Consider the following 57671-nt stretch of genomic DNA (forward strand, 5'->3'; position numbering starts at 1 on the left):
CCTCCGGGCTGCTTCCCTTCGGTCTTGCGTTTCCGACTCTATCAGATCTTTCCGATCCGATTTCCTCGGTGCTTTCCAGGTTCTTCGCTTTCGCGCTTTCCCTTTCCGGCGGTTCCGACTTTATCAGAAGTTCTGAGTCGGATTTTCCGGCCCGATCGGGAACTGGTTCCGGATGCTTGGAGCTTCCGGGTTCCCCTCTGGCGGAGCCGTAAACGTACTGGAGCGGGGGTCCTCGATGCAAATCGAGGACCCCCGCTCCCAGTTGACGCCGGCCGGTGGCCGGTCGAGGTCAGACCTCGACCACCACGGGCAGGATCATCGGCCTGCGGCGATAGGTGTCGGAGACCCACTTGCCGAGCGTCCGGCGGATCAGCTGCTGGAGCTGGTGCGGCTCCACCACGCCGTCCTGGGCCGAGCGTTCCAGTACGTCGGCGATCCTCGGCATCACGGCGCTGAACGCCGAGTCCTCGATGCCGGAGCCGCGGGCCTGGATGTGCGGGCCCCCGGTGATCTTGCCGGTCGACGAGTCGACGACGACGAAGACCGAGATGATGCCCTCGTCACCGAGGATCTTGCGGTCCTTCAGGGCCGGCTCGCGGACATCCCCGACCGAGAGGCCGTCGACGTAGACGTATCCCGCCTGGACCTTGCCGGAGATCTTCGCCTTGCCCTCGATCAGGTCGACGACGACGCCGTCCTCGGCGATGACGATGCGGTCGTGCGGGACGCCGGTGAGGGCGCCCAGTTCGGCGTTGGCCCGTAGGTGGCGCCATTCGCCGTGCACCGGCATCAGGTTCTTCGGCCGGCAGATGTTGTAGAAGTACAGCAGCTCGCCGGCGGAGGCGTGGCCCGAGACGTGCACCTTGGCGTTGCCCTTGTGGACGACGTGGGCGCCCCAGCGGGTCAGGCCGTTGATGACGCGGTAGACCGCGTTCTCGTTGCCGGGGATGAGCGACGACGCCAGGATCACCGTGTCGCCGTCGACGATACGGATCTGGTGGTCCCGGTTGGCCATGCGGGAGAGCGCGGCCATCGGTTCGCCCTGCGAGCCCGTGCAGACCAGGACGACCTCGTGGTCGGGCAGGTCGTCGAGGGTCTTGACGTCGACCACCAGGCCCGGCGGGACCTTCAGGTAGCCGAGGTCGCGGGCGATGCCCATGTTGCGGACCATCGAGCGGCCGACGAAGGCGACCCGGCGGCCGTACTCGTGCGCCGCGTCCAGGATCTGCTGGATGCGGTGCACATGGCTGGCGAAGCTCGCCACGATGATCCGCTTGCGGGCGCTGCCGAAGACCTGGCGCAGGACGTTGGAGATGTCGCGCTCGGGCGGGACGAAGCCCGGGACCTCGGCGTTCGTCGAGTCGGAGAGGAGCAGGTCGATGCCCTCCTCGCTCAGCCGTGCGAACGCGTGCAGGTCCGTGAGGCGGTTGTCCAGCGGCAGCTGGTCCATCTTGAAGTCGCCGGTGTGGACGACCATGCCGGCCGGGGTGCGGATGGCGACCGCGAGGGCGTCCGGGATCGAGTGGTTGACGGCGATGAACTCGCAGTCGAACGGGCCGACCCGCTCGCGGTTCCCCTCGGACACCTCAAGGGTGTAGGGGCGGATGCGGTGTTCCTGGAGCTTCGCCTCGATGAGCGCGAGGGTCAGCTTGGAGCCGATCAGCGGGATGTCCGGCTTCTCCCGCAGGAGGAAGGGGACGCCGCCGATGTGGTCCTCGTGGCCATGGGTCAGGACGATGCCGTCGATGTCGTCGAGGCGGTCCCGGATGGACGTGAAGTCCGGCAGGATCAGGTCGATTCCGGGCTGCTCCTCCTCGGGGAAGAGCACTCCGCAGTCGACGATCAGCAGGCGGCCTCCGTATTCGAAGACCGTCATGTTGCGGCCGATCTCGCCGAGGCCGCCCAGCGGGGTGACCCGCAGGCCGCCCTTGGGAAGCGGCGGGGGTGAACCGAGTTCAGGATGCGGATGACTCAAAAGACTCTCCTCACCACACACGCCACGTGCCGGTGGCACGTGGCGCGCGTGACGTTCGTGCATGAGCAGTTGTGGTTTGGTCGGGCGCAGGCACTGGTTGGCCTGCTTATTCAGTTGTGAAGTCCGTTGTCAGAGCTGTACCCCGCCCGCGGCAAGATCGATCTTGAGCTGGGCGATCTCCTCGGGCGAGCATTCGACCATGGGGGCGCGCAGCGGTCCCGCCGGCAGTCCCTGGAGGGCGAGTGCGGCCTTGACGGTCATGACGCCCTGGGTGCGGAACATGCCGGTGTAGACCGGGAGCAGCTTCTGGTGGATCTCGGTGGCCTTCTGGACGCCGTCGGTGGTGAAGGCGTCGACGAGGGCGCGCAGGTCCGGGGTGACGAGATGGCCGACGACCGAGACGAAGCCGACCGCGCCGACCGACAGGAGCGGCAGGTTCAGCATGTCGTCGCCGGAGTACCAGGCGAGGTCGGAGCGGGCGATGACCCAGCTGGCCCGGCCGAGGTCGCCCTTGGCGTCCTTGTTGGCGACGATCCTGGGGTGCTCGGACAGCCGGACGAGGGTCTCCGTGTTGATGGGGACGCCGCTGCGGCCGGGGATGTCGTAGAGCATGACCGGCAGTTCGGTGGCGTCGGCGACGGCCGTGAAGTGCCGGTACAGGCCCTCTTGCGGGGGCTTGTTGTAGTAAGGGGTGACGACGAGGAGGCCGTGGGCGCCCGCCTTCGCGGCGGCGTGGGCCAGCTCGATGCTGTGGTGCGTGCTGTTGGTGCCGACGCCGGCGACGACGTGGGCGCGGTCGCCGACCGCCTCCAGTACGGCTCGGACGAGCTCCACTTTCTCCGCGTCGCTGGTGGTGGGGGACTCGCCGGTGGTGCCGCTGATGACCAGGCCGTCGTTGCCTGCGTCCACCAGGTGGGCGGCGAGCCGCTGTGCGCCGTCGAGGTCGAGTGCGCCGTCCGCCGTGAAGGGCGTGACCATGGCGGTGAGGACCCGCCCGAAGGGGGTCTGCGGAGTGGAGGTCGGAGCCATGGGGAACACGCTACTCGCTGCTCACTACAGGGTCTGCCCGTGGGGGGCCGGGAAAGTCATGACAAAGGCGGAGCCCGGTACTGCCTGCTCGGGGGTTCAGGCAGTACCGGGTCCGTTTGATCAGGCTAGATGAACTTCTCCAAATGCCGCAATACGGACACTTCACGCGGCTGATGCGTACATCTGTGCCCTGCGACAGCCCGTCGTGGTGGGCCGGGGTACAGGGGGGCGAACGGCGGCAACCCGGAAACTTCCACGAATTACGGTAATCCGGGCACCTTTTGGGTCTCCCGCTCGTCTGTCCTGGTGACGGCCGCTCTTTCGATCCCCCGTCGCCCGACCCCGAGAGGAGAAGCCCACCGATGTTCCGTCGGCGCGAGCCCGTACCCTTCGCCTTCCTCGCCGAAGCCGACCAGTTCCGCAGCAATGTCGCTCCCCCGCCCCGTGAGCGGGCGTCAGCCGGTCAGATAGCCGGGCACTGGCTGCTCGGGCTCACGATCGTCGCGGGGCTCGTGGGCTCCGTGATCCTGGGGATGCCCGCCCTCTCGCAGGACACGCCGACCACGCAGACCCAGCAGTCGCAGGCGTCCGAAGGACACTGAGCCGGCTCCGGCCGGGCCCTGACCCCATCCGGCCCCCCGAGGGTGGTGAGGGGGAACACAGGCGGATAGCCTCACCGGGCACAGCCCATGCATGGATTCAGTGAGGACCAGCCGTGCCCCTGCCCTTCCTGACGGCCGACCGCGCCTTCGAGACAGCCGACGATGTCGCGCTGCCCTTCGACGACCGTGACCGCTGGCGGCGCCCCTACCGGCCCGGCCCCTGGCGGGTCGGTCTGTCGGCGCTTCTGCTGCTGCTCGCCTCGTTCGTGCTGTTCGCGGGGGTCGTCATCGCGTTCACCACCTCGCTGACGGAGACCGGGCTCTGCTTCGGTATCGCGCTGGTCGTCATCGTGGTCGCCCTGCGGATGCTGCGGGTCGGGGTGTGGGTGAGCCCGCGCGGGCTGCGCCGTGTGGGGTTCCTCGCGACGCGCACGACGCCCTGGGACCGGATCGGCGCGGTACGGACGGTGCAGCAGCCGGTGCGCTGGCTCGGGTTGCCCCGGACGGTGCAGGGCCAGGCCCTGACGCTCGTCGGCAGGGAGAGCGGCGCGCAGGACTCCGCGCCCCTGATGACCACGCACAACGCCGACTTCCTCGGCCGGTCCCCCGCGTTCGAGCGGGCGGCGGACACCGTCGAGGCCTGGGCCGCGGAGAACCGGCACGGCTGACGGCGGCGCCGACGACGAGGGCCCGGTCCGCCAGGGATGGCGTGACCGGGCCCTCGTGCTGTGCCGTACGGGTGTCCCGTCGCCGATGGGTTCAGCGCGCGGACGGTTCGGAGGCGGCGTGGGAGCGGTGCAGGATGATCGCCCGTTGCATCGCCTTGCGGGCCCGGGGTGTGTCGCGGGCGTCGTGGTAGGCGACGGCGAGGCGGAACCAGCTGCGCCAGTCGTCGGGAGCGGCCTCCGTCTCGGCCTTGCGGCGGGCGAACACCTCGTCGGCGGAGTCCCGGTCGATCCGGCCGCCCGCCGTGCGCCGCAGTTCGTCGACGGGCAGGCCGCCCTCGGCGTCGAGCTGGGCGGCGAGGGCGTTGGCCCGGCGGACGAACTGGGTGTTCTGCCACAGGAACCACACCCCGATGACCGGCAGGATCAGGACCGCCACCCCGAAGGTGACGGTGATGAGCGTGCCGGACTGGATGAGCATGACGCCTCGGGTGCCGACGAGGACGAAGTAGACGACCAGGGCGGCGGCGGTGAGGGCGTAGGTGATCTTGGCGCGCATGGAGGGGTGTCTCAGCTCAGATCGAGGAAGTGCTCAAGCCCGAAGGTCAGGCCCGGAGTGGTCACCACGCGGCGCGCGCCGAGCAGGATGCCCGGCATGAAGCTGCTGTGGTGCAGGGAGTCGTGCCGCACGGTGAGCGTCTCGCCCTCGGCGCCGAGCAGCACTTCCTGGTGGGCCAGCAGACCGCGCAGCCGCACGGAGTGCACGGGGACCCCGTCGACGTCCGCGCCCCGGGCACCGTCCAGGGCCGTCGTGGTGGCGTCCGGCGCGGCGGCCGAGCCGGCCCGGGCGCGGGCCTCGGCGATGAGCTGGGCGGTGCGGGTGGCGGTGCCGCTGGGGGCGTCCACCTTGTTCGGGTGGTGCAGTTCGATGACCTCGACGGACTCGAAATAGGGCGCGGCGAGCTGCGCGAACTTCATGGTGAGGACGGCGCCGATGGAGAAGTTCGGCGCGATGAGCACGCCGGTCTCCGGGGACTCGGCGAGCCAGGCCCTGAGCTGCGCGAGGCGTTCCTCGGTCCAGCCGGTGGTACCGACGACCGCGTGGATGCCGTTGCGGACGCAGAAGTCGAGGTTGTCCATCACCGAGGCGGGGGTGGTCAGTTCGACGGCGACCTGGGCGCCGGACGCCGTCAGCGTCGCCAGGTCGTCGCCCCGGCCGAGGGCGGCGACCAGTTCCAGGTCCTCGGCGGCCTCGACGGCCCGGACGGCCTCCGAGCCGATCCGGCCCTTGGCACCGAGGATCGCCACACGCAGCTTGCTCATCTTCTTCTTTTCCTCACCGGAGACGGGGTGGAACCAGGGTCGGGTGGCTGACCCGGAACGGCGTCACGCGACCGTTTCACGCAGCCGGGACGCCTGTTTGTCCTTGAGCGGGCCGATGACCGACAGCGACGGGCGCTGTCCCAGGACGTCCCGGGCGACGGCGCGGACGTCGTCGGGGGTGACCGACGCGATGCGGGTCAGCAGGTCGTCGACGGACAGCTGCTCGCCCCAGCACAGTTCGCTCTTGCCGATACGGTTCATCAGCGCGCCGGTGTCCTCCAGGCCGAGGACGGTGGAGCCGCGCAACTGGCCGACGGCGCGGTCGATCTCGTCGTCGGACAGGCCCTCGGCGGCGACCTGGTCCAGTTGGTCCCGGCAGATCTTCAGGACGTCGGGCACCTGGCTCGGGCGGCAGCCGGCGTAGACGCCGAAGAGGCCGCAGTCGGCGAAGCCCGAGGTGTACGAGTAGACGCTGTAGGCGAGGCCGCGCTTCTCCCGGACCTCCTGGAAGAGCCGGGAGGACATGCCGCCACCGAGGGCGGTGTTGAGCACGCCGAGGGCCCAGCGGCGGTCGTCGGTGCGGGCCAGGCCCGGCATGCCGAGCACGACGTGCGCCTGTTCGGTCTTGCGGTCGAGCAGTTCGACGCGGCCCGCGGTGCGGATCGTGCGGCTGCCCTCGCGGGGCGCGATGGGGTCGGCCTGCGGGGTGCGGAACGCGCCGGCCTTCTCGAAGGCGGTCCTGACCTGCCGGACGACCGTGTCGTGGTCGATGTTGCCGGCCGCGGCGACCACCAGGTGGGTGGGGTCGTAGTGCTTCTTGTAGAAGCGCCGGATGCGGTCGGCGGTGAGGGCGTTGACGGTGTCGACGGTGCCGAGGACCGGGCGGCCGAGCGGGGTGTCACCGAACATGGTCCGCGCGAACAGGTCGTGCACGCAGTCGCCCGGGTCGTCCTCGGTCATGGCGATCTCTTCGAGGATCGCGCCGCGCTCGACGTTCACGTCCTCTTCGAGGATGAGGGAGCCGGTCAGCATGTCGCAGACGACGTCGATGGCGAGGGGGAGGTCGGTGTCGAGCACGCGCGCGTAGTAGCACGTGTACTCCTTCGCCGTGAAGGCGTTCATCTCGCCGCCGACCGCGTCGATCGCGGAGGAGATGTCGAGGGCGCTGCGCTTGTCGGTGCCCTTGAAGAGGAGGTGTTCGAGGTAGTGCGTGGCGCCGTTCAGGGACGGCGTCTCGTCGCGGGAGCCGACGTGTGCCCAGATGCCGAAGGTCGCGGAGCGGACCGAGGGGAGGGTCTCGGTGACGATGCGCAGGCCGCCGGGGAGGGTGGTCTTGCGGACGGTGCCGATGCCGTTGGCGCCCTTGACCAGGGTTTGGGTACGGGCGACGGCCCGCCCCTCCGAGGAGGTGCGGGCCGTCGTCGTGGAGCTACTCGACGTCACTTGTCGGTGTCGTCCTTCTTCTCATCGTTCTCTTCGCCCTCGATGACCGGGATCAGGGAGAGCTTGCCGCGGGAGTCGATCTCGGCGATCTCGACCTGGACCTTGGAGCCCACGCCGAGCACGTCCTCGACGTTCTCCACGCGCTTGCCGCCGGCGAGCTTGCGGATCTGCGAGATGTGCAGCAGGCCGTCCTTGCCCGGGAGCAGCGAGACGAACGCGCCGAACGTGGTCGTCTTGACGACCGTGCCCAGGTAACGCTCGCCGACCTCCGGCATGGTCGGGTTGGCGATGCCGTTGATCGTGGTGCGGGCGGCCTCGGCGGAGGGCCCGTCGGCGGCACCGATGTAGATGGTGCCGTCGTCCTCGATCGTGATGTCGGCGCCGGTGTCCTCCTGGATCTGGTTGATCATCTTGCCCTTGGGGCCGATGACCTCGCCGATCTTGTCCACGGGGATCTTGACGGTGATGATCCGCGGGGCGTTCGGGGACATCTCGTCCGGCGTGTCGATCGCTTCCATCATCACGTCGAGGATGTGGAGGCGGGCGTCACGGGCCTGCTTGAGGGCGGCGGCCAGGACGGAGGCGGGGATGCCGTCCAGCTTGGTGTCGAGCTGGAGGGCGGTGACGAACTCCTTGGTGCCGGCGACCTTGAAGTCCATGTCGCCGAAGGCGTCCTCCGCACCGAGGATGTCGGTGAGGGCGACGTAGTGCGTCTCGCCGTTGATCTCCTGGGAGATCAGGCCCATGGCGATACCGGCGACGGGGGCCTTCAGCGGCACACCGGCGTTCAGCAGCGACATGGTGGAGGCGCAGACCGAGCCCATGGACGTCGAGCCGTTGGAGCCGAGGGCCTCGGAGACCTGACGGATCGCGTACGGGAAGTCCTCGCGGGCCGGCAGCACCGGCACGATGGCGCGCTCGGCGAGGGCGCCGTGGCCGATCTCGCGGCGCTTGGGGGAACCGACGCGGCCGGTCTCGCCGACGGAGTACGGCGGGAAGTTGTAGTTGTGCATGTAGCGCTTGCGGGTCACCGGGGAGAGGGTGTCCAGCTGCTGCTCCATGCGGAGCATGTTGAGGGTGGTGACGCCCAGGATCTGGGTCTCGCCACGCTCGAACAGCGCGGAACCGTGCACGCGCGGGATGGCCTCGACCTCGGCGGCCAGGGTGCGGATGTCGGTGACACCGCGGCCGTCGATGCGCTTCTTCTCCTTGATCACGCGCTCGCGGACCAGCTGCTTGGTGAGCGAGCGGTACGCGGCGGAGATCTCCTTCTCGCGGCCCTCGAACTTCGGGAGCAGCTTCTCGGCGGCCAGACCCTTGACGCGGTCCAGCTCGGCCTCGCGGTCCTGCTTGCCGGCGATGGTCAGCGCGGCGGACAGCTCCGGGCGGACGGCGGCGGAGAGCGCCTCCAGGATGTCGTCCTGGTAGTCGAGGAAGACCGGGAACTCGCCGGTCGGCTTGGCGGCCTTGGCGGCGAGGTCGGCCTGGGCCTTGCAGAGCACCTTGATGAAGGGCTTCGCGGCGTCCAGACCGGAGGCGACGACCTCCTCGGTGGGCGCCTCGGCGCCGCCCGCGACGAGCTGGATGGTCTTCTCGGTGGCCTCGGCCTCGACCATCATGATCGCGACGTCGCCGTCCTCCAGGACGCGGCCCGCGACGACCATGTCGAAGACGGCGTCCTCAAGCTCGGTGTGGGTCGGGAACGCCACCCACTGGCCGCGGATCAGCGCGACGCGGACGCCGCCGATCGGGCCGGAGAAGGGCAGGCCGGCCAGCTGCGTGGACGCGGAGGCGGCGTTGATCGCCACGACGTCGTACAGGTGGTCGGGGTTGAGCGCCATGATCGTGGCGACGACCTGGATCTCGTTGCGCAGGCCCTTCTTGAAGGACGGGCGCAGCGGGCGGTCGATCAGGCGGCAGGTGAGGATCGCGTCCTCGGAGGGGCGGCCCTCACGGCGGAAGAAGCTGCCGGGGATCTTGCCGGCGGCGTACATCCGCTCCTCGACGTCCACCGTGAGGGGGAAGAAGTCGAGCTGGTCCTTGGGGTTCTTGGAGGCCGTGGTGGCCGACAGCACCATGGTGTCGTCGTCCAGGTACGCGACGGCGGAGCCGGCGGCCTGCTTGGCCAGGCGGCCCGTCTCGAAGCGGATGGTGCGGGTGCCGAACGTGCCGTTGTCGATGACGGCCTCGGCGTAGTGGGTCTCGTTCTCCACTATGAGTTTCTCCGTTACTTGTCGTCTTTCGTCCCTCCTCGCCCGTGTGGCGGGGGACGGTCGCGGAGAAGCGCGCCTTCTGGTGCGGACCGGTCTTCGATCGAAGCTCCCGGGGGTTGTCGTCTCCCGAGGGCCACTACCGAGGACCGGCGGCGGCGAGGTGCGCCTCTCCCTCGTACTTCATGCTGCTCGTGCTCTGTACTTCATGCTGTTACTGCCACGTGCGGAACGTGGTGCGCTACCACACTACAAAGCGCCACTGACAGTCCGCACGTTTCCGCACATACGGCAAAGGGAGCGGCCCCCGAGTCTTCCCGGGACCGCTCCCCTCACGGCGTCTTACTTGGCGCCCGCCGCACCGCGACGGATGCCCAGGCGGTCGACCAGCGCACGGAAGCGCTGGATGTCCTTCTTCGCCAGGTACTGGAGCAGGCGGCGGCGCTGACCGACGAGGATCAGCAGGCCACGACGCGAGTGGTGGTCGTGCTTGTGGGCCTTGAGGTGCTCCGTCAGGTCGGTGATCCGACGGGACAGCAGCGCGACCTGGACCTCGGGGGAGCCGGTGTCACCGTCCTTGGTGCCGAACTCGGAGATGATCTGCTTCTTGACGGCGGCGTCGAGCGACACGCGTACTCCTCGTGATCTGGGTCTGCCCACCGAGTGCCCCCGGTCTGATTCTCGGGGGAGCTTCCATGACTCGGAAGGCGGAGGTCCGTACAGAGACGGCCGTCGTCCAGGGTACCAGCAGCGTCCGGGCACTCTCACCGGGCTTTCGGAACCACCCAGGTGGCGGGGGTTGGGCCACTAGGGTGAGGGCGCGACGGTACGTACGCCGTCCATCACTCAGGGAAGGGGTCGCTGCGGCATGGCGGAGACGGAAGAGCAGATCAAGGCGCGCAAGGAACGGGAGCGGGACGAGCTCTACGCCCTGGACATCTCCGGTGTGACGTGGGAGAGCGCGCCCGGCACGGAGGAGCACGAGGAGCGGGTGGAGATCGCGCGCCTCCCCGAGGGTGCCGTGGCCATGCGGTCCTCGCTCGACCCGGACACCGTTCTGCGGTACACGGAGGCCGAGTGGCGGGCGTTCGTGCTGGGCGCGCGGGACGGCGAGTTCGATCTGGAGCCGACGGTGGCTGACGGCGCGGCGGCGGAGTAACCCGTTCCGTAACGGCGGCGAAAAGGGGCGGCACGCGCGCGTGCCGCCCCTCTGTGCTGAGGTGGGGCCCGTCGCCGTCAACACGCGGGTGGGGTGCGGGGCTTCGGGCACGGCCGCGTTGGTTCCGGTTTCACCGTCTATTCAGGCTCACGGGCGGACGGGCCTGCCGGGGTGGGGCTTGTGGTGATTAGGCTGGGAGAGGGCGCGTCGCCACAACCCGTGGACCAGGCGGCGGTGTTCCAGGGGGAGAGCCGGTGGATCGGACGACCTCGAAGGACCTTGGACGACGAACGAACGGTCGCCCCGGCACGGCATGAGGGTGCTCGACCACTTCAGGAGGAACTGTGAGCAGCGATCGGGACGGGAACCGCGGGGGCTGGGCCACACCCGGCGACGACCAGCCCGACGCGGAGTCCGCCATCGAGACGACGGGCGAGTTCACCATCGACTACGCCCCGCCGGCTTGGTACACGCAGAACGCGTCCGGGGCGGGGTCCGAACAGGGGCAGAGTCAAGGCCAGGGCCAGGCTCCGAGTCAAGGGCAGAGTCAGAGCCAGGGACCGGGCCCGACACCGGGTCAGGGCCAGGGACAAGCGCAGGGGCCGGGCCCGTCACCGGGGCCAGGGCAGGGTTCCGGGCCGGGGTCCGTGCCCGGGCAGGGGTTCGGGCAGACCTTCCGGCCCGGTGCCGGTTCGTCCCCCGGTGATCTGCCGTTGTCGCTGCCGGGGTTGACGCCGCCGGCGCACTCCCGGCCTCGGCCTCCCCAGGAGGCGCAGGCTCCGCAGGCACCCCAGTCGCCTCAGCAGGCCCAGCAGGCCCAGCAGGCCCAGGCGCCGCAGGCTCCTCCGCCGGCGGGGCCCGGTGCGCCGTTCACGCCGCCCGCGCCGGCGCCCGGTGCGCCGTTCACGCCTCCGCCGCCCGCTCCCGCGCCGGGGACGCCGTTCACGCCGCCTGCCCCCGGGCCCACGGCGCCGTACACGCCGCCCGTCGGGGGGCCGGGTGCGGTGCCGAACCTGCCGACGGAGGGCGGGTTCGCGCCGCAGGCACCCCGGCCTGCCGAGCCGACGCCCGCTCCGGCCGTGGATGCCTCGTCGCCGACGGCCGTGCCGAACATCCCTGTCACCGGGTTCCCGTTCCCGGGCGGGCCGGGGGCCTCGGCTCCTGCCGAGGGCGAGGGTGCCTCGACGGCATCCGCGCCGCCCGTCGCGCCGGTCGCGCCTCCCGCTCCTGCCGCTCCTGTCGCTCCTCCGGTGGCCCCCGCGCCCTCGGCCCCCGCCGACGATCCCTGGAAGGGTGACGTGGAGAGCGGCGCGACCATGCGCTTCTCCCGGGCCGACCTGAAGCGGGAGTTCGCCCTGCGGGCCGAGGCGGAGGCGGCTGCCAAGGCGGCCGAGGAGGAAGCCGACGCCCCCGCCGACGCCCCCGCCGGAAACGACGTCGACGAGACGCCCGTCGATGACGCCGACGCCGGTGCCCCGTCCGTGGCTCCCGTGTCCGGGGTTGACGCCGAGGACGCCGGTGAGGTCGCTCCGGAGGGTGCCGCCGGTGACGCGTCCGACGCCTCCGCCGACGCGCCGGACGCCGCCGAGGTCCCCGAGGTCCCCGTGGACGCCCCCGAGGCTGCGACCGACGACGAGGAGAAGGGCGACGCCGTCGCGGAGGCCGAGCCGGCCCTCACGGCCGGCGGCGAGTCCGAGGGCGCGGCGGACGCAGCGGACGCCGCGGATGCGGACGACGATGCCGAGGCCGCCGTTGCGCAGGGCGACGAGGCGGGGCCGAGCGAGCCGGAGGCCGCCGCGCCCCCGGCCGACGAGCCGCCCGCCGAGGCCCCGTCGGCCGAGGCCGCGCCGGAGGCCCCGCCCGCGTGGACTCCCCCGCCCGTGCCGCAGAACGTGCCGCCGCTCCCGCCGTCGTACCAGGCCGCCGCTCCCGCGCCCGCCGCCCAGTGGCCCGCGCAGCCGCAGCAGCCCGCCCCGCAGGCGCCCGCACAGCCCCAGCAGCCTGTGCCGCCCCAACCCCAGCCGCAGCAACCGCAGTTCCAGCCACAGGCCCCGCAACCGGCGCCCGCCGCCTGGAACGCGCCGCCCCAGACCGGCGCTCCGGCCCCCAACGGGTTCCCGCAGCAACCTCCGGCGCCCGCCCCCAACCCCCCAGCGCAGCCCAGCGGTTACGGCTTCCCGCAGCAGCCCCCGGCAGCCGCCGCCCCCAACCCCCAAGCCCAGCCCGGCGGTTACGGCTTCCCGCAGCAGCCGCCCGGTCCCGGGCCCGCCCAGCAGTCCCCGGCGCCTGTGCCCAACCCGCAGGCCCAGCCGGGTGGTTACGGGTTCCCGCAGCAGCCGCCCGGGCCTGATCCGCAGGCCGGTTACGGGTATCCGCAGCAGGGGCCGGGTCCGGTGCCCAACGCGCAGGCCGGTTACGGGTTCCCGCACCCGGCCGCGCCCAACCCGCAGGCCCAGCCCGGTAGTTACGGCTTCCCGCAGCAGCCCCAGCCGCCCACGCCCGACGGGGACTTCACCCCGGCACCGCCGGCACCCCAAGCCCCGCAGGCGCCGCAGGTCCCGCAGCCTCCCGTGGACCCGCGGACCGGGGCCGCGTGGCCGCAGGCGATGCAGCACGACCAGCGGCAGATGACCAACCCCGGTGCCGCGCCGCTCGGTTACACCGCCGCCGTCGAACTCTCCTCTGACCGGCTGCTCAACAACAAGCGGCAGAAGGCGAAGAGCGGTCGGCCGTCGGCAGCGGCGTCGCGGTTCAAGCTCGGCGGCAAGAAGGAAGAGGCCGAGCGGCAGCGGAAGTTGGAGCTGATCCGGACGCCGGTGCTGTCCTGCTACCGGATCGCGGTGATCAGCCTCAAGGGCGGCGTCGGCAAGACCACGACGACCACCGCGCTGGGTTCCACGCTGGCCACCGAGCGGCAGGACAAGATCCTCGCGATCGACGCCAACCCCGACGCGGGCACCCTCGGCCGACGGGTGCGGCGCGAGACCGGGGCGACCATCCGCGACCTCGTCCAGGCGATCCCGTACCTCAACTCCTACATGGACATCCGGCGGTTCACCTCACAGGCGCCGTCGGGTCTGGAGATCATCGCCAACGACGTCGACCCGGCCGTGTCCACGACGTTCAACGACGAGGACTACCGGCGCGCGATCGACGTGCTGGGCAAGCAGTACCCGATCATCCTCACCGACTCCGGCACCGGGCTGCTGTACAGCGCGATGCGTGGGGTGCTCGACCTCGCCGACCAGCTCATCATCATCTCGACGCCGTCCGTGGACGGGGCGAGCAGCGCCAGCACGACGTTGGACTGGCTGTCCGCGCACGGGTACGCCGATCTGGTGTCCCGTTCGCTGACGGTCATCTCCGGGGTCCGTGAGACCGGCAAGATGATCAAGGTGGAGGACATCGTCAGCCACTTCGAGACGCGCTGCCGCGGTGTGGTGGTCGTGCCGTTCGACGAGCATCTCGCCGCCGGTGCCGAGGTCGACCTCGACATGATGCGGCCGAAGGTGCGGGAGTCGTACTTCAACCTCGCGGCCCTGATCGCCGAGGACTTCGTGCGGCACCAGCAGTCGCACGGCCTGTGGACCAGCGACGGCAACCCGCCGCCGGTGGCCGCGCCGCCGATGCCGGGCCACGGCCAGGGCCAGCCCGGGCAGCCGGCGCCGGGTCAGCCGTACCCCGGCCAGCCCAGCCAGCCCAGCCAGCCGTACCCGGGCCAGCAGTTCCCGCAGCAGCCGCAGGCGCCGGGGCAGCCGTATCCGCAGCCGGGTCAGCCGCCCTACCCGCAGCACCCGGGGTACGGGTACCCGCAGGCCGACGGTTACGGCTACCCGCAGCCGGGACAGGCGCCGCCGCCTCCCCCGCAGCAGTAGCGGCACGGCGAAGGGCGGCCGGTTCCCCACGGAGGGGACCGGCCGCCCTTTCACGTCAAGGCCGTTGGCCCGTGCGGTCGTCGGGCTACTCGGCGGCGGCGGTCGCGACCAGGTCCCGGCAGCGCTTGACGTCCACGGCCATCTGGTCGAGGAGCGCGTCCAGCGAGTCGAACTTCGCCTGCCCGCGCACATACGCCAGGAAGTCGACGCAGACGTGCAGGCCGTACAGGTCGAGGCCGACGCGGTCGATGGCGTACGCCTCCACGGTGCGCTCGGTGCCGTCGAACTGCGGGTTGGTGCCGACCGAGATCGCCGCCGGCATCACCTCGCCCTGCGCGTGCAGCCAGCCGGCGTAGACGCCGTCGGCGGGGATCGCGGTGTGCGGGAGGGTCTCGACGTTGGCGGTGGGGAAGCCGAGTTCGCGGCCGCGCTGGGCGCCGCGCACGACGACGCCCTCGACGCGGTGGGGCCGGCCCAGGATCTCGGCGGCGCCGGTGACATCGCCCTCGGCGACCAGACGCCGGGTGAGGGTGGAGGAGAACGGCTGTCCGCCGCCCGCCTCGCCGGTCAGGGACAGGTCGACGATCTCGGCTTCAAAGTCGTACACCTTGCCCTGGGCGGCGAGGAACTCGACGTTCCCCGCGGCCTTGTGGCCGAAGCGGAAGTTCGGGCCCTCGACGACCGCCTTGGCGTGCAGCTTGTCGACGAGCACCTTGACGACGAAGTCGGCGGGCGACAGCTTCGAGAACTCCGTCGTGAACGGCAGGATCAGCACCGCGTCCACGCCCAGCTCGGCCATGAGTTCGGCACGCCGGTGGTGCGGGGCGAGCAGCGGCGGGTGGCTGCCGGGGCGGACGACCTCGCTGGGGTGCGGGTCGAAGGTGACGACGACGGAGGGCACGCCCAGTTCACGGGCGCGGTCGACGGTGTGCCGGATGATCAGCTGGTGACCCCGGTGGACCCCGTCGTAGGACCCGATGGTGACGACGCTGCGTCCCCAGTCCTCGGGGATGTCCTCCAAGCCACGCCAGCGCTGCACTGTGACCGCTCCTCGAACCCGTGTCCGTGTCTGTCCCGACCTCTTACGCAGCTCTAAGGGTGCCATGCCGGGCGCCCCTCGCTCGCACCGGCATGGGGGTGTGACCGGACGCACGTGCGGGAGGAGGGGGTGGGGGGTGCGCCGGGGGGCGCGGGCAGCGCGGTGGGGTGCGCGCCGGTGCGCGCTACGGCGTCCGGTGCGCGTGGGCGAGGCGGTGGCGTCGCGTGCGCGCCGGTGAGGGCTTGTCGCGCCCGTGCGGTGGAGGCGCCTGCCGCCAACGGGCCGCGCCGCTCAAGGGGCGTTGCCGCAGCGCCTGTTGGGGGTTGCCGGACGCGTGACCGAAGGGTGGCCCGGCGGACCGCCCCCACAGCCACCCCTCAACTCCCCCAAGAACGCAGCCCTCAGTCCCCAGCCCTCAGCCCCCAGATCTCAGGCGAAGACAGCCAGGCTCTTCGCCTTGCCCCGCTGTTCCTCCACCAGCGCAAGGAACGTGCCCTGGGGGTCGAAGACCGCCACCGCGCCCGTGCCCGCGTAGGTCTCCGGCATGTCGAGGCGGACGCCGTTGAGGAGGAGGCGGGCGCGGCGGGTGTCGACGTCCCAGCGGGGGAACGCGGCACCGGCGGCGTCGGCGACGGGCATCACCGTCAGCTCCTGCTGGAGCTGGTCCAGGGTGCGCGCGGTGTCGATCTTGTAGGGGCCGACCCGGGTGCGGCGCAGCGCGGTGAGGTGGCCGCCGACGCCGAGCCCGGCGCCCAGGTCACGGGCGAGGGCGCGGATGTAGGTGCCGGAGGAGCAGACGACGGAGACGACGAGGTCGAGGACGGGGGTGCCGTTCTCGGCGACGGCCTCACGGACGTCGTAGACGGTGAACGAGGAGACGGTGACCGGACGCGCCGGGATCTCGAACTCCTCGCCCTCGCGGGCCCGCTTGTAGGACCGCACGCCGTTGATCTTGATGGCGCTGACCTTCGAGGGGACCTGCATGAGGGCGCCGGTGAGCTGGGCGATGCCCGCGTCGATGGCGTCCCGGGTGATGCCGGAGGCGTCGGTGGACGAGGTCAGCTCGCCCTCGGCGTCGTCGGTGAGGGTGTCCTGGCCGAGCCGGATGGTGCCCAGGTACTCCTTCTCGGTGAGCGCGAGATGCCCGAGGAGCTTGGTCGCCTTCTCGACGCCGAGGACCAGCACGCCGGTCGCCATCGGGTCGAGGGTGCCGGCGTGCCCGACCCGCCGGGTCCTGGCGATGCCGCGCATCTTCGCGACGACGTCGTGCGAAGTGAAGCCCGACGGCTTGTCGACGATGACAAGGCCGTCGGGCGTGGTGTGCTTCTCGGTCATTTGGCGGCGTCGCCGTCCGTCTCGTCGGCCTCGTCGGCTTCGTCGTCCTCGGGCTTGCGGTACGGGTCGGCGTCACCGGCGTACCGGGCACCGGCCGAGGCCTCACGGACCGCTTCGTCGGCGGCGCGGGCCCGGTCCAGGAGGTCCTGGATGGTCTTCGCGTTCTCCGGCAGGGCGTCCGCGACGAAGGTGAGGGTCGGCGTGAACTTCACGCCGGCCGCCCGGCCGACCTCGGAGCGCAGGATGCCCTTGGCGCTCTCCAGTCCGGCGGCGGCCTCCTGCCGCTCCTCCTCGCCCCCGTACACGGTGTAGAAGACGGTCGCCTCCCGCAGGTCGCCGGTGACTCGGGTGTCCGTGATGGTGATGTGCGAGCCGAGCCGCGGGTCCTTGATCCCGCGCTGTAGCTTCTGCGCCACCACCTCTCGGATGAGGTCCGCCAGCCTCTTGGCGCGCGCGTTGTCGGCCACTGGTCCGTCTCCTTAGTAACTTCTCTTGCTTGTTGCTTCAGTCTTCGTCGCTGTGGAGCCTGCGTCGAACCGACAGCAGCTCCACCTCGGGCCGCGCGGCGACCAGGCGCTCGCAGCGGTCGAGTACGTCGGTGAGGTGCTCGGTGTCCCCGGACACCACCGCGAGTCCGATCTCGGCCCTGCGGTGGAGGTCCTGATGGCCCGTCTCGGCCGCGCTCACCGCGTACTTGCGGTGCAGCTCGGCCACGATCGGGCGGACGAGGGAGCGTTTCTCCTTCAGCGAGTGGACGTCGCCGAGGAGCAGGTCGAAGGACAGGGTCCCCACGTACATCTGTGTCTCCGGATGTCCCGCCGGTTCGGGGTACGGGCACCGCCGCTCGGGCACCGATACGCCGAACGGTACACGCAACGGCCGGGGCCGATCGACGGGATTTCCCGTGAGGGAAGTGCCCCGCCGATCGGCCCCGATCGCGTGCTGTGCAGGTCAGACGCGCGGCTTCTCGCGCATCTCGTACGTCGCGATGACGTCGTCGACCTTGATGTCGTTGAAGTTGCCGAGGTTGATACCGCCCTCGTAGCCTTCGCGGATCTCGGTGACGTCGTCCTTGAAGCGACGCAGGCCCTCGATGTTGAGGCTCTCCGCGATGACCTTGCCGTCGCGGACGAGTCGGGCCTTGGTGTTGCGCTTGACCTCGCCCGAGCGGACCAGGACACCGGCGATGTTGCCCAGCTTCGACGACTTGAAGACCTCGCGGATCTCCGCCGTGCCCAGCTCGACCTCTTCGTACTCCGGCTTGAGCATGCCCTTGAGGGCCGCCTCGATCTCCTCGATCGCCTGGTAGATGACCGAGTAGTACCGGACGTCCACGCCTTCGCGCTCGGCCATCTGCGCGGCACGACCGGCCGCACGGACGTTGAAGCCGATCACGATGGCGTCCGAGCCCATCGCCAGGTCGATGTCCGACTCCGTGACCGCACCGACGCCGCGGTGCAGGACCCGGATGTCGACCTCTTCGCCGACGTCGAGCTGGAGCAGGGACGATTCGAGCGCCTCGACGGAACCAGACGCGTCACCCTTGATGATCAGGTTCAGCTGCTGGACCTCGCCGGCCTTGAGCACCTTGTCCAGGTCCTCAAGGGAGACACGGCGCGTGCGCTTGGCGAACGCGGCGTTGCGCTCACGGGCGGCACGCTTCTCGGCGATCTGACGGGCCGTACGGTCCTCGTCGACGACCAGGAAGTTGTCGCCCGCACCCGGGACGTTGGTCAGGCCCAGGACCTGGACCGGCGTCGACGGGCCGGCTTCGGCGACGTTGTTGCCGTTGTCGTCGAGCATGGCGCGCACCCGGCCGTAGGCGTCGCCCACGACCATCGTGTCGCCGACCCGCAGCGTGCCGCGCTGGACGAGGACCGTCGAGACGGCGCCTCGGCCACGGTCGAGCCGGGACTCGATCGAGATGCCCTGCGCGTCCTGGTGCGGGTTGGCCCGCAGGTCGAGCGAGGCGTCCGCGGTGAGGACCACGGCCTCCAGCAGGGAGTCGATGTGCAGACCCTGCTTGGCGGAGATGTCGACGAACATGGTGTCGCCGCCGTACTCCTCGGCCACCAGACCGTATTCGGTGAGCTGACCGCGCACCTTGGTCGGGTCGGCGCCCTCGACGTCGATCTTGTTGACCGCGACGACGATCGGGACGTCGGCGGCCTTGGCGTGGTTGAGCGCCTCGACCGTCTGCGGCATGACGCCGTCGTTGGCGGCGACGACGAGGATCGCGATGTCCGTCGACCGGGCACCACGGGCACGCATGGCGGTGAACGCCTCGTGACCCGGGGTGTCGATGAACGTGATCTTGCGCTCTTCGGCGTTGACCTCGGTCGCGACCTGGTAGGCACCGATGTGCTGGGTGATGCCGCCGGCCTCGCCCGCGATGACGTTCGTCTTGCGGATGGCGTCGAGGAGTCGGGTCTTGCCGTGGTCGACGTGACCCATGACGGTGACGACCGGCGGACGGACCACGAGGTCGTCCTCGTCGCCCTCGTCCTCGCCGAACTCGATGTCGAAGGACTCCAGCAGCTCGCGGTCCTCCTCCTCCGGGCTGACGATCTGAACCGTGTAGTTCATCTCGCCGGCGAGCAGGTGGAGCGTCTCGTCGGAGACGGACTGCGTGGCCGTGACCATCTCGCCGAGGTTCATCATGACCGCGACGAGCGACGCCGGGTTGGCGTTGATCTTCTCGGCGAAGTCGGTGAGCGAGGCACCGCGCGACAGACGAATGGCTTCGCCGTTGCCGCGAGGCAGCATCACGCCGCCGACCGACGGGGCCTGCATGGCCTCGTACTCCTGGCGCCTCTGCCGCTTCGACTTGCGGCCACGACGGGCCGGACCGCCGGGACGGCCGAAGGCACCCTGCGTGCCACCGCGACCACCGGGGCCGCCGGGACGACCGCCGAAGCCTGGACGGCCACCGCCGCCACCGAAGCCGCCGCCCCCACCGGGAGCGCCGCCACCGGGACGACCGGCGAAACCGCCGCCGCCACCCGGACGGGCGTTACCGCCGCCACCGGGACGACCGGCGAAGCCGCCGCCGCCACCGGGACGGGCACCGCCGCCACCGGGACGCGCACCCGCGCCGGGACCGCGACCGCCACCGGGGCCACCGCCGGGACGGGGACCCGCAGCGGGACGCTGCGGCATCATGCCCGGGTTGGGACGGGGGCCGCCGGGGCCGCCACCGGGACGCGGACCACCCTGCGGGCGGGGCATCCCGGACGGGCTCGGACGAGCGCCACCGGGAGACTGCGGACGGGGACCGCCGCCCTGGCCACCGGGGGCCTGCGGACGAGGACCGGCGCCGGGGGCACCGGGGCCGCCCGGACGCTGACCGCCCTGCGGACGCGGCGACTGCGGACGGGCCATGCCCGTGGAGCCGCTGGACGTGAAGGGGTTGTTGCCCGGACGGGGTCCGGCCGGACGGGCGCCACCGGGACGCGGGGCACCCTGGCCGCCGGAGCGCGGCGCGCCCTGACCACCGGGACGGGACTGACCCTGGCCCTGACCGGACGGCGCGGGACGGCCACCGGGCTTGGGGGCGCCGGGGCCGGGACGCGCGCCGGAGCGCGGGCCCTCACCGGAACGCTGACCCTGCTGGGGGGCCGGGGACTGCGGGGCCGGCGCCGACGGCGGAGCGGTGAACTCCGGCGTGGTGGGCGCGGTCGGGGCCGGACGCGGCGCGGGCTTGGGGCCCGGGGTGGGCCGCGGACCCGGAGCAGGCGCGGACGCCGCCGGGGCCGACGGCTGCTGCGCCTCGGCGGGCTTGGGTGCGGCCGGCGGCTTCGGGGCAGCCGGACGCGCCGCCTGCGCCTGGGGCGCGGCGGGCCTGGGGGCTGGGGTCGCCTTGCGGGGGGCGGGCTTCGCGGCGGACTTGCCGTTGCCACCGCCCTGGAAGGCGTCGGTCAGCTTGCGTACTACGGGCGCTTCGATCGTCGAAGACGCCGAACGGACGAATTCACCGAGTTCCTGGAGCTTGGCCATGACGGCCTTGCTCTCCACGCCGAACTCCTTGGCGAGTTCGTAGACCCGGACCTTAGCCACTTCGCTCCTCTGAGGTCCGGGTTGCGTCCGGACCGTCGCTAGTTCATGGGCGTACTCATCGCGTACTCATCGAGTGCTCATCGCAATCTCGACCTGCTTTCGACTCGCGAGGTACCAAGCCGCACGGGGGTATTCCGTGCGACACGTCTTACGGTGTTGCCTCCTCGGCAACGGTTGCCTGCTCCACGTATCGGCGCAACGCCTTTATGTCGAGCGTTCCCGGTGCGCGCAGTGCCCGCGGGAACGCCCGGCGGCGTACCGCCTGGTCGAGACAGACCAGGGCGAGGTGCACGTAAGCACCTCGGCCGGGCAGCGTACCGCGATGATCGGGGACGCATTCACCCTCGATCTCCACGATGCGCAGCAGATCCTGCTTGGCCGCTCGCTGCCTGCACCCCACACAGGTGCGTTCAGGGCATGCGCGGGCTCGCGTCCGGCCAGACACTCCTAAGTCTACCTCCCCGTAGCGACCTCACCCCTTGGGGGCAAAGATCGAACAGTTGCCGTGCCAAGAACTGTCGTGATCTCAGCGACGTGCGGCTTGGATCTATTCCTCGGGCTGCTCGGTGTCCGGCCGGATGTCGATCCGCCAGCCGGTGAGGCGGGCGGCGAGGCGGGCGTTCTGCCCTTCCTTGCCGATCGCCAGGGACAGCTGGTAGTCCGGCACGGTGACCCGGGCTGACCGGGCGGCGAGGTCGACGACCTCCACCTTGGAGACGCGGGCCGGGGAGAGCGCGTTGGCGACCATCTCCGCCGGGTCGTCCGACCAGTCGACGATGTCGATCTTCTCGCCGTTCAGCTCGCCCATGACGTTGCGGACCCGGCCGCCCATGGGGCCGATGCAGGCGCCCTTGGCGTTCAGGCCGGAGCGGGTGGAGCGGACGGCGATCTTGGTGCGGTGGCCGGCCTCGCGGGCGATGGCGGAGATCTCGACCGAGCCGTCGGCGATCTCCGGCACCTCAAGGGCGAACAGTTTCTTCACCAGATTGGGATGTGTGCGCGAGAGGGTCACGGACGGACCGCGCACGCCCTTCGCCACCCGGACGACGTAGCTGCGCAGCCGCAGGCCGTGCGGGTACGTCTCGCCGGGCACCTGCTCCTGCACCGGCAGGATGGCTTCCAGCTTGCCGATGTCGACCAGGACGTTCTTCGGGTCGCGGCCCTGCTGGACGACGCCCATGACGATGTCGCCCTCACGGCCCGCGTACTCGCCGAGGGTCGCGTCGTCCTGGGCGTCCCGCAGCCGTTGCAGGATGACCTGCTTGGCGGTGGAGGCGGCGATGCGGCCGAAGTCCGACGGGGTGTCGTCGAACTCGCGGGCCTCCTGCCCCTCCTCCAGGTCTTCCGGGTCCTCCTTCGCCCACACGGTCACATGACCGGATTCCCGGTCGAGCTGGACGCGCGCGTGGCGGCGGCTTCCCTCGGTGCGGTGGTAGGCGATGAGGAGAGCGGACTCGATCGCCTCGACCAGCAAGGGGAAGGAGATCTCCTTCTCCCGAACCAAGCCCCGCAGGGCGCTCATGTCGATGTCCACGGCTACGCCTCCTCTTCCTTCTCGTTCTTGTCCTTGCGGTTGAACTCGACCTGCACGCGCGCCTTGTCGATGTCCGGGAAGGCGACGCGCCTGGCGGTGGGCTTGCGGCCCTTCACGCCGGGCACCTCCAGGTCGAGTCCGTCCTCGTCCACGGTCAGAATCCTGGCCACCAGCTCGGCGCCGTCGGTCAGTTGGAACTTCACCAGGCGGTCCACGGCGCGGGCGTAGTGGCGGTGCTCGGTGAGGGCGCGCTCGGCGCCCGGGGTGCCGACTTCGAGGGTGTACTCGTCGTCGCCCATCGCGTCGCTCTCGTCGAGCTTCGCCGAGAGCGCGCGGCTCACATCGGCGATCTGGTCGAGGTCGGCGCCGTCGTCGGAGTCGACGACCACACGGAGTACACGCTTGCGTCCGACGGAGTCCACCGCGATCTCTTCGAGGTCCAGTCCCTGGGAGCCGACCAGCGGTTCCAGCAGTTCTCGCAGCCTCTCGCTCTGGGTGGTGCTCATCCGGGTGACTCCTCGGCCGCGTGTGCTGTTGTGGGTAGGTCGCGTGTCAGGTCAAAGGGTATCCGGTCGCGGGGTGTGTTGCCGTCCACCCCGGGCGGCGGCGGTGGGGCTGAGGGGCGATCGGCGGGGGCGCGGGTACGGTGATCACGGCGGGCCGCCCTTCCCCGCCCGTGTGTTCGTACGAGCCCCGAGGACGCCTGCCGTGCCGTTCCCCCATCTCCCGCGCACCCGCACAGACCCCCGCAGAAGAACCGTGCTGGCGTCGGCCCTCGGCGCCGTCGCGGTAACGGGCTGTTCGTCGACGTCCGACGGGGAGAGTTCCGGGGGGAGTCAGGCCGCGTTCCAACGGGTGCGGGCGCGGGCGGCGCGGGACAGCGCGGGGCTGCTCGATCGGTACGACGCGACGATCGCCGCGTTCCCGGCGCTGCGGGGGCGGCTGGCGCCGTTGCGGGCGGAGGTCGCCCGGCACGCGGACGCGTTCGGCTGGAGCGCCGAGAAGAACGCGACGCGCGCGAAGAGCGCGGCGGGAACGGCGTCCCCCTCCCCCACGGCCACGCGCCCCGCGAGCGAGCGGGACGCCCTCGCCGCGCTGGCCGCCCTCGAACGGACCCTGGCCGACCGGCGCACCGCCGCCGTCCTCGACGTGCCGGGCGAACCGGCCCGGCTGCTCGCGTCGGTCGCGGCGGCCGGGGCGGCGCATGTGTATCTGCTGACGGAGACCACCGGGACGAGCGAGAACGGGGCCGAGAAATGAGCGGGACGGAGCGGCGCGCGGTGCGCGACGGGGACAAGCCGGTGCTGGCGGCGCTCCAAGCGGCGCTGGGCGCCGAGCACGCGGCGGTGTACGGGTACGGCGTCGTCGGCGGCCGGGTCGGGCAGGCCCGGCGGGCCGAGGCCCGCTCGGCGTACGACGCGCACCGGGCCCGGCGGGACGCGCTGGCGCGGGAGGTGCGGGACGCGGGCGGGACGCCGGTGGCGGCGGCTGCGGGGTACGCGTTGCCGTTCCCGGTGCCGGACGCGCAGGCGGCGGTGCGGCTCGCGGCGGACCTGGAGGAGCGGGTGGCCGGGGTCTACTCGGACCTCGTGCGGGCCGCGTCGGGCGGGGTGCGGCGCACGGCGGCGGAGGCGCTGCGGGAGGCGGCGGTCCGTGCGGTGCGCTGGCGCGGGGAGAGCGTAGCCTTCCCTGGGCTGGTCGAACGGACGTCCCCCGCCGGGGCCTCGGCGACGCCGACAGCCGCGCCGACCGGGTGAGACGCGCGGGGCGCGCCGGGGGCCGGTGACCGACAGGACGGGAAAGGAACGACTCGCGCATGGCTTTCGAACCGCCGCAGCGTCTGGTCCGGGCGCTCGGTGAGACGGCGCCCGACGGTGATGCCTGGCTGGCGACCCTGCCCGAGACGGCCCGACAGGCCCTCGCGCTGCGCGAGTCGACGATGGAACGGGTGCAGGCCCCTGGCGGGCGCAGCAGCCTGGTCGTCCTGGTGCGGCTGAACGACGGCACGCCCGCCGTGCTGAAACTGGCTCCGCCCCGGGCCCGGCCGCAGAGCGAGCGGGTCGCGCTGGCGCACTGGGCCGGGCGGGGCGCGGTACGGCTCCTCGAACCGTTCGTCACCGAGGGCGAGTTGCTGTTGGAGCGGCTGCATCCCGATGTGTCGGTGCGGTCGTTGCCGGAGGCGCGGGCGTTGCTGGAGGCGGCGGGGACGTTGCGGCGGTTGTGGGTGGAGCCGCCGGACGAGCATCCGTTCGAGACGGTGGCGGAGCGGACGGGGCGGCAGGCGGTGGCGATGCGGGCGACTGCCGTCACCTGTCCCGGGGTTGCTCCTCTCGTCGAGGCCGCGCTCATGGCTCGGGACGAGTTGTTGGCGGTCGAGGTCGAACGGCGGTTGCTGCATGGGACGTTCCGGCAGAGCAAGGTGCTGTCCGGGGAGCGGTCGCCCTGGCTGGCGGTCGGGCCTGACCCGGTGGTCGGGGAGTGTGCGTTCGATCTGGCTCGGCTGGTCCGGGACCGGGTGGAGGATCTGATCGCCGTGCCGTCGGGGGCGTCCACCGCCCGGCGGCGGGTGAAGCGGCTCGCCGAGTCGCTGGAGGTCGATCAGGATCGGTTGCGGGGGTGGACGTTGTTCCGGGCCGTGGAGTCGGGGGTTCGGGCGTTGCGGGTGGGGCGGGGGCGGGATTCCGAGCAGCTCCTTGAGTTTGCCGGGTGGCTTTAGGCCCCTGGGCCGGGGGGCTCCGGGTGCGTTGCCGGGTGCCGGGCGGTGGGGCTGCTCGCGCCCACGCGGCGGAGCCGCATGGTGATACAGCCCCGCGCCCCTGTCAGGTGGGTTGTCCGGGCCTCAGTTTCAGGGCCAGGGTGGGGCAGGCCCTGGTGGCCTTGTGGGCTCTGGGGAGTGTGGTGGGTGAGAGGGGTGTCTCGGGGAGTTGGGGGTAGCCCCATTCGTCCAGGGTGATGTGGTCGGGGAGCAGTTCGGCGCAGAGGCCGTGGGACTGGCAGGCGGTCCAGTCGACTTCGACCGTGGTGGGGTGGGTCATCTCAGGTCTCCCTCGGGACGGGCAGCAGGGGGGTGTGGTCGGTCGCCGTGCAGACGCCGTGCGCGTGGGCGTCCACCTCCGCCGCGAACGTCGTCAACGCGCTGCGGGTCAGCCGGGTCGTGCCGTCGGGGTGGTGGCAGGCGCCCCTGCCCTCGACCAGTCCGGCCCAGCGGGCGATGTCGGTGCGGGCCGTGCCCTGGGGGCCCGGCGTGGCGAGGGTCTGGAAGGCGGCGGCGATGCGCGGCAGGCCGTTGAGGCAGGGCCCGCACTGTCCGGCCGACTGGAGCGCGAGGTACCGCAGGACGCGCGCGGTCTCGGTGACACCGCAGTGCCCGACCGGCAGCACCGCGAGGACCCCGGCGCCCAAGTAACCCGCGTCCAGCACGAGTTGGGCTGCCTCGGCGGCCGGAATCCAGGTGCCGTGGTAGCCGCCGACCAGCACGGCCGAGGCACCGGCGTCCAGCGGGAGAATACGGCTCAACGGCATCCCGAACGGCGCCTCCAGTACCCGGACTTCACGTCCCGGCACATGAACGGTGCACAGGGCGCTGCCCGGTTGGCGCGGGGTGCCCGCCTCCCGGAACCAGTCGGCCCCGTACCGGGCGATCAGCGCGAGGTGGGCGAGCGTCTCGACGTTCTGGACCAGGGTCGGGGCCCGGCGCACACCCCGTTCGCGCACCGGCGGGTCCTGGTGGGCGGGGAGTGCGGCGTTGCCCGAGAGGTACTGGGCGAGCGCCGAGGACTGGCCCGACAGGAACCGTTTCGGGACCCGTACGACCCGTACCTCCACCGGGTCACGTCGCGTGGTGAGCGCCGACTCCAGATAGGACGCGCCGTCCTCGACCGCGAGGCAGGCCTCCCCCGCGCCGACCGTGCGCGCCGCCAACTGGAGCCCGTCCAGCACCAGATGGGGTGACAGGCGCAGCAGCGTACGGTCCTTGCGGCTGGCCGGTTCGCCCTCCGCGCCGTTGGCGACCACCACCGGCGCCCGCCCGGTGCGCCGGCCCGCGTCAGCGACCGACACCAGCTTGCGGTGCGCGGGGAACGCCGCCCCGCCCCGGCCGGTGAGCCCCGACTCCGCGACCGTACGCAGCAGGGCGTCGGGATCGCCGTAGGTCAGCGGCCCGTAGCGCTGCTCGTGGGTGGCCAGGTCGGCCGGGGTGAGGCCGGGGGCCAGCAGGCGCGGCGACATGTGCAGGTCGGGGAAGGTCGCGGTCATGAGCGGGCTCCTTCTGCGGTGCGGAGGAGGGCGGCGGGGGTGCGGCGGGCGGCGCGGGCGGTGTGGGCGACGCGGATGCCGGACGCGGTGACGACGGTGGCGACGCAGGTGATCGTCAGCCAGGTCATCCAGTCGGCTCCGGTGTCCGTGCCGATGCCGATGCCGTGGATCAGGGCGATCGGCCAGGACGCGTACGCCAGCCAGTGCACGGCGCGCCAGGTGCGGTGGCCCAGCCTCGCCCGCAGCAGGCTCGTGATCAGCACCGCCAGCATCAGGTCGAGGGCGACCGTGCCCAGGCCCAGCCACAGGGGCTCGTAGTCCGCCACGAACGGGACGAGGACGTCGGTGAGGGTGATGTTCACGTACGTGTCGATCACCGCGAAGGTGATGTGCAGGGCGAGGAACGCTGTCGCTGAGAGGGAGAGGGTGCGGTGGAGGGAGGCGGTGCCGAAGCGGGGGAGGCCGGGGAGTTTTGTCCGCAGGCGGACGGCTGTTCCTAGGAGGATCACCAGGGTGAACAGGGTCAGGCAGACGGCGCCGGTGGCTCGGTTGGCGTACCAGAGGGTTTCCGACGTCATGACGTCACCTGCCGGTGGGGGGTGCGGGTGGTGTCAGGGGCGGTGCCCCCGAACCCCCCTTCGGCCTGAACGGCCTCGTCCTCAATCTCCCCCAGAGGGGGTACCCCCAGACGGGCTGGTTGGTTGATGCCGGCCTGCGCTGCCATGGTGCCCAAGAGATCTGGGGGCTGTGCCCCCAGGCCCCCCTTCGGCCCTGAACGGGCCTCGTCCTCAAACGCCGGACAGGCTGGATTGGGCTGGTCTGCGTCGCAAGTTGGCCAGCCGGGGGTGGTGATGATTTTGCCTGTGTGGGTTACCAGGCGGGCTGGGAAGCCTCTGGTTGTCAGCCAGTGGGGGGCCTGTTCGGCCTTGATCAGGGCTGCTGTGCTGGCTGTGTTGGCTTCGGCGCAGGTGGGGGCCGCTACCGAGACCGTGCGCCAGGGGGTGGGGGCCGGGAGGCCGGTGTGGGGGTCGAGGATGTGGTGGAGGGCCTGGCCGTCGCGGTGCCAGTGGCGGGCCGCTGTGCCGGAGGTGGCCAGGCCGCCGGTGTGGAGGCCGACCGTGGTGTGGGAGCCGTGCTCGGGTTCCTCGTCGACCGGGCCCGTGACGTCCTGGACGCGGATCTGCCAGCCGCCCGCCGGGGGTTCACCGGCCACCGCGGTGTCGCCGCCGAGGCTCACCAGTACCCCGCAGCCGGCCGTCGCCGCGAGCATCGCCGCCGCCCGGTCGGCCGCCCACGCCTTGGCCGTCGCGCCGAGGTCGAGGCGGACCCCGGGCGGGACGGTGACCGTGCCCGTCGTCCGGTCCAGGCGCACCGAACGCCAGCCAGGCACCCGCCGTACCGTCAGCCGTACCGGGCGGTCGTCCTCCTGGACGAGGGTGAAGTCGCGGTCGTAGCCGATCGCCTCCATCGCCGAGCCGACCGTCAAGTCGACGGCCCCGTCGGTCTGTTCGGCCGCGTCCAGGGCGAGGGCGAGGGCCTCGGCGAGCAGCGGGCTGACCCGTACGGGACGGCCCTGGGCGGCGTCGAGGGCGACGAGTTCGGAGTCGTCGCGGAATCGGCTGCACGCCGCGTCGACCTCGGCGAGATAGCAGGCCAGCAGCAGGTTGCAGGTCTCCAGCATGGCCGGATCGGTGACGACCAGGCGGACGGCGGTCCCCAGCGCCCGCCAGTCGGCGGCGGCCGTGACGCGCGCGGCGGTGCTGGTCACGACGCCCCCGAGGTGGAGTCGCTGGAGCCGCCGGAGCCGCCGGAGGATGAGGTCAGGCCGGACGATGAGGAGGAGGACGACGAGGAGTTGTCCGTTGTTGACTGCGAACTGTCCTCGGACGACGTCGAGTTGTCCGTCGTTGTCGACGAACTGTCGGTCGACTTCACGCTGTTGCTGGTCGTCGTCGACGATGCCTGGGTGTCCGTCTGCATCGTGCCGATGAGGGCGAACATTCCGGCCGCCGCGGCAAGGGTGATCGCCGCGGCGGTCGCCGCCGTCCGGCGGGCTCCTCTGCGGACCGCTGCCGCGGCACCCCGTTCTCTTCTGGTCATCGCCGTTCCCCTCCGTAGTGACGTCGTGTCACGTCCTACGGTCGGGGAACGGCCTGAGAGAAGTCTGTGAGGCTTCCATGCGCCTCGGAAGAAGTCTCTGAGAGATCTCTAAACGGCGGTGGCGGAGCCTAGTTGGCGGTCAGGCGGGCGATCGCCTCGGCGACCGTCAGCTCCTCGCGCTCACCGGACTTGCGGTCCTTCAGCTCCAGGACGCCTTCGGCGCTGCGGCGACCCGCCACCAGGATCTGCGGAACGCCGATCAGCTCGGCGTCCGTGAACTTCACGCCCGGCGAGACCCCGGCCCGGTCGTCGACCAGGACGCGCAGGCCGGCCGCGCGGAGCTGTTCCGAGACGTCCAGGGCGAGTTCGGTCTGCACGGCCTTGCCTGCGGCGACCACATGGACGTCGGCCGGGGCGACCTCGCGGGGCCAGACCAGGCCGTGTTCGTCGGCGGTCTGCTCGGCGAGGGCCGCGACCGCGCGGGAGACGCCGATGCCGTAGGAGCCCATGGTGACGCGGGCGGGCTTGCCGTTCTGGCCGAGGACGTCGAGCTTGAGGGCGTCGGCGTACTTGCGGCCCAACTGGAAGATGTGGCCGATCTCGATGGCACGGTCCAGCTTGAGGCCGGTGCCGCAGGCGGGGCACGGGTCACCCTCGCGGACGACGACGACGTCGACGTAGGTGTCGACCTCGAAGTCACGGCCCGCGACGACGTTCTTGGCGTGCGTGCCCGCCTTGTTCGCGCCGGTGATCCAGGCGGTGCCGGGGGCGATGCGCGGGTCGGCGAGGTACTGGACCTTCTCCAGGCCCTGGGGGCCGACGTAGCCGCGGACCAGGTCGGGGCGGCCGGTGAAGTCCTCGGCGGTGACCAACTCGACGGTGGCCGGGGCGAAGTGGGCCTCGACCTTGCCGAGGTCGACCTCGCGGTCACCGGGGACGCCGACGGCGACGATCTCGCCGTCGACCTTCACGAGGAGGTTCTTCAGGGTGGCGGAGGCCTCGATGCCGAGGTGGACGGCGAGGCTCTCGATGGTGGGGGTGTCGGGGGTGGCCATCTCTTCGAGCGCGGGCACGGCGGAGGCGTCGGCCGGCTTCAACTGGTAGCTGACGGCCTCGGTGTTGGCGGCGAAGTCGCAGTTCGGGCAGTCGGCGAAGGTGTCCTCACCGGCTTCGGCCGGGGCGAGGAACTCCTCCGACTTCGAACCGCCCATCGCACCGGCCGTCGCGGCGCAGATGCGGTAGTCGAGGCCGAGGCGCGCGAAGACCCGCTGGTAGGCCTGGCGGTGCAGGGCGTAGGAGTGGGCCAGTCCCTCGTCCTCGACGTCGAACGAGTACGAGTCCTTCATCAGGAACTCACGGCCGCGCAGGATGCCGGCCCGGGGGCGGGCCTCGTCACGGTACTTGTGCTGGATCTGGTAGAGCATGACCGGCAGGTCCTTGTAGGAGGACGCCTGGTCCTTCACCAGGAGGGTGAAGATCTCCTCGTGGGTGGGGCCGAGGAGGTAGTCGCCGCCCTTGCGGTCCTGGAGGCGGAAGAGTTCGGCGCCGTATTCGTTCCAGCGGCCGGTCGCCTCGTAGGGCTCGCGGGGCAGCAGCGCGGGGAGCAGGACCTCCTGAGCGCCGATGGCGTCCATCTCCTCACGGACGATCCGCTCGACGTTGGCCAGCACCCGGCGGCCCAACGGCAGCCAGCTCCAGATCCCGGCGGCGGTACGGCGGACGTAGCCCGCCCGCACGAGCAGCTTGTGACTGAGGACCTCGGCGTCGGCCGGGTCGTCGCGCAGCGTCTTCGCCATCAACTGGGACATGCGCTGGACCGGTGCGTTCGCCATGGTTCTTGTACTCCTGCCGGAAAAGGGTGATGGCAGGAGGTTAGCCGGGGGCGCTGTGCGCGTGGAAATCGGTGACGGCTCAGCGGCGCCTGAGCGGCAGCGGGGCGCCCATCACCGCGTACGGGCGCGGGGCGCTCGGGAAGAGGACCCGGCGGGCCAGGTCCTCGTAGCCGAGGGAGTGGTAGAGGCCGCGGGCCGGGCTCTGCGTGTCGATCGCCGACAGGATCGAACGGGGCTGGGAGGCGGCGTCGGTGATGCCGGTGATCAGCGCCCGGCCCACGCCGTGGTTCTGGTGGGCGGGGTGTACGTGCAGCTCGGTGATGACGAAGCAGTCGTCGAGCCAGCCGTCGTTCTGCTGCGCCCGCAGGTACGGCTCCACGACCGTGGACCACCAGTGGGTGCGGTCGTTGGGCATGCCGTAGACGAATCCGACGAGGTGTCGTCCGACGGTGGCGCCGAGGGCGGTCGCGCCGGGGTAGGTCATGTGGCGCAGGACGATCTGGCGGCGGACGGCGACCTCGTCGGGGGCGAGGCCGAAAGCTACGGCCTGGATGGCCAAGGCCTCATCGACGTGGGCGGACAGGTCGAGGGGGCCGATGACGGGGTCCATGCGGGGAGGGTACAGGGGGGTGGGGGGTTCTGCGGGGTGGTGGGGGGAGGTGAGGGGTGGTGGGGGTGGTGAGGGGGGGGAGGTGGGGGGTGGTGGGGGGTGGTGGGGGGTGGTGGGGGGTGGTGGGGGGTGGTGGGGGGTGGAGGGGGAGGTGAGGGGTGGAGGGGGAGGTGAGGGGTGGAGGGGGAGGTGAGGGGTGGTGGGGGAGGTGAGGGGTGGTGGGGGGTGGAGGGTGGGGTTTTTAGAAGAGGATGCTGGTGAAGGCGCCTACCTCTTGGAAGCCCACCCTGCGGTACGTGCGGCGGGCCGCTGTGTTGAAGTCGTTCACATAGAGGCTCGCCACCGGGGCGACGTCGGCCAGGGCGTAGCCGAGCACCGCCGCCATGCCGGGCGCCGCGTACCCCATGCCCCGGTACTCCGGCGCCACCCACACGCCCTGGATCTGGCACGCCCGCGCTGTCGCCGCGCCGATCTCCGCCTTGAAAACGACCCTGCCGTGGGCGTCCACCCGCGCGAACGAGCGGCCCGAGCCGACCAGTTCGGCGACCCGCGCCTGGTACAGCAGGCCCCCGTCCCCCGCCATCGGGGAGACCCCGACCTCCTCGGTGAACATCGCCACGCACGCCGGCATGATCGTGTCCATCTCGTCCTTGCGGATACGGCGCACGTACGGGTCGGGCTCGATGTCGGTCGGCATCCGGTCCGTGAGCATCAACGGCTGGTTGCCCCGGATCTCCCGCGCCGGGCCCCAGCTCGGTTCCAGGAGCCGCCAGAGCTGCGTCGTCGGTTCCGCCGGGCCCACGATCGACGAGCACCGTCGGCCCGCTCTGCGTGCCCGGTCGGCGAACGCCCGTACCGCGCGCGGGGTCGCGCAGATCGGCACCAGGTTCGCGCCCGCGTAGCAGAGGGACGTGAGCATGCCGTCCTCGTAGAAACCCCACATCTCCCCGCCGAGGCGCCAGGGGTCGAGGCCGGCCACCTGGACCCGGGAGGTCACGAAGGCGTTCGTGACCGGCTCGCGGTCGAGGATGGCGAGCGCGGCGTCAAGGTCGCTCGGTTCGAGCACCCGGGAGGTGGTCTGGGTCAACACGTGCGGGGCCTCACGCTGGGGTTCTGCTGGTCCCCGCACTGTACCTGCGGAAGCTGGGCGGTGTGGGGTGGGTGAGGTTGCCCTCCGGGCTCTGGGGCGGGGTGGGTGGTGCGCGCCGTCCCCTGGGGGCTGCGCCCCCAGACCCCGCTTCGGCCTGAACGGCCTCGTCCTCAAGCGCCGGACGGGCTGGATTTTGTCGGCCTGCGTTGCCCGCCTCGGGCACAAGACCCTGGGGGCTCTGCCCCCAGACCCCCTTCGCCCTGGACGGGCTCGTCCTCAAACTCCCCCAGAGGGGGTGCCCCCAGACGGGCTGGTTGTCGCGGCCTGCACTGCCAGCTTGGCCAAGAGATCTGGGGGCTGTGCCCCCAGGCCCCCCTTCGGCCTGGACGGCCTCGTCCTCAAGCTCCCCCAGAGGGGGTGCCCCCAGACGGGCTGGAGGTGTGCCCGGCCGGGGTTGGGGAGCGGGGCCTTGCCTGGGAACGTTTTACTCCCCCGCGTTGGAGTTCAGCCCGCTACCGATACCGAGGGCTCGCCGGAGGGGGTGCCGTCGGCTTCCATTTGTTCGGCGAGTTTCATGGCCTCTTCGATGAGGGTTTCTACGATCTTGGACTCGGGGACGGTCTTGATGACCTCGCCCTTGACGAAGATCTGGCCCTTGCCGTTGCCGGAGGCCACGCCGAGGTCGGCTTCGCGGGCTTCGCCGGGGCCGTTGACGACGCAGCCCATGACGGCGACGCGGAGGGGGACCTCCATGCCGGTGAGGCCCGCGGTGACCTCTTCGGCGAGTTTGTAGACGTCGACCTGGGCGCGGCCGCAGGAGGGGCAGGAGACGATTTCCAGGCCGCGCTGCTTGAGGTTGAGGGACTCCAGGATCTGAAGGCCTACCTTGACCTCTTCGGCGGGCGGGGCCGAGAGGGAGACGCGGATGGTGTCGCCGATGCCCTGGGAGAGGAGGGCGCCGAAGGCGACGGCGGACTTGATGGTGCCCTGGAAGGCGGGGCCCGCCTCGGTGACGCCGAGGTGGAGGGGGTAGTCGCTCTGGGCGGCGAGCTGCTTGTACGCCTCGATCATGATGACCGGGTCGTTGTGCTTCACCGAGATCTTGATGTCACGGAAGTCGTGTTCCTCGAAGAGGGACGCTTCCCACAGGGCGGACTCGACGAGGGCCTCGGGGGTCGCCTTGCCATACTTCTGGAGCAGCCGGCGGTCCAGGGAGCCCGCGTTGACGCCGATGCGGATCGGGGTGCCGTGCTCCCGGGCGACCTTGGCGATCTCCTTGACCTTGTCGTCGAACTGCTTGATGTTGCCCGGGTTCACGCGGACCGCGGCGCAGCCGGCCTCGATCGCCGCGAAGACGTACTTGGGCTGGAAGTGGATGTCGGCGATCACCGGGATCTGCGACTTGCGGGCGATCGTGGCGAGGGCGTCGGCGTCGTCCTGGGTGGGGCAGGCGACCCGGACGATCTGGCAGCCGGACGCGGTCAGCTCGGCGATCTGCTGGAGGGTGGAGCCGATGTCGGAGGTCCTGGTCGTGGTCATCGACTGCACGGAGACCGGAGCGTCGCCACCGACCGCGACGGTGCCGACCTGGATCTGGCGGCTCTTGCGGCGTTCGGTGAGCCGGATCGGAACGGACGGCATGCCGAGAGAAATCGCAGTCATCTGCTGTGCAACCCCAAGTCGTGGATCGAGCTCCGGTCCCGGAACGTTCGGGCTCCAGGCTTCGAGATTACGACACATGTCTTGGCGCGAGCACATCCACGCCGTTTGAATCCACTCGAACGGGAGCGGCCCGGAACACCAGTGTTCACCAGTGTTCCGGGCCGCTGGTAACGCGGGGTTGCTAGGAGATGCGCACGGGGTTAACGACGTCGGCGATCAGGACCAGGATCGTGAAGCAGACGAAGATCCCCGCGACCACGTACGCCACCGGCATCAGCTTCGCCACGTCGAACGGGCCCGGGTCCGGGCGGCGCAGGACCTTGGCGACGTTGCGGCGCAGCGCCTCCCACAGGGCGCCGGCGACATGGCCGCCGTCGAGCGGGAGCAGCGGGAGCATGTTGAAGAGGAACAGCGACAGGTTGAAGCCCGCCACCAGCATCAACGCCATCGCCAGCTGCTGGCTGGCCGGTATGTCGAGGGTGAAGATCTCGCCGCCCACCCGGGCCGCGCCGACCACGCCCATCGGGGAGTCGGCGGCGCGTTCGCCGTTGTCGAAGGCCGCGTTCCACAGGCCGGGGATCTTGCCGGGGAGGGCCACGATGGAGTCGACGGCGTCGCCGACGCGGTCGCCCATCCAGGTCACCGACTCGCCGAAGTCCTGCTTGACGATGCCGGTGGCCGCGCTGAAGCCGAGGAACCCGGCCTTGACGTACTGGCCCTGGACGATGGCGCCGCTGGAGTCCTTCTTGGCGACCTGGTTGGTGGCGATCGTCGCGTGCAGGGTGACGTCGTGTCCCTTGCGTTCGACGACGATCGGGATGTCCTTGCCGGGGTTGGCGCGGATCAGGTCGGACAGTTCGTTCCAGTCGGTCGTTTTCACGCCGTTGAAGGAGACGATCTTGTCGCCCGCCTTCAGTCCCGCCGCTGCGGCCGGGGACGCCGCGTCGCCCTTCTTGCAGCTGTCGCGGTTCTCGCTCTGGGCGATGACGCACTGCGAGACGGTGCTGACGGTGGTGGTCTGCTGGGAGATGCCGAAGCCCATCAGGACCGTGAGGAACAGGGCCGCCGCGAGGACGAGGTTCATGAAGGGGCCCGCGAACATCACGATGACCCGTTTCCACGGGGCGCGGGTGTAGAAGAGGCGGGTCTCGTCGCCGGGGCGCAGTTCCTCGAAGGCGGCCGAGCGGGCGTCCTCGATCATGCCGCGCCAGGGCGAGGTGGAGCGGGCTTCGAGGCGGCCGTCGGGGCCTGGCGGGAACATGCCGATCATGCGGATGTAGCCGCCGAACGGGATGGCCTTGACCCCGTACTCGGTGTCGCCCTTGGTGCGGGACCAGAGGGTCGGGCCGAAGCCGACCATGTACTGGGGGACGCGGATGCCGAAGAGCTTGGCCGTGGACAGGTGCCCCAGTTCGTGCCAGGCGATCGAGACCAGCAGGCCGAACGCGAAGACAACTATGCCGAGGATCATCATCAAGGACGTCATGCACGCGCCTCCGCGGTCGCCGTCTGCGCTGTCAGTTCCCTGGCCCGGGCGCGGGCCCAGGTCTCCGCTTCGAGGACGTCCGGGACGGTGAGCGAGGTTCCCGTGTCCGGGGTGCCGTGTTCCTCGACGACCCGGGTGACGGTCTCCACGATCCCGTTGAACGGCAGCGCGCCGGCGCGGAAGGCCTCGACGCACTCCTCATTTGCGGCATTGAACACCGCCGGGGCCGTTCCCGCGAGTTCGCCCACGTGGCGGGCGAGGTTCACGGAGGGGAAGGCCTCGTTGTCGAGCGGGAAGAACTCCCACGTCGACGCCGTGCTCCAGTCGAAGGCGGGGGCCGCGTCGGGGACCCGTTCGGGCCAGCCGAGGCCGATGGCGATCGGGCCCCGCATGTCGGGGGGCGTCGCCTGGGCGAGCGTCGATCCGTCGGTGAACTCCACCATCGAGTGGACGTACGACTGCGGGTGCACGACCACCTCGATGCGGTCGAAGGGGATGTCGTAGAGGAGGTGGGCCTCGATGACCTCAAGTCCCTTGTTGACGAGGGTCGCGGAGTTGATCGTGATGACCGGGCCCATCGCCCAGGTCGGGTGTGCGAGGGCGTCCTCGACGGTGACCTTCGCGAGGTCGGCCCTGCTGCGGCCGCGGAACGGGCCGCCGGACGCGGTGACGACCAGTTTGCGGACGTCGGCGCGGGTGCCGCCGGCCAGCGCCTGGAAGAGGGCCGCGTGTTCGGAGTCGACCGGGATGATCTGGCCGGGCTTGGCCAGCGCCTTGACCAGTGGGCCGCCCACGATGAGCGATTCCTTGTTGGCGAGCGCGAGGGTGTGGCCCGCCTCCAGGGCGGCGAGGGTCGGGGCGAGGCCGATGGAGCCGGTGATGCCGTTGAGGACGGTGTGGCAGTCGGAGGCGGCCAGGTGGGTCGACGCGTCCGGTCCCGCGAGGATCTCGGGGAGCGGCTCGCCGGTGCCGTAGCGGGCGGCGAGGGCTGCGCGCAGGGCGGCGACGGCGCTCTCCCGCGCTACGGCGACGGTCCGCACCCGCAGTCGGTGGGCCTGTTCGGCGAGCAGGGCGACCCGGCCGCCGTCGGCGGAGATGCCGGTGACCGTGAACCGGTCCGGGTTGCGCAGCACCAGGTCGATGGCCTGGGTGCCGATCGACCCGGTCGATCCGAGGATCACCAGGTCCTTGGGGCCGCCGCCCGCCACGGGGTCGTACACGAGGTGGGGGTCGGCGAGGGGTGCTGGACTGTCGCTCATTCCCCCATTGTTGCCGTATCCGGGCGGCGGCAGGACAGCGCGTCCCTCCTGCGGGTGGCTTGTCGGTCCCTGAACCGAATGAAGCGGAAACCGCCTTTGTGAACATGAAGTGAAGGCCGTGTGATTACATTCCCTCACCGGTCGGCGAACGGTCGACCGGCGAACGGATATCTGGGGGGATCTCCATGCGCGTACGCGCCGCCCTGCCCGCTCTCGCGGGCGCCGCCGTATTGACCGGCACGCTGCTCAGTTCGCCCGCCGAGGCCGCCGGCGGAGTCGTCATCCATCACGTCTGGTTCGACAGCCCGGGATCGGACAACCGGTCCAACGCGAGCCTCAACGGCGAGTGGGTGCAGCTCAGGAACACCAGTCGGGCGGCGATCTCGCTCAAGGGCTGGATTCTCAAGGACGCGTCGAATCACCGGTACACCTTCAAGAACATCAAGATCGGCGCGGGCAAGTACATCAAGGTACGCACGGGGAAGGGGGCCGACACCGCGTCGACCAAGTTCCAGAACCGTGCCGCGTACGTCTGGAACAACACCAGTGACACGGCGACGCTGACGAAGGCGAGCGGGGCGAAGGTCGACGTCTGCTCCTGGACCACGCGGGACCCCAGCGACAAGTACTGCTAGCCGCATCCGCGGGGGGCGGGGGGTTGTCTTCTGGGTGCCCGAGTTTCGGGCCTACGGCTGGGCAACGCCGATAAGGGGCGCGGGGAACTGCCGGCCCGCCCCCCACCGGGGCGTCACGGGATCTTGCGGTGGAGGTTCTGTTTTTGGGAGGGGCCCGGGGCCGTTGCTGCGATCCAGGGGGAATCGTCCGAGGAGTCGAGGATGCCGGATTCCAGCCACGTGTAGGTGCCGGTCAGGACGCCCTTCGTCACCTTGCCGTCGAGGTCGTCGGTGTTGGTCCACAGGCGGGTGAAGAGTTCCTCGACGCGGATGCGGGCCTGGCGGCAGAAGACGTCGGCGAGTTGGTAGGCCTCGCGCCCGTTCTCGCCCTGCGCGCGCAGGAGTTCGGCCCGCACACACGCCGCGCTCATCGCGAAGAGCTCCGCGCCGATGTCGACGATCCGGCCCAGGAAGCCCTGTTTGGTCTCCATCCGGCCCTGCCAGCGGGACATGCCGTAGAAGGTGGAGCGGGCGAGTTTGCGGGCGGTGCGCTCGATGTAGCGCAGGTGCCGGGAGAGGTCGACCTCGCGGCGGAACTCACCGTAGGCGCCAGGGAGTTGGCCCTGTCCGGCGATGAGTCCCGGGAGCCACTTGGCGTAGAAGACACCCGCGCCGGCGCCCGCCTTCGCCTTGTCCTGGAGGGACGTGTCGGGGTCGATGAGATCACCGGCGACGGAGAGGTGGGCGTCGACGGCCTCGCGGGCGATCAGCAGATGCATGATCTCGGTGGAGCCCTCGAAGATGCGGTTGATCCGCAGGTCCCTCAGCAACTGCTCGGCGGGGACGGCCCGTTCACCGCGGGCGGCGAGGGAGTCGGCGGTCTCGAAGCCGCGTCCGCCGCGGATCTGGACGAGTTCGTCGGCCATCCGCCAGCCCATCTCGGAGGCGTAGAGCTTGGCGAGGGCGCCCTCGATGCGGATGTCGTTGCGGTTCTCGTCGGCCATCTGCGAGGAGAGGTCGAGCACGGCCTCCAGGGCGAACGTCGTCGCCGCGATGAACGAGATCTTCGCGCCGACCGCCTCGTGCTCGGCGATCGGCTTGCCCCACTGCTCCCGGGCCGCCGACCACTCGCGGGCGATCTTCAGGCACCACTTGCCGGCCGCCACGCAGGACGCGGGCAGCGAGAGGCGGCCGGTGTTGAGGGTGGTCAGGGCGATCTTCAGGCCCGCGCCCTCGGGGCCGATGCGGTGGGCGGCGGGGACCCGGACCTGGTGGAAGCGGGTGACGCCGTTCTCGATGCCCCGCAGGCCCATGAAGGCGTTGCGGTTCTCGACGGTGATGCCGGGTGAGTCGGCCTCCACGACGAACGCGGTGATGCCGCCCTTGCCGTCCTTGGTGCGCGGTACCCGGGCCATCACGACCAGCAGGTCGGCGACGACGCCGTTGGTGGTCCAGAGCTTCACCCCGTCGAGGACGTAGTCGTCGCCGTCGCGGACCGCGCTGGTGGCGAGCCGCGCCGGGTCGGAGCCGACGTCCGGTTCGGTGAGCAGGAAGGCGCTGATGTCGGTGCGGGCGCAGCGCGGCAGGAACGCCTGCTTCTGCGCGTCGGTGCCGAAGAGTTTCAGCGGCTGCGGTACGCCGATCGACTGGTGGGCCGAGAGCAGCACGCCGATCGCCGGGGACGCCGAGCCGACCAGGGCGAGGGCCTTGTTGTAGTACACCTGGGTGAGGCCGAGGCCGCCGTACTTCGGGTCGATCTTCATGCCGAGGGCGCCGAGTTCCTTGAGGCCCGCGATGACCTCGTCGGGGATCTTCGCCTCGCGTTCGATGCGGGCGCCGTCGACGCGGGTCGCGCAGAAGTCGTTCAGCCGGGCGAGGAACTGTTCGCCGCGCCGGACGTCCTCGGGGCCCGGGGTGGGGTGCGGGTGGACCAGGTCGAGGCGGAAGCGGCCGAGGAAGAGTTCCTTGGCGAAGCTGGGTTTGTGCCACTCCTGGTCCCGGGCCGCCTCGGCCACCTCGCGGGCCTCGCGTTCGGAGACGGTGGGCTTGCTGGTCGGTACGGACATGCGGGCCACCTCGCCGGAAGGGGGGTCTCGGTCCTGTGCTGGTCAGCCTCGGGGGCTGCGCGGTCGAACGGTGCTCCTCGCTCGTTGGTACCTGATCCGGGGCGAGGTCACCACCCTGCGCGCGGCCGTTCGGCCGAGAGGAGACAGTGAGGAGAGGGGCGATCCGGCGAGCGGTGGGTAAAGGTTGTCGAAGCGCTTCGACTGGCTCTGGACACCCGCTCGCGGGAGAAGCTACTGTCGAACCGCCCTCACCCGCCCTGTACACCCTGCGCACTGTCGAAGCGCTTCACACCGCTTGGAGAGCTGGATGGTCACCCTCGCCGAGGTCGCTCAGCACGCCGGAGTCTCGGCGAGCACGGTGAGCTATGTCCTCAGCGGCAAGCGGTCCATCTCCGTGACCACCCGGCTGCGGGTCGAGGAGAGCATCCGGGAGCTGGGCTACCACCCGAACGCGGGTGCGCGGGCCCTGGCCAGCAGCCGGTCGAACATCATCGCGCTGATGGTTCCGCTGCGCACCGACATGTATGTGCCGGTCATGATGGAGATCGCCATCGCGGTCGCCACCACCGCCCGCGCGCACGGCTACGACGTCCTGCTGCTGACCGGTGAGGAGGGCCCGGACGCGGTCCGCCGGGTCACCGGCAGCGGGCTCGCGGACGCGATGATCCTGATGGACGTCGAACTGGACGACGAGCGGCTGCCGTTGCTGCGCGCCTCCGGGCAGCCGTCGGTGCTGATCGGGCTGCCCGCCGACACCTCCGGGCTCACCTGCGTCGACCTGGACTTCCGGGCGACCGGCGCGCTGTGCGTGGAGCATCTGGCGGGCCTCGGCCACCGCGACATCGCTGTCATCGGCGAGGCCCCCGCCGTCTACGAGCGGCACACCGGTTTCGCCGAACGCACCCTGGACGGACTGAGGTCCCAGGCACGGGAGTTGGGGGTCAGGCTGCTGCACCGGCCGTGCGAGGGCGGGTATCCGGCGATGGCCGCGACCCTGGCCCGGGTGCTGGAGGAGCGGCCGGGCACCACGGGGTTCGTCGTGCAGAACGAGTCGGCGGTGGAGCCGTTGCTCGCGCTGCTGCGGCAGCAGGGCCGGGCCGTGCCCGAGGACGTCTCCGTGGTCGCCGTCTGCCCCGAGCAGGTCGCCGTGCAGGCGTCGGTGCGGCTGACGTCCGTCGCGATCCCCGCCCAGCAGATGGGCCGGTACGCCGTGGAGCATCTGGTCGCCAAGCTGGACGGCCGGGGCGCCGACGATGTCGTGCTGCTGGCCCCCGAGTTGACGGTCCGGGCGAGTACCGGACCCGCGCCCGCCGCCACCCCCCTCTGATCTCTCGCGCACCACCGCACGCCCTCCGGGGCACCCCCCTGTCTCCCCGTTCTCAGGAGCACCCCACGTGAATCAGCCTGCCGAGCACGAGAATTCAGCCCCGCACGGCGCGGTCAGTCTGGCGCAGTCGTCGCCCACCGTCGGCACCTTCCGGGAGAGCGGCGGGGCGTTGGAGTGGAGCGGCCGTCAGGAGACGCTGCGGATCGAGCCGTGGGGTCCGGACGCGGTCCGGGTCAGGTCCCGGCTCGGCGGCCCGGTCCTGGACGATCTGCCGGGCGCGCTGCTCGACACCCCGCCGGTCACGCCGTCCACCGTCAAGGTCGAGGGCGGGCAGGGGACGTTGACGGTGGGGGCGCTCACCGTGGAGGTGGACGCCGAGGGGCTGGTGCGGTTCCTGCGCACCGACGACGGCTCGGAACTGCTGGCCGAGGAGCGCGCCCACTTCTGGTGGCCGGGGTCGCGGCTGTACACGCCGGTCGGGGGCGGGCAGCACCGCCTGGAGCAGCGGTTCGCGGCGTACGACGACGAGAAGCTGTTCGGGCTCGGGCAGCACCAGCACGGGCGCCTGGACCAGAAGGGGCTGGTCGTCGATCTGGTGCAGCGCAACGCCGAGGTGAGCATCCCGGTGCTGTCGTCGAGCCGGGGGTACACGCTGCTGTGGAACAACCCGGCGATCGGGCGGGTGGAGCTGGCCGGGAACGGCACCCGGTGGGTGGCCGACGCGGCCCGGCAGATCGACTACTGGATCACCGCGGGCGCCCCGGCCGACGGGCAGCGCCGCTACAGCGCGGTCACCGGCCGCAGCCCGATGCTGCCTCAGTGGGCGGCCGGGTTCTGGCAGTGCAAGCTGCGCTACCGCACACAGGACGAACTCCTCGCGGTGGCACGGGAGTACAAGCGGCGCGGGCTGCCGATCTCGGTGATCGTGTGCGACTTCTTCCACTGGACGCACCTGGGCGACTGGAAGTTCGACCCGGCCGAGTGGCCCGACCCGGCGGCGATGGTGGCCGAACTGGATGAGCTGGGCATCAAGTTGGTGGTGAGTGTGTGGCCGTCGGTGTCGCCGCTCAGTGAGAACCACCATCTGATGGAGCAGCGCGGGCACTTCATCGGCACCGAGTACGGTCCGACGGCGCACGCAGACTGGCCCGACAAGGAGGTCGCCTCGACCGTGCAGGTGGCCTTCTACGACGCGACGAACCCGCAGGCGCGGGAGTTCGTGTGGTCGCGGGTGAAGGAGAACTACCTGGACCGGTACGGGATCACCGCGTTCTGGCTGGACGCGTGCGAGCCGGAGCTGAAGCCGGGGTTCCAGGCGAACCTGCGCTACTGGTCGGGGCCCGGCCTTGAGGTCGGCAACTCCTACCCGGCGCAGAACTCCCGGACGTTCTACGAGGGGCTGCGGGCGAGCGGCGAGGACGAGGTGATCACCCTCAACCGGTCGGCGTGGGCGGGCAGTCAGCGGTACGGGGCCGCCGTGTGGTCGGGGGACATCGGCACCGACTTCCCGACGCTGCGGCGGCAGATCGCGGCCGGTCTCAACACCTCGCTGTCGGGCATCCCGTGGTGGAACACGGACATCGGCGGTTTCCACGGCGGCGACCCGGACGACCCGGCGTACCGGGAGGTGATGGTGCGCTGGTTCCAGTTCGGCGCCCTCTCCCCCGTGATGCGGCTGCACGGCTTCCGTGACCCGGGCATGGCGCTGGGTCCTGACATGACCGGCGGCCCCAACGAGGTGTGGTCCTACGGCCCGGAGGCCGGGGCGATCCTGGAGCGCTATCTGCGGCTGCGCGAGCGGCTGCGGCCGTATGTCCTCGACGTCATGCGGGAGGCGCACGAGGAGGGGCTGCCGGTGATGCGGCCGCTGTTCCTGGAGTTCCCGGGCGACCCGGCGGCCTGGGCGGTGGACGACGCCTATCTCTTCGGCCGGGATCTGCTGGTGGCGCCGGTGCTGACGGCGGGCGCCACGGCCCGCACGACGTATCTTCCGGCGGGCGCCCGCTGGACGGACGCGTGGACGGGTGAGTCGTTCGACGGGGGTGCGGCGGTGACCGTGGACGCGCCGCTGGACCGCATCCCGCTGTTTCTGCGGGACGCGGCCCAGCTGCCCGTCCGGGAGTGAACGCGCCGGTCAGCAAACGGAGTTGAGGGACCTCGCGAGGGCCTCGCTGTGCAGGTGGTCCAGGCGTCGTTCGTGGATCACCCGCACGGTGGCCAGGGCGCGGGCGGGGCGGCACAGGGGGGTGGCCCGGTCGGGTGCCGTGTCGGCGAGGGACTGGACGAGCGCGGTGGTGATGCGGTTGATCTCGACGCGGATCACCGCGAGGTCCGGGCGGGTGGTGGGCGCCTGCTCCGGGTGGTCGGTCCAGCGCTGGAACAGGGTGCGCTGGACCAGCTTGTTGGCCTCGATCTGGTCGCGGAAGACCGCGCGGACCGCGTCGGGGTCGGTGCCGAGTTCCTTGGCCTGGGCGGCGACGGCGTCGAGGACCTGGGCCTCGCGGGCGGGGTCGTCGATGGGGCTGTCGGTGCCGAACTTGGCGGCGGCGACCAGGTCGGCGGTGGCCAGGCGCTGGGCGGAGAGGTCGGCGACCGGGTGCAGGAGGGCACGGGCGGGGGCCGCGGTGACCGGGTGGGGGGTGGGTGCCGCGACCGCGGTGCCCGTCGCCGGGAGGACGACGGCCGCGGTCGCGGCGAGGGCGGTCAGCAGTCGGCGGGTGGGGGTGGTGTGCATGTCCCCATCCAACCGTATCCGGCCGCCCGGCCGGTCAACTGCTGCTGACCGTCAGGTTGTTGGTGGTGAAGTCGAGGCCGCCCGACGACGAGGTGATCTCGTAGCCGAACTGCACGTCGCCGATCGTCTCGTTGCCGAACCAGCCCTTGGTGTCCTTGATCCACTTGAGGATCGGGAGGATGTCCACGGTGCCGGACGTCGAGTTCCCGGACCGCACGAACGAGAAGACGTCGTTGGCGGTGTTGTTGCCCTTGTAGACGGTCCAGGTGGAGCCGCCGAGGGTGAGGGTGCCCTGCGAGGTGCCCAGCGGGCTGACGCCCCGGGTGTTGACCCAGAGCATGACCTCGTAGTCGTAGTCGGTGTCCCAGATGTCGTACGACGCGTTGTACGCGCCGGACGCCGGGACGGTGACGTTGTAGCTGCTGGTGAGGGAGGCCAGCGAGGTGATCGACTTGTTGACCACCTTCTTGGAGTTCGGGTACGACTTGATGCCGCCGGTGTTGGGGTGGTTGGCCCAGACGCCCCAGTTGGTACCGGAGTTGGCCCAGCTGCACTGGCTGCCGGCGCCCTGGCCCCAGATGTTGTTGTAGAGGATGTAGCCGTTCAGCGTGGTGTTGCCGTACTGCTCGCAGGAGTTCCAGACGGCCGCCGAGGCGGGTGCGGAGGCGAGGCCGACGGTGGCGCCGAGCGCGAGGGCCGGGGCCAGCAGAGCCTTGGCGACTCGGCTCAGGGTGTGCGCTGCCATGGTGTCCCTTTCCATGGGTGGGGGACTTGCGGGGGGGGGTCACCACGGCCCCAGGGTGAGGACGTGGTCTTCTCCGGCCACGAGGTCGAGCGCCTGTGCTCCGGAAGAAGTTCTGAGGTCGACGCGGTGGGTCCGGGTGGGACGGATCACCGCGGTGGCGCGTTCCGGGGTCCAGGTCAGGTCGATCCGGGCCCCGAACCGGGAGCGTATGCCGCGCACCCGGCCGCGCGGGTGGGCGGGTGCGGGCAGCAGGACCAGCCGGTCCGGCGTCGACTGCACGAGCGACTCGACGACGACGGCGGGCAACGTGTGCGCCGCGTCCGCGTTGTAGACGTCACGCCCCGGGTAGTGGGCGCTCATCAGCGAGGTGTGGAAGAAGTCGCCCTTGAGGACCTGGCCGAGGGCGTGCCCGAGCCGGTCGGCGTCGCGCAGCCGGGCGGCGATCAGGGCGTGGTGGAGGTGTCCGTGCGCGGAGTCGTTCTCGGCGCCCCTCAGTTGGAGGGCGCGGTGGGCGGCGGCGGCGAGGCCGGGGGTGTCGTAGGGGTTGATCTCGTCGAGCGGCCAGACGCCGTAGAGGTGGCTGAGGTGCCGGTGGTCGTAGCGGTCGTCGAGGCCGGGGCGGGCCCATTCGGCGAGGGCGCCGTCGGCGTTGACGCGGTGCGCCGGGAGCCGGTCGGCGAGGGCCCGCCAGCGCTCGGCGTCGGGACCGGGGTGGTAGTCGGCGGCGGTGAGCAGGGCGTGCCGGGCGGCGGAGAGGTCCATCGCCGCGTCGAGCGCGCCCCAACTGCCGTGGGCGGGACGGTTCTCGGGCGAGTACGAGGGAACGACGACGAGGGCGCCGTGCTCGTCGGTGCGGGTGAGGAAGTCCTCGTAGAACCGGGCGACCTGGGCCAGTACGGCGCCGGTGCGGGGGTCGCGGGTGCCCTGGGTGTCGTCGTGGTCGACGAGCGGCTTGAGCAGCCAGTCGGCGCCCGCGGTCCACAGGTGCAGGGGGTACTCGCGGCTGAAGTGGTAGGAGAGTCCGGACTCGCCGTCGCTGTGGGCGGGCGCGACCACGCCCCGGGCGCCGAAGACGGCACGCGCGTTCTCGGCCCAGTCCTCCTGCTGGCGGTGGATCAACTCGGCGTGCGCGGCGGTGACTTCGGGGAGGTCGGCCGAGGCGGCGGAGGCGGTCTGGAGGTTGAGGTTGGCGTCGTTGGTGAAGGCGCCGGACCAGGCGGTGTCCCAGTCGCCGGTCCACAGGCCGGTCAGGCGGGGCGGGTTGAGGCCGCTGGCGGAGAGCAGGTGGTAGCGGCCGGCGGCGAAGAGGCGTTCCAGGAGGGCGGGGCTGTCCGGGCGGGTGAGCAACTCGGCTCCGGACAGGGCGCGTTCGTCCGCGTCGGCGTCCAGGTCGAGGCTGACGCGGCCGTAGGCGGTGCCGTGCAGGGCGGTGTGCCGCTCCAGGAGGCGGGCGTACGGGTCGGGGTCGTCCGGCAGCAGGTCGCGCAGGGCCTCGCCCTCGGCCATGGCGTCGACCTCGCCGGTGGCCTTGCGCACCCGGGTGAGCAGCAGCACCGAGCGGGCGCCGGTGACGCGGACGCCGGGCGGGGTGAGCAGGGTGCGGCCACCGGCGGCGACGACGAGGGTGTGCCCGGTGTAGGCGCGGTCGCTGCCGGGGTAGCGCAGGCGCAGGGTGAGGACGGCGCCGTCGGCGGTGCGGACGGCGCTGTCGCCGACGGCGAGGCGGTGGGGTGCGCCGGGGAGCCGGTGGTCGAGGGCGATGTCGAGGTGGGGGGCGTCGATCCGCTGGACGATCACGTCGTCGGCCCGCGACACGAGGACCCGGCTGTCCCGCCCGGTGCAGGCCGACGCGGCCTCGCCGGTGGTGAAGTCCACGGAGCGCCGGTAACCGGCCCACTCGGCGTGCGGGCGGCGCACCCGCACCTGGAACCCGGGGTGGAAGGGCTGGACCCACTGGAGGGGGCGCCCGTCGGTGAGGCTCTCCGCCGCGTGGAGGTCCCCGGCGAGCAACCGGTCCTGGACGGAGGCGAGTTGGGCGGCGAGGCGGGGCGGGCGGGCGTCCTCGGCGCCGTTGGGGCGGACCAGGGTGTGATGGGTGACGACGACCCGCTCGTCGTTCGGGGAGCCGAACATGAGGGCGCCGTGGTGGCCGTTGCCGCTGAGGTAGCCGTCCTCCCAGCGGTCGGCGGGGCGCGGTTCCCAGCTGCCGTGCGCGAGCGTCATGACGCCAGCACCACCACGCCGTACCGGCCGAGGGTGACCCGGTCGGTGAGGACGTCGCCGGTGAGCAGGTCGCGGTGGCTGCCGGGGACGTCGACGGTGACCGGGTCCTGGCCGTGGTGGAGGAGGAACAGCAGGTCGCCGCGCCGGACCGCCTCGACACCGTCGGGCAGTCCGGCGAGGACCGGTTCGGCGCCCGCGCGCTCGGCGATGTCGGCCAACAGGGCGCGCAGGGCGTCGGGTTCGGGGAGGGTGGAGAGGTACCAGGCGCGGCCCGTGCGCAGTACGGCGGGCAGGCCGTCGAGTTCGCCGCCCCGGTAGACGGCTTCGGCGACGGCGCCGGGGAGGGGGTCGATCTCCTCGGACCACAGGGTGCCGTCGAAGGTGTCGGTGGGTGCGGTCTCGCCCTCGTCGAGCGGCCACCATTCGTGCAGGGTGCGGATGCCGAAGAGGTCGCGCAGCCGGGCGTCCATGCCGCCCGCCCTGATCCGGTCGTCCTGGTCGGCGACGCCGGTGAGGAAGCCGCTGACCAGGGTGCCGCCGCCGCGCACATAGGCGACGAGGCGGTCGATCGCCGCGTCGGTGAGGGCGTAGAGCTGGGGGACGACGACGAGTCTGTAGGCGCTGAGGTCGTGGTCGGGGTGGGCGAAGTCGGTGGCGAGGTGGGCCCGCCACAGGGCGCGGTGCCAGGTGGTGAGCGTGTCGGCTAGGTCGACGCGGGTGGAGAGGCGGCCCTCGTGGGCGCCGGCCCACCAGGAGTGCCAGTCGTGCAGGATCGCGATGTCGGCGATGCTGTGACGGTCCGTCACATGCGGTGAGAGGGTGGCGAGTTCGGTGCCGAGCTGCTTGACCTCCTGGAAGGTGCGGCCCGCCTCCCCCGCGTGGCCGACCATGCCCGAGTGGAACTTCTCGGCGCCCTGCCGGGACTGTCGCCACTGGAAGTAGCAGACGGCGTCGGCGCCCCGGGCGACGGCTTGCAGCGACCAGAGCCGGTTGAGGCCGCGCGGCTTGGGGTGGTTGACGCCCCGCCAGTTGACCGGCCCGGCGGCCTGCTCCATCAGCATCCACGGGCCGCGCGCCTGCGAGCGGGTCATGTCCTGTACGAGCGCCCCGTGTTGGGCGCCGAACGGGTCGCGCGGGTCGGGGTAGAGGTCGACGGAGACGATGTCCTCCTCCTCGGCCCAGCGCCAGGCGTCCTGTCCGGCCCACAGCGGCATGAAGTTGGTGGTGACCGGGAGATGCGGGGTGTGCCGGCGGACGATGTCACGCTCGGCGGTGTAGCACTCCAGGAGCATGTCGGAGGTGAACCGTTTGAAGTCCAGCACCTGGCCGGGGTTCTTCATGTAGTGGGCGTGCCGGGGCGGCAGGATCTCCTCCCACTCCCCGTAGCCCTGGCTCCAGAAGGCCGTCCCCCAGGCCGAGTTGAGGGCGTCGAGCGAGCCGTACCGGGCGCGCAGCCAGTCCCGGAAGCGGGCGGCGGCCTCGTCGCCCCAGTCGTAGGTGCAGTACTCGTTGTTGATGTGCCACATCGTGAGCGCGGGGTGTCCGGCGTACCGCGCCGCGAGGTCCTCGGTGATCGAGGCCGCGTAACGGCGGTAGGCGGCGCTGGAGTGCGAGAAGTGCTGGCGTCCGCCCCACCACTCGACGCGTCCGTCCTCGTCGCGGGGCAGCGTCTCCGGGTGCAGCCGCCCCAGCCAGGGTGGCGGTGAGGAGGTCGGGGTGGCGAGAACGACGCCGATGCCGGCCGCGTGCAGCAGGTCCATCAGCCGGTCGAGCCACCCGAACTCCCGCTCCCCTGGCCGGGGTTCGAGTCTGGCCCAGGAGAAGACACCGACGGTGACGGAGTTGACGCACGCCTCCCGCATCAGCCGCACATCCTCCTGCCAGACCTCCTCGGGCCACTGTTCGGGGTTGTAGTCGCCGCCGAACAGGACGCGTCCGCGCGTCACCGCGTCGATGCCGGGCATCAGATCAACTCCCCGTACTGGATGCCGCGCCCGTTGGTCGCGAGATAGACCCGTCCGTAGATACGGGGATCACCGGTGACCGTCTCACCGGTCCAACCCCATTGATGCTGCTCGTCGTTGATGCGCACCCAGCTCTTCGCCGCGTCGTCGGAGCGGTACACGCCGGTGACGTCCCCGACCGTGCCGACGTGGTAGATCGCCGGGTAGCGGGCGCCGGGCGCGGCCTTGCCGAAGCCGAGCGTGTAGGAGGCCCGGCAACTGCCGACCTCGGCGAAGGTGACCCCGCCGTCGATGGACCGGTACAACCCGTTCTCCTTCGTGCTCACCCACAGGTCTCCGGCCCGCCCGGGAGCCGCGACCACCTTGAACTGACTGTCCCCCGACGGCAGTTGCCCCGCCCGCGCGACGAACGACCGCCCGCTGTCGGTGCTGGCGTACAGCACCCCGGCATCGGTGTCGTACGCGTACAGGACGTCGGCCCGTACCGGATCGGCCACCGGCACGGCACCCTTGGGAAAGGAGGGCACCTCGTCCCAGGTGAGCCCGTTGTCCCCGGACCGGTACCCCGCGTACTTGGTGCCGTCCCAGTGGACGAAGGACCACAGCAGCGCGCTGCCGTCGGCGTTGGCGGCGATGGGTCCCGGCGCGTCCGGGGCGAGGGCGGGCTGTGTCGCGAAGGGCGCCCAGGTTCTGCCGCCGTCCTCGGAGTAGGCGCCGTTGCCGTGGTCGCCCCAGCCGGTGCGGACCACGTACGCCGGTCTGCGGGCGGCCTGCGCGAGCCCGGTGGCCGACCCTAAGACGGGGTTCGACGCCATCCCGCGCGCGGGCGAGGCGCCCAGCCGGTCGTGGTACAGGACGCCGATGTCCCGCGACCCGCTCAGCAGATGCGCCTGCCCGCTGGGCGGCGACAGCAACTGCACCACGGACGCCTCCTCCACCCCCCTGATCTGCGGCGCCCAGTGCCGCAGATCCCGGGTGCCGAACAGGGTGGCGCCGGTGCCGTACACCAGGTGCCGCGCGTCGAACGGGTCGAGCGCGAGGGCCTGTATCCACCAGCCGAACTTCGCTTGCTCCGCGCCCCACGTGAGGTAGGGCGTCTCGGACACATCGAGAACGGCGCTGTCCTTCAGGGACGTCCACCGGCGCCCTCCGTCGGTCGAGCGGTACAGGGTGTCGACGGCGGCCCAGCGGTTGTTGGTGGAGACGACGACGGTCCCGGGACGACGGGCATCCACGGCGACCCCGCCGTACCCGAAGGTGTCCCCGGCGCTCGCCCCCGGCACGACCGGGGTGACGTCCGTCCACCGCCCGGAGCCGACGTCGAGCCGGTGCACACTGCCGTCGGTCTGCCCGTTGGGTCCGGGCGCGTCGGCGTAGGTGACGTACAGCTGGCGGGCGTGCCGGTCGTAGGCGGCCCGGATCGGCACCTTGGCGGCGACGCCGGACGGCTGCCCGGGCACGGCCTCCCAGGCCACCCCGTCCCCGGTCCGGTACAGGTTGGCCGCACTCCCGTCCGACTCCCCCCACCCGGCGTAGAGCACCCGCCCGACGGCAACGAGCAGGGTGACCCCTTGCCCACTCCCACTGGGAGCGACGGGAAACTGCCCCACAGCCTCCCAACTGGCCCCCCGGTCAACGGACTTCAGCAAGCCGTCATGCCGCGTCCCCAGCCACAGCACCTCGCTGTCCCGGGGATCGACAAGCAACCGCTCCCCGGTCCCCCGCCCGTCCTCGTTGGCCCCGAGCTTCACGCCGAGATCGGCTCGCCGCCAGCTGACACCCCGGTCGTCGGAGCGCAGTACGGCCCCGTTGGAGGCCCACTCCTGCGCATAGGTACCGAGCGCGAGATACACCCGGTCGGGGTGGACCGGGTCGACGGCGATCGACTCCACCCCGAGCAGATTCCAGTCGTCCCACCCGAGGAAATCGGTCAACGCGCTCCAGCGGCCCTGCCGTTCATCCCACCGATAGGCACCCCCAATATCGGTACGCGCATAAGCAAGCCCCCGCACCGAGGGATGAAACAACACCCCGGTGACAAACCCGGTCCCCCCGACAACAACATTCCGCCACCGATAGGAGGGGGCAACAGCCTGGGCAGGGCCGGCAGGCAACGCCGAAAGCGCGGCAACAGCAGCACCCCCCACCAGAACACCACGCCGAGAGGGACCAAACACACTGACCTCGCTTCATCGAGAGGAGTGAGAACACGCCGCCAAGGGGCGCGGGGCTGTTGTCGATATGCGGCTCCGCCGCGCGGGCGCAACCAGCCACGACGGCCCGGCAGTCGACCACAGACCCGAACCCCCCGGGGTTCAGACCGCGCCGGTCACCCCTTGACCGCCCCCGTCAACATGCCCTTCTTGAAGTGCCGTTGCACGAACGGCGACAACACGGACACCGGCAACAACGCCAGCACCATGACCGCCATCTGCACGGCCAGCCCGGACAACTCCCCCGTCTTGATGGCCTGCCCGAGCCCCACCGGCGCCTCCTGCTTCTGCACCAGCTGAATCATGACGTTCTGCAACGGCATCATGTCCTGATCGTTCAGATACAACGACGCGTTGAACCAGGCACTCCAGTACCCGACGGCGTAGAACAGCGTGATCACCGCGAGAACGGCCCGGGACAGCGGCATCACGATCTGCCACAGGATGCGGAAGTCCCCGGCGCCGTCGATGCGCGCACTGTCGATGAGTTCCTGCGAGATGCCCATGAAGAAGCCGCGCAGGACCAGGATGTTGAAGACGCTGATGGCGCTCGGCAGGATCAGCGCGAGGTAGGTGTCGGTCAGCCCGAGGGACTGCACGAGCAGATAGGTCGGGATCAGCCCGGCGCTGAAGAACATGGTGGCCAGCAGCAGCATCAGCAGCCAGCGGTGGCCCAGGGACGTCGTCCGGGAGAGCCCGTAGGCGCACAGCACGGACACCGTCATCGAGAACAGCGTGCCGACCAGGGTGATGAGGACGCTGATGACGGTGGCGCGGGTGACCTGGCCGCCGCTGAGGAGTTCGCGGTAGGCGACGAAGGTGATGTCGTGGGGGATCATCACCAGGCCGCCGGCCTCGTCGATCGTCCGGCGCGAGGAGAGACTCGTGACGACGACGATCCACAGCGGGAAGACGATGCCGAGGCAGGCGAGGGCGAGGACGAGGCCCTTGCCCGCGAGCCCCACCGCGCCCGGCTCCTCCTCCCAGACGGGTCGGGGCGGCGCGGCCCACCGGGACGGCTGAGGCACGGACGGCTGGGGCACGGACGGCTGGTCGACGACGGCGCTCACTTCTTGTACACCCCCTGCTCGCCCATGAGATGGGCCACCTTGTTCGCGGCGAGGACCAGCCCGAGGCTGACCACGCCCTTGATCAGTCCGGCCGCCGCCGCGTAGCCGAAGTCCTGGTTGCGGACGCCGTTCCACCACACGAAGGTGTCGAGGACCTCGGCGGCCGAGGGCCCCACGGCGTCACGTTGGAGCAGGATCTGTTCGAAGCCGACGGTGAGGGCGTCGCCGACCCGCAGCACCAGCAGCAGGGCGATGACCGGCCGCAGCGCGGGGAGCGTGACGTGCCACATGCGGCGCCAGCGGCCCGCGCCGTCCATCGCGGCGGCCTCGTACAGATCGGGGCTGACGGAGGCGAGGGCTGCGAGGAAGACGATGATGCCCCAGCCGGCGTCCTTCCAGACGCTCTGCGCGGTGATGAGGAACTTGAAGGTGTCCGGGTCGGTCATGATGTCGAGGCCGTCGTAGCCGTGTTGCCGCAGCAGTTGGGAGAGCAGGCCCGCGCCGCCGAACAGCTGCTGGAAGACGGCGATGACCAGCACCCAGGAGAAGAAGTGCGGCAGGTAGAGGATGGCCTGCGAGAGCGCCCGCACCCGGGGTCTGACCACGCTGTTGATGAGGAGCGCGAGCCCGATCGGGACCGGGAAGAACAGCACGAGCTGGAGGATGAAGAGGAGCAGCGTGTTGTTCAGGGCGTTCCAGAACGCCGAGTCCGCGAAGATCCGCTGGAAGTTCTCGATGCCGACCCAGGAGCTGTGCAGCATCGAGGTGATGCCGTTGTCGCTGAGGTAGGGGTCGTAGTCCTGGAAGGCGACGATGTTGCCGAGGATCGGCAGATAGTTGAAGAGCAGGATCAGCAGGATGGCCGGCAGCGTCATCAGGAGCAGGACGCGGTCCCGTCTGATCCGGACGCGCAGGCTCACTCGCCCCGGGCGTTTGCGCTTGGAGGGCGGGGCGCCGGGTGTTCCCGGGGGCTTGCGGGTGGTGTCGGCCTCGGTCCTGCTCCGAGGCACCGTGCTGTGGGACACGGCCGTTCTCCTCGCCTTGGTGCGGGTCAGCTCTGGGCCGGACCGTTGTCGTCGAGCAGCTTCTGGTACCAGTCGCGGAGCTTGTCGCCGCCCTTGCTCTTCCACTCGGAGACGGCCTGCTGCATGTCGCTGATCTTCTTGCGGCCGCGCACGATGTCGTCCTCCAACTGCTCGAAGTTGTCCGAGAGGTTGGTGTAGCGGGTCGGCTCGGTGATCTGCTGGCCGTAGAAGGTGGACTTCTTGGTGAAGGCGCCCATCCGCTGCTGCCACTCGACCATGCCCCGGGTGACGTCGGGGAAGTCCGGGTGGGCGATGGTCGGGGCGGGGCTCGCGATCATCGTGAAGGTGTTGAGGACGTCGGTGTTGCCCTGCTTCGTCTTGGCGGGCACGCCGTCCTTGACGGTGTAGTGGGTGCCCTCGACGCCGTAGTTGGTGGCCATGTACTCCTTGGTGCCGTAGGGCGCGGCCGTCACGTTGGCGACGGCCAGCGCGTCCCGGATCACGGAGTCCGACGCCTTCTTGTTGACGAAGGCGAAGAGGTTGGCGGGCTGGGTGGCCCAGGGGGCCGGGTCGCCGCCGTCGTGGCCCCAGATGTCCATGCCCCAGACCCTGAAGTCCGGGTTCTGGGTGGCCTGTTCGGCGGAGCGGCTGTACCACTGCGAGATGTCCTGGTTGTAGATGAGGAACTCACCGGCCGCGAACTTGGGGCCCGGGTCGGTGGCGCTGCTCTTGCCCAGCAGCGCGTCCGGGTGGACGACACCGGCGGCGAACAGCTTGCGGGTCCACTCCAGGGCTTCGAGATAGGCCTCGGTCTCGACGCGGTACACGAGCTTGCCGTCGACGAGGTTCCAGCCGAGCGGCTTCTCGCCGCCGGACAGCACACCGAAGTTGTTGAAGGCCGTCCACTTCATGTCCAGGCAGGCCCAGCGCTTGGCGCGGGCGTTGGTGATGTCCTTCGCCAGGGCCATGAACTCGTCGGCGGAGCGCGGGATGTCGTACCCCTCTTTGTCGAAGAGGTCCTTGCGGTAGAGGGGCACGATGTTGGTGACGTACGCGGCCGGCAGCGGCAGACCGCGCAGCTTGCCGCCGAAGATGCAGCGCTGCCAGGCGTCGGTGGGGATCGCGGCGAGGTTCGGGTAGGCCTTGACCTGGTCGCCGGAGAGATGGGGTCCGAGGTCGGCGAACTTCCCGATGATGGCGCTGGGTATCTTGCCGCCCATGTTCCAGCTGGGGATGACGACCAGGTCGGGGACGTCGCTGGAGGCGAGGACCGCGCCGAGCTTCTGGTCGTAGGTGTTGCCGTCCTGGTTCTGCCAGGAGACGTCGACGCCGATCAGGTCGTTCATCGCCCGGTAGTAGGCGTTGTCGTCCTTGGGCGGCGAGCCCCAGAAGGGGGCCATGACGGTGACCTCGCCGCCCTTGCCGAGCTTCTTCGGCACCGACGTCTTCAGGGTCGCGAGGTCGAGTTCGCCGGTGAATCCGGCGGCCGAGCCGTTCTTCGCGGGGATGTCCGGCGTCACCACGTTCCGGGCGACGAAGGTCGGCAGCAGCTTCTTGGCGTCCTTGCCCGCGGAGGAGCCGCCGCCCGATCCGCTCGGGGACCCTCCGCACGCGGACAGCAACGGCACCCCGCCCGCGACCGCCGCCGTGGCGAGGGCCGTGGAGGCGAGGAAACCTCTCCTGCTCGGTCCTGACGGTCCGGCGGAGCGGGAAGCGGCGTTCGGCGTCATTGCGTCAACCCTTCGAGGCGCACCAGGACACCCGGCGGTGGCGGCGTCGGCTGCGGTGTCGTGAGTGGAACTGGCTGAGCCGAAGCGGTCCTCCGACGAATGCGAGGGGGGAGACCCACCCTCGGCGGCGAACTCGTAGTCGAAGCGCTTCGATGTTGCTGCGAGGTTAAGTGAAGGCCATGGGGTGCACAAGGGTCACTTCCAAGATTCCTCCGAGGTATCCGGGTTTCGCCCACCCCTATGTACCCCTTGGTTCTGCGGACGGAAGTCGGACGTGTTGCGTAGGGGTCTCTTGACACCCGCCGGTCCGTCCACTGAGCATCGAAGCGCTTCGAAAGCGTTCCGCCGCTCCACGCAAGGGGATCTCCACGTGACCGCACAGCCGCCGCCCACGCCGCCGTTCCGCGACCCGAGCCTGCCGTTCGCGGAGCGCGTCGACGACCTGCTGGCGCGGCTCACGCCCGCCGAGAAGGTCGCCTTCCTGCACCAGTACGCGCCCGCCGTCGAGCGGCTCGGCGTCGCCGCGTTCCGCACCGGCCAGGAGGCCCTGCACGGGGTGGCGTGGATGGGCCCGGCGACGGTGTTCCCGCAGGCCGTCGGGCTCGGCGCGACCTGGAACACCGACCTGGTGCGCCGGGTCGGCGAGGCCGTCGCGAAGGAGGTCCGCGCGATGCGCGAGCGCGACGACCGGGTCGGCCTCAACGTCTGGTCGCCCACCGTGAACCTGCTGCGCCACCCCCTGTGGGGCCGCAACGAGGAGGGCTACTCCGAGGACCCGAAGCTGACGTCGGCGATCGCGACGGCGTTCACCCGGGGGCTGCGCGGCGATCATCCGACGTACTGGCGCACCGCGCCGGTCCTCAAGCACTGGCTGGCCCACAACAACGAGACGGACCGGGCCACTTCGTCGAGCACGGTACGCCCGCGCGTCCTGCACGAGTACGACCTGCGGGCGTTCAAGGAGACGGTCGAGGCGGGCGCGGTGGCCGGGGTGATGCCGGCCTACAACCTGGTCAACGGCCGCCCCAACCACGTTTCGCCGTATCTGGGCGCGGAGTTGCGCCGCTGGACCGCCGACGAGCTGCTGGTCTGCTCGGACGCGGGGGCGCCGTCCAACCTGGTGGACTTCGAGCACTACTACGACTCCCACGAGGAGGCGACGGCGGCCTCGCTGCGGGCCGGTGTGGACAGCTTCACCGACCATGGCACGGACGGCTCGCAGATCGTCGCGCGTGTCCAAGGCGCCCTGGACAAGGGGCTGTTGACGGAGGCGGATGTCGAGGTCGCGGTGCGCAGGCAGTTGTCGGTGCGCTTCCGGCTCGGGGAGTTCGACCCGGGCACGGACCCGCACGCGGACGGCGGAGAGTTCGACACCCCGGCGCACCGGGCGCTGGCGCTGGAGGCGGCCGAGCAGGCAATCGTGCTGCTGAAGAACGACGGGGTGCTGCCGCTGGCCCCGGACGCCCGGATCGCGGTGGTCGGTCTCCTCGCCGACGAGTGCAAACTCGACTGGTACAGCGGCACGTTGATCCACCGCTCGACCCCGCTGGAGGGCCTGTACGAGCGGTTCGGCGCGGACCGGGTGACGTTCGCGGAGGGCGTCGACCGGGTCCGCCTGGAGACCTCCACCGGCGCCTTCCTGCGTGTGCCCGCCGCCCCCGACGCGCCCGACCTCGCGCGCGGTGCCGAAGGGGCCCTCGATCCGGCGCTGTTGGCGGGCCGCACCGACCTGCCGCCGCTGACCACGGACGCCGAGGGCACCGAACTCGCCCTGATCGACTGGGGTGATGACGTCTGGACGCTGCGCGCGCCCGACGGCCGCTATCTCTCGGTCGCGGACGACGGTTTCGTGCGCGCCTCCGCCGACCAGCCGGGCGGCTGGGTGGTGCAGGAGACGTTCCGTCTGGAGCCGCACGCGGGCGGTCACCTCCTTCGGCACATCGGTACGGGTCGTCCTGTATCGGTCGCCGCCGACGGGGTGAAGGTTGCCGACGCGGACCCCGAGGTGTTCCGGCTGGTCGTCGTCGAGCGCGGGGAGGACGCGGTGGCGCGCGCGGCGGCCCGGGCGGACGTGGTCGTGGTGGTCGCGGGCAACGACCCGCACATCAACGGCCGGGAGACCGAGGACCGTTCGACGCTGCGGCTGCCCGAGCACCAGCGGCGGCTGCTGCGGGCGGCGCGCGCCGCCAACTCCCGTACCGTGCTGGCGCTGGTGTCGGCCTACCCGTACGCGGTGGAGAGCACGGCGCTGCCGGCCGTGCTGTGGAGCGCCCACGGCGGCCAGGCGGCCGGCATCGCGCTGGCCCGGGTCCTGGCCGGTGACGTCTCCCCCGCCGGGCGGCTGCCGCAGACCTGGTACGAGAGCGACGCCGACCTGCCCGACCTGCTGGACTACGACGTGATCGGCGGGCGGCAGACGTATCTGTACTTCGAGGGGACGCCGCTGTTCCCGTTCGGGCACGGCCTGTCGTACACGTCGTTCGGGTACGCGGATCTCTCGACTCACGTCGGGGACACGGCCGTTCGGGTGTCCTTCACGGTGACCAACACCGGGGACGTCACCGGCGACGAGGTCGCCCAGCTGTACACGCGGGCCGTGGAGCCGTCGGTGGTCCGACCGCGCCGTGAGCTGCTCGCGCACCGCCGGATCACGCTGGCGCCGGGCGAGCGGGCCGAGTTGAGCTTCGACGTCCCGCTGGACTCCTTCGCGTTCTGGGACGTGGCCCTGGGCGGCTGGCGTCTGGAGCCGGGCCCCTACGACCTGCTGGTGGGCGCCTCCAGCGAGGACACCCGGCTGCGCGCCACGGTGCTGCTGGAGGGAACTCCCGCCGCTCCCCGGCCCGTTCTGCGACGGCGCCTGGAGGCAGCCGACTTCGACGAGCAGGGCGGCGCCGCGATCGTCGACCGGACGAAGGAGGCGGGCGACGCGGTCACCCCCGCCGTCGGCCGCAGCGCCGAACTCCTCTACCGGGACTGCGACTTCGAGGACGGCGTCACCGAGGTCACCGCGCGCCTCGCGGGCGAGGGCACCCTCGAACTCGCCCTGGACGGCGGCCCGGTGCTGGCCTCGCTCACCCTGAAGCCGGAGGAGCCGGGCGACCCCTACGTCTACACCACGCTCGGCGCCGGCATCGTCGCCGAGGGCGTGCACGACGTGCGCCTGAGACTGCGCGGCCCGCTGCGGCTCGCGTACGTCGGCTTCTCCGGGTGAGGGTCCGCAGCTGACGCGGGGGCCCGGCACCGAACGGCATCGGTGCCGGGCCCCTCTGCATCAGAACGGGTCCGACGGGTCAGAGGTCGAGGCCGGTGAGGACCAGGACCCGCTCGTAGGTGTAGTCGTCCATCGCGAACTTCACGCCCTCGCGGCCCACGCCCGACTGCTTGACGCCGCCGTAGGGCATCTGGTCGGCGCGGTAGGACGG

47 protein-coding genes (1 of these 47 running past the window's edge) are annotated in these 57671 nt (G+C 71.2%); 12 read left to right on the forward strand and 35 right to left on the reverse strand.

Annotation, left to right across the window (positions count from 1 at the left end):
* Positions 1-289 precede the first annotated feature (289 nt).
* Both ACIQOU_RS13465 and dapA read right to left on the reverse strand, forming a co-directional pair.
* Complete coding sequence (locus tag ACIQOU_RS13465) at positions 290-1975, reverse strand: ribonuclease J (protein WP_401536759.1); 1686 nt, start codon at positions 1973-1975, stop codon at positions 290-292.
* Positions 1976-2104: 129 nt separating this feature from the next.
* Positions 2105-3004: a 4-hydroxy-tetrahydrodipicolinate synthase gene (gene dapA / locus ACIQOU_RS13470; RefSeq protein WP_401536760.1), complete on the reverse strand. Its 900-nt coding sequence runs from the start codon at positions 3002-3004 to the stop codon at positions 2105-2107.
* Between the two features lie 362 nt (positions 3005-3366).
* Between dapA and ACIQOU_RS13475 the strand changes: the two genes are divergently transcribed.
* Both ACIQOU_RS13475 and ACIQOU_RS13480 read left to right on the forward strand, forming a co-directional pair.
* Positions 3367-3606, forward strand: a complete 240-nt coding sequence (locus tag ACIQOU_RS13475; RefSeq protein ID WP_401536761.1) for a hypothetical protein — start codon at positions 3367-3369, stop codon at positions 3604-3606.
* A 113-nt stretch (positions 3607-3719) separates the two neighbouring features.
* A complete protein-coding gene (locus tag ACIQOU_RS13480; RefSeq protein ID WP_401536763.1) occupies positions 3720-4274 on the forward strand; it encodes a hypothetical protein in 555 nt (184 codons plus the stop codon).
* Between the two features lie 91 nt (positions 4275-4365).
* Here ACIQOU_RS13480 and ACIQOU_RS13485 read toward each other — a convergent pair whose 3' ends face one another.
* The 5 genes from ACIQOU_RS13485 to rpsO all read right to left on the reverse strand — a co-directional run bounded on the left by ACIQOU_RS13485 (position 4366) and on the right by rpsO (position 9877).
* Positions 4366-4830, reverse strand: coding sequence for a hypothetical protein (locus ACIQOU_RS13485; RefSeq protein ID WP_401536764.1), 465 nt, complete (start codon positions 4828-4830; stop codon positions 4366-4368).
* Positions 4831-4841: 11 nt separating this feature from the next.
* Positions 4842-5594: a 4-hydroxy-tetrahydrodipicolinate reductase gene (dapB, locus tag ACIQOU_RS13490; protein WP_401536765.1), complete on the reverse strand. Its 753-nt coding sequence runs from the start codon at positions 5592-5594 to the stop codon at positions 4842-4844.
* A 63-nt stretch (positions 5595-5657) separates the two neighbouring features.
* Entirely contained in the window at positions 5658-7037 is a 1380-nt protein-coding gene (locus ACIQOU_RS13495) for a M16 family metallopeptidase (protein ID WP_401536766.1), read from the reverse strand.
* Positions 7034-9250: a polyribonucleotide nucleotidyltransferase gene (locus tag ACIQOU_RS13500; protein WP_401536767.1), complete on the reverse strand. Its 2217-nt coding sequence runs from the start codon at positions 9248-9250 to the stop codon at positions 7034-7036. Before ACIQOU_RS13500 ends, ACIQOU_RS13495 begins: the two co-directional genes overlap by 4 nt.
* 339 nt (positions 9251-9589) lie before the next feature.
* Positions 9590-9877, reverse strand: coding sequence for a 30S ribosomal protein S15 (gene rpsO, locus ACIQOU_RS13505; protein WP_401536768.1), 288 nt, complete (start codon positions 9875-9877; stop codon positions 9590-9592).
* A gap of 238 nt (positions 9878-10115) precedes the next feature.
* On the opposite strand from rpsO, the gene ACIQOU_RS13510 reads away from it, so the two are divergent.
* Both ACIQOU_RS13510 and ACIQOU_RS13515 read left to right on the forward strand, forming a co-directional pair.
* Entirely contained in the window at positions 10116-10406 is a 291-nt protein-coding gene (locus ACIQOU_RS13510) for a DUF397 domain-containing protein (protein WP_401536769.1), read from the forward strand.
* 344 nt (positions 10407-10750) lie between these two features.
* Positions 10751-14281 (forward strand): SCO5717 family growth-regulating ATPase, encoded by a 3531-nt coding sequence (locus ACIQOU_RS13515; protein ID WP_401536770.1) that lies wholly within the window; start codon positions 10751-10753, stop codon positions 14279-14281.
* Positions 14282-14366: 85 nt separating this feature from the next.
* Here ACIQOU_RS13515 and ACIQOU_RS13520 read toward each other — a convergent pair whose 3' ends face one another.
* From ACIQOU_RS13520 to rimP, 8 genes are all read right to left on the reverse strand, one after another.
* On the reverse strand, positions 14367-15320 hold the full coding sequence (locus ACIQOU_RS13520) for a bifunctional riboflavin kinase/FAD synthetase (RefSeq protein ID WP_401536772.1): 954 nt from the start codon (positions 15318-15320) through the stop codon (positions 14367-14369).
* A 429-nt stretch (positions 15321-15749) separates the two neighbouring features.
* A complete protein-coding gene (truB, locus tag ACIQOU_RS13525; protein WP_401536773.1) occupies positions 15750-16655 on the reverse strand; it encodes a tRNA pseudouridine(55) synthase TruB in 906 nt (301 codons plus the stop codon).
* Positions 16652-17122: a 30S ribosome-binding factor RbfA gene (gene rbfA, locus ACIQOU_RS13530; protein ID WP_401536774.1), complete on the reverse strand. Its 471-nt coding sequence runs from the start codon at positions 17120-17122 to the stop codon at positions 16652-16654. The genes truB and rbfA overlap by 4 nt, the downstream gene beginning before the upstream one ends.
* A 37-nt stretch (positions 17123-17159) precedes the next feature.
* Positions 17160-17453 carry a DUF503 domain-containing protein gene (locus tag ACIQOU_RS13535; RefSeq protein ID WP_093825422.1) on the reverse strand — a complete coding sequence of 98 codons (294 nt, stop codon included), beginning with the start codon at positions 17451-17453 and terminating at the stop codon, positions 17160-17162.
* A 153-nt stretch (positions 17454-17606) separates the two neighbouring features.
* On the reverse strand, positions 17607-20711 hold the full coding sequence (gene infB / locus ACIQOU_RS13540; RefSeq protein WP_401536775.1) for a translation initiation factor IF-2: 3105 nt from the start codon (positions 20709-20711) through the stop codon (positions 17607-17609).
* Positions 20712-20859: 148 nt separating this feature from the next.
* Positions 20860-21156: a YlxR family protein gene (locus ACIQOU_RS13545; RefSeq protein ID WP_401536776.1), complete on the reverse strand. Its 297-nt coding sequence runs from the start codon at positions 21154-21156 to the stop codon at positions 20860-20862.
* 102 nt (positions 21157-21258) lie between these two features.
* Positions 21259-22245 (reverse strand): transcription termination factor NusA, encoded by a 987-nt coding sequence (gene nusA / locus ACIQOU_RS13550; RefSeq protein WP_401536777.1) that lies wholly within the window; start codon positions 22243-22245, stop codon positions 21259-21261.
* 2 nt (positions 22246-22247) lie between these two features.
* Positions 22248-22751, reverse strand: a complete 504-nt coding sequence (gene rimP, locus ACIQOU_RS13555) for a ribosome maturation factor RimP (RefSeq protein WP_401536779.1) — start codon at positions 22749-22751, stop codon at positions 22248-22250.
* Between the two features lie 202 nt (positions 22752-22953).
* Here rimP and ACIQOU_RS13560 point away from each other — a divergent pair, with 202 nt between their 5' ends.
* From ACIQOU_RS13560 to ACIQOU_RS13570, 3 genes are read left to right on the forward strand one after another with little or no spacing between them, the layout of a single operon-like run.
* Positions 22954-23505, forward strand: coding sequence for a hypothetical protein (locus tag ACIQOU_RS13560; protein ID WP_401536780.1), 552 nt, complete (start codon positions 22954-22956; stop codon positions 23503-23505).
* Positions 23502-24002, forward strand: a complete 501-nt coding sequence (locus tag ACIQOU_RS13565) for a ferritin-like domain-containing protein (RefSeq protein ID WP_401536782.1) — start codon at positions 23502-23504, stop codon at positions 24000-24002. Before ACIQOU_RS13560 ends, ACIQOU_RS13565 begins: the two co-directional genes overlap by 4 nt.
* Before the next feature lie 59 nt (positions 24003-24061).
* The gene (locus tag ACIQOU_RS13570; RefSeq protein ID WP_401536783.1) at positions 24062-24961 is read left to right on the forward strand and encodes an aminoglycoside phosphotransferase family protein; all 900 of its coding nucleotides are present in this window, start codon (positions 24062-24064) and stop codon (positions 24959-24961) included.
* Positions 24962-25064: 103 nt separating this feature from the next.
* Here the strand turns inward: ACIQOU_RS13570 and ACIQOU_RS13575 are convergent, their stop codons facing one another.
* The 4 genes from ACIQOU_RS13575 to ACIQOU_RS13590 are packed head-to-tail and all read right to left on the reverse strand — an operon-like array spanning position 25065 to position 28267.
* Positions 25065-25280, reverse strand: a complete 216-nt coding sequence (locus ACIQOU_RS13575; RefSeq protein ID WP_401536785.1) for a ferredoxin — start codon at positions 25278-25280, stop codon at positions 25065-25067.
* Between the two features lies 1 nt (position 25281).
* Positions 25282-26499 (reverse strand): NADH-ubiquinone oxidoreductase-F iron-sulfur binding region domain-containing protein, encoded by a 1218-nt coding sequence (locus ACIQOU_RS13580; RefSeq protein WP_401536787.1) that lies wholly within the window; start codon positions 26497-26499, stop codon positions 25282-25284.
* Positions 26496-27077, reverse strand: a complete 582-nt coding sequence (locus ACIQOU_RS13585) for a ferric reductase-like transmembrane domain-containing protein (protein WP_401536788.1) — start codon at positions 27075-27077, stop codon at positions 26496-26498. The genes ACIQOU_RS13580 and ACIQOU_RS13585 overlap by 4 nt, the downstream gene beginning before the upstream one ends.
* Positions 27074-28267, reverse strand: coding sequence for an FAD:protein FMN transferase (locus ACIQOU_RS13590; protein WP_401536789.1), 1194 nt, complete (start codon positions 28265-28267; stop codon positions 27074-27076). Before ACIQOU_RS13590 ends, ACIQOU_RS13585 begins: the two co-directional genes overlap by 4 nt.
* A 12-nt stretch (positions 28268-28279) precedes the next feature.
* On the opposite strand from ACIQOU_RS13590, the gene ACIQOU_RS13595 reads away from it, so the two are divergent.
* Entirely contained in the window at positions 28280-28669 is a 390-nt protein-coding gene (locus ACIQOU_RS13595) for a hypothetical protein (protein WP_401536790.1), read from the forward strand.
* A gap of 58 nt (positions 28670-28727) precedes the next feature.
* On the opposite strand, the gene ACIQOU_RS13600 is transcribed toward ACIQOU_RS13595, so the two are convergent.
* From ACIQOU_RS13600 to dxr, 6 genes are all read right to left on the reverse strand, one after another.
* A complete protein-coding gene (locus tag ACIQOU_RS13600; protein WP_401536791.1) occupies positions 28728-30431 on the reverse strand; it encodes a proline--tRNA ligase in 1704 nt (567 codons plus the stop codon).
* 79 nt (positions 30432-30510) lie between these two features.
* The gene (locus tag ACIQOU_RS13605; RefSeq protein ID WP_401536793.1) at positions 30511-31041 is read right to left on the reverse strand and encodes a GNAT family N-acetyltransferase; all 531 of its coding nucleotides are present in this window, start codon (positions 31039-31041) and stop codon (positions 30511-30513) included.
* A 241-nt stretch (positions 31042-31282) separates the two neighbouring features.
* The gene (locus ACIQOU_RS13610) at positions 31283-32131 is read right to left on the reverse strand and encodes a GNAT family N-acetyltransferase (RefSeq protein ID WP_401536795.1); all 849 of its coding nucleotides are present in this window, start codon (positions 32129-32131) and stop codon (positions 31283-31285) included.
* A gap of 504 nt (positions 32132-32635) precedes the next feature.
* On the reverse strand, positions 32636-33793 hold the full coding sequence (gene ispG / locus ACIQOU_RS13615; RefSeq protein ID WP_401536797.1) for a flavodoxin-dependent (E)-4-hydroxy-3-methylbut-2-enyl-diphosphate synthase: 1158 nt from the start codon (positions 33791-33793) through the stop codon (positions 32636-32638).
* A gap of 181 nt (positions 33794-33974) precedes the next feature.
* Entirely contained in the window at positions 33975-35267 is a 1293-nt protein-coding gene (locus ACIQOU_RS13620; protein WP_401537338.1) for a M50 family metallopeptidase, read from the reverse strand.
* A gap of 8 nt (positions 35268-35275) precedes the next feature.
* Positions 35276-36538: a 1-deoxy-D-xylulose-5-phosphate reductoisomerase gene (gene dxr, locus ACIQOU_RS13625; RefSeq protein ID WP_401536799.1), complete on the reverse strand. Its 1263-nt coding sequence runs from the start codon at positions 36536-36538 to the stop codon at positions 35276-35278.
* Positions 36539-36723: 185 nt separating this feature from the next.
* On the opposite strand from dxr, the gene ACIQOU_RS13630 reads away from it, so the two are divergent.
* A complete protein-coding gene (locus ACIQOU_RS13630; RefSeq protein ID WP_401536800.1) occupies positions 36724-37173 on the forward strand; it encodes a lamin tail domain-containing protein in 450 nt (149 codons plus the stop codon).
* Positions 37174-37286: 113 nt separating this feature from the next.
* On the opposite strand, the gene ACIQOU_RS13635 is transcribed toward ACIQOU_RS13630, so the two are convergent.
* Entirely contained in the window at positions 37287-39218 is a 1932-nt protein-coding gene (locus ACIQOU_RS13635) for an acyl-CoA dehydrogenase family protein (protein WP_401536802.1), read from the reverse strand.
* A 307-nt stretch (positions 39219-39525) separates the two neighbouring features.
* Here ACIQOU_RS13635 and ACIQOU_RS13640 point away from each other — a divergent pair, with 307 nt between their 5' ends.
* The gene (locus tag ACIQOU_RS13640) at positions 39526-40545 is read left to right on the forward strand and encodes a LacI family DNA-binding transcriptional regulator (RefSeq protein ID WP_401536804.1); all 1020 of its coding nucleotides are present in this window, start codon (positions 39526-39528) and stop codon (positions 40543-40545) included.
* 67 nt (positions 40546-40612) lie between these two features.
* A complete protein-coding gene (locus tag ACIQOU_RS13645) occupies positions 40613-42670 on the forward strand; it encodes a TIM-barrel domain-containing protein (RefSeq protein WP_401536805.1) in 2058 nt (685 codons plus the stop codon).
* 9 nt (positions 42671-42679) lie between these two features.
* On the opposite strand, the gene ACIQOU_RS13650 is transcribed toward ACIQOU_RS13645, so the two are convergent.
* The 8 genes from ACIQOU_RS13650 to ACIQOU_RS13685 all read right to left on the reverse strand — a co-directional run bounded on the left by ACIQOU_RS13650 (position 42680) and on the right by ACIQOU_RS13685 (position 54249).
* A complete protein-coding gene (locus tag ACIQOU_RS13650) occupies positions 42680-43279 on the reverse strand; it encodes a chorismate mutase (RefSeq protein ID WP_401536807.1) in 600 nt (199 codons plus the stop codon).
* Between the two features lie 34 nt (positions 43280-43313).
* Positions 43314-44024 (reverse strand): hypothetical protein, encoded by a 711-nt coding sequence (locus ACIQOU_RS13655; RefSeq protein ID WP_401536809.1) that lies wholly within the window; start codon positions 44022-44024, stop codon positions 43314-43316.
* A gap of 39 nt (positions 44025-44063) precedes the next feature.
* A complete protein-coding gene (locus tag ACIQOU_RS13660; protein ID WP_401536811.1) occupies positions 44064-46247 on the reverse strand; it encodes a glycosyl hydrolase family 95 catalytic domain-containing protein in 2184 nt (727 codons plus the stop codon).
* Positions 46244-48211: a beta-galactosidase gene (locus ACIQOU_RS13665; RefSeq protein WP_401536812.1), complete on the reverse strand. Its 1968-nt coding sequence runs from the start codon at positions 48209-48211 to the stop codon at positions 46244-46246. Before ACIQOU_RS13665 ends, ACIQOU_RS13660 begins: the two co-directional genes overlap by 4 nt.
* Complete coding sequence (locus ACIQOU_RS13670; protein WP_401536814.1) at positions 48211-50388, reverse strand: WD40/YVTN/BNR-like repeat-containing protein; 2178 nt, start codon at positions 50386-50388, stop codon at positions 48211-48213. Before ACIQOU_RS13670 ends, ACIQOU_RS13665 begins: the two co-directional genes overlap by 1 nt.
* A 152-nt stretch (positions 50389-50540) precedes the next feature.
* Positions 50541-51494 carry a carbohydrate ABC transporter permease gene (locus ACIQOU_RS13675; RefSeq protein ID WP_401536815.1) on the reverse strand — a complete coding sequence of 318 codons (954 nt, stop codon included), beginning with the start codon at positions 51492-51494 and terminating at the stop codon, positions 50541-50543.
* Positions 51491-52519: an ABC transporter permease gene (locus ACIQOU_RS13680; protein ID WP_401536817.1), complete on the reverse strand. Its 1029-nt coding sequence runs from the start codon at positions 52517-52519 to the stop codon at positions 51491-51493. The genes ACIQOU_RS13675 and ACIQOU_RS13680 overlap by 4 nt, the downstream gene beginning before the upstream one ends.
* Positions 52520-52545: 26 nt before the next feature.
* Positions 52546-54249 carry an extracellular solute-binding protein gene (locus ACIQOU_RS13685; protein ID WP_401536818.1) on the reverse strand — a complete coding sequence of 568 codons (1704 nt, stop codon included), beginning with the start codon at positions 54247-54249 and terminating at the stop codon, positions 52546-52548.
* 370 nt (positions 54250-54619) lie between these two features.
* On the opposite strand from ACIQOU_RS13685, the gene ACIQOU_RS13690 reads away from it, so the two are divergent.
* Entirely contained in the window at positions 54620-57460 is a 2841-nt protein-coding gene (locus ACIQOU_RS13690; protein WP_401536819.1) for a glycoside hydrolase family 3 C-terminal domain-containing protein, read from the forward strand.
* A 79-nt stretch (positions 57461-57539) separates the two neighbouring features.
* On the opposite strand, the gene ACIQOU_RS13695 is transcribed toward ACIQOU_RS13690, so the two are convergent.
* Positions 57540-57671, reverse strand: partial view of an aldehyde dehydrogenase family protein gene (locus ACIQOU_RS13695; RefSeq protein WP_401537339.1) — the end only. 1332 nt of this gene lie beyond the right edge of the window; only the last 132 of its 1464 coding nucleotides appear in the window; its start codon lies off the right edge, out of view; the stop codon is at positions 57540-57542.

The sequence above is a fragment of the Streptomyces sp. NPDC091279 genome (genome assembly GCF_044757465.1).
Taxonomy (GTDB): Bacteria; Actinomycetota; Actinomycetes; order Streptomycetales; family Streptomycetaceae; genus Streptomyces.

Coding starts and splice junctions, on each gene's coding strand:
- dapA (WP_401536760.1), bottom strand. CDS start 3,004: ATGGCTCCGACCTCCACTCCGCAGACCCCCTTCGGGCGGGTCCTCACC.
- ACIQOU_RS13475 (WP_401536761.1), top strand. CDS start 3,367: ATGTTCCGTCGGCGCGAGCCCGTACCCTTCGCCTTCCTCGCCGAAGCC.
- ACIQOU_RS13485 (WP_401536764.1), bottom strand. CDS start 4,830: ATGCGCGCCAAGATCACCTACGCCCTCACCGCCGCCGCCCTGGTCGTC.
- dapB (WP_401536765.1), bottom strand. CDS start 5,594: ATGAGCAAGCTGCGTGTGGCGATCCTCGGTGCCAAGGGCCGGATCGGC.
- ACIQOU_RS13510 (WP_401536769.1), top strand. CDS start 10,116: ATGGCGGAGACGGAAGAGCAGATCAAGGCGCGCAAGGAACGGGAGCGG.
- truB (WP_401536773.1), bottom strand. CDS start 16,655: ATGACCGAGAAGCACACCACGCCCGACGGCCTTGTCATCGTCGACAAG.
- ACIQOU_RS13535 (WP_093825422.1), bottom strand. CDS start 17,453: ATGTACGTGGGGACCCTGTCCTTCGACCTGCTCCTCGGCGACGTCCAC.
- rimP (WP_401536779.1), bottom strand. CDS start 22,751: ATGAGCACCACCCAGAGCGAGAGGCTGCGAGAACTGCTGGAACCGCTG.
- ACIQOU_RS13565 (WP_401536782.1), top strand. CDS start 23,502: ATGAGCGGGACGGAGCGGCGCGCGGTGCGCGACGGGGACAAGCCGGTG.
- ACIQOU_RS13570 (WP_401536783.1), top strand. CDS start 24,062: ATGGCTTTCGAACCGCCGCAGCGTCTGGTCCGGGCGCTCGGTGAGACG.
- ACIQOU_RS13575 (WP_401536785.1), bottom strand. CDS start 25,280: ATGACCCACCCCACCACGGTCGAAGTCGACTGGACCGCCTGCCAGTCC.
- ACIQOU_RS13580 (WP_401536787.1), bottom strand. CDS start 26,499: ATGACCGCGACCTTCCCCGACCTGCACATGTCGCCGCGCCTGCTGGCC.
- ACIQOU_RS13585 (WP_401536788.1), bottom strand. CDS start 27,077: ATGACGTCGGAAACCCTCTGGTACGCCAACCGAGCCACCGGCGCCGTC.
- ACIQOU_RS13600 (WP_401536791.1), bottom strand. CDS start 30,431: ATGGCGAACGCACCGGTCCAGCGCATGTCCCAGTTGATGGCGAAGACG.
- ACIQOU_RS13605 (WP_401536793.1), bottom strand. CDS start 31,041: ATGGACCCCGTCATCGGCCCCCTCGACCTGTCCGCCCACGTCGATGAG.
- ispG (WP_401536797.1), bottom strand. CDS start 33,793: ATGACTGCGATTTCTCTCGGCATGCCGTCCGTTCCGATCCGGCTCACC.
- ACIQOU_RS13620 (WP_401537338.1), bottom strand. CDS start 35,267: ATGATGATCCTCGGCATAGTTGTCTTCGCGTTCGGCCTGCTGGTCTCG.
- dxr (WP_401536799.1), bottom strand. CDS start 36,538: ATGAGCGACAGTCCAGCACCCCTCGCCGACCCCCACCTCGTGTACGAC.
- ACIQOU_RS13630 (WP_401536800.1), top strand. CDS start 36,724: ATGCGCGTACGCGCCGCCCTGCCCGCTCTCGCGGGCGCCGCCGTATTG.
- ACIQOU_RS13635 (WP_401536802.1), bottom strand. CDS start 39,218: ATGTCCGTACCGACCAGCAAGCCCACCGTCTCCGAACGCGAGGCCCGC.
- ACIQOU_RS13640 (WP_401536804.1), top strand. CDS start 39,526: ATGGTCACCCTCGCCGAGGTCGCTCAGCACGCCGGAGTCTCGGCGAGC.
- ACIQOU_RS13650 (WP_401536807.1), bottom strand. CDS start 43,279: ATGCACACCACCCCCACCCGCCGACTGCTGACCGCCCTCGCCGCGACC.
- ACIQOU_RS13655 (WP_401536809.1), bottom strand. CDS start 44,024: ATGGCAGCGCACACCCTGAGCCGAGTCGCCAAGGCTCTGCTGGCCCCG.
- ACIQOU_RS13660 (WP_401536811.1), bottom strand. CDS start 46,247: ATGACGCTCGCGCACGGCAGCTGGGAACCGCGCCCCGCCGACCGCTGG.
- ACIQOU_RS13665 (WP_401536812.1), bottom strand. CDS start 48,211: ATGCCCGGCATCGACGCGGTGACGCGCGGACGCGTCCTGTTCGGCGGC.
- ACIQOU_RS13685 (WP_401536818.1), bottom strand. CDS start 54,249: ATGACGCCGAACGCCGCTTCCCGCTCCGCCGGACCGTCAGGACCGAGC.